The sequence below is a fragment of the Mesorhizobium sp. CA16 genome, assembly GCF_020165175.1.
Taxonomy (GTDB): Bacteria; Pseudomonadota; Alphaproteobacteria; order Rhizobiales; family Rhizobiaceae; genus Mesorhizobium.
In genome coordinates this window covers 562,326-618,230 of sequence record NZ_JAIUHP010000001.1, presented here as the reverse complement: position 1 = coordinate 618,230, position 55,905 = coordinate 562,326, and the positions used below count along the sequence as shown (strand labels likewise).

The 55,905-nt window shown below is 64.4% G+C and carries 58 protein-coding genes (1 of these 58 cut by a window edge); 22 read left to right on the top strand and 36 right to left on the bottom strand.

Translation table 11 applies throughout. The features are described from left to right. Positions 1 to 116 precede the first annotated feature (116 nt). The 9 genes from LB525_RS03050 (at position 117) to LB525_RS03010 (ending at position 9,053) form a co-directional block, all read left to right on the top strand. Positions 117 to 416, top strand: coding sequence for a putative quinol monooxygenase (locus tag LB525_RS03050; protein ID WP_224524284.1), 300 nt, complete (start codon positions 117 to 119; stop codon positions 414 to 416). Positions 417 to 739: 323 nt separating this feature from the next. Further along, positions 740 to 2,521, top strand: a complete 1,782-nt coding sequence (locus LB525_RS03045) for a chloride channel protein (protein ID WP_224543356.1) — start codon at positions 740 to 742, stop codon at positions 2,519 to 2,521. A gap of 119 nt (positions 2,522 to 2,640) precedes the next feature. Further along, positions 2,641 to 3,309, top strand: a complete 669-nt coding sequence (locus LB525_RS03040) for a helix-turn-helix domain-containing protein (RefSeq protein ID WP_224543354.1) — start codon at positions 2,641 to 2,643, stop codon at positions 3,307 to 3,309. Between the two features lie 38 nt (positions 3,310 to 3,347). Continuing rightward, a complete protein-coding gene (locus tag LB525_RS03035) occupies positions 3,348 to 4,421 on the top strand; it encodes an extracellular solute-binding protein (RefSeq protein ID WP_224543353.1) in 1,074 nt (357 codons plus the stop codon). Positions 4,422 to 4,443: 22 nt separating this feature from the next. After that, complete coding sequence (locus tag LB525_RS03030; RefSeq protein ID WP_224543350.1) at positions 4,444 to 5,313, top strand: ABC transporter permease; 870 nt, start codon at positions 4,444 to 4,446, stop codon at positions 5,311 to 5,313. Then, on the top strand, positions 5,313 to 6,110 hold the full coding sequence (locus LB525_RS03025; RefSeq protein ID WP_224543349.1) for an ABC transporter permease: 798 nt from the start codon (positions 5,313 to 5,315) through the stop codon (positions 6,108 to 6,110). Before LB525_RS03030 ends, LB525_RS03025 begins: the two co-directional genes overlap by 1 nt. After that, complete coding sequence (locus tag LB525_RS03020; RefSeq protein WP_224543347.1) at positions 6,107 to 7,219, top strand: ABC transporter ATP-binding protein; 1,113 nt, start codon at positions 6,107 to 6,109, stop codon at positions 7,217 to 7,219. Before LB525_RS03025 ends, LB525_RS03020 begins: the two co-directional genes overlap by 4 nt. Before the next feature lie 77 nt (positions 7,220 to 7,296). After that, positions 7,297 to 8,682: an NAD(P)/FAD-dependent oxidoreductase gene (locus tag LB525_RS03015; protein ID WP_224543345.1), complete on the top strand. Its 1,386-nt coding sequence runs from the start codon at positions 7,297 to 7,299 to the stop codon at positions 8,680 to 8,682. A gap of 2 nt (positions 8,683 to 8,684) precedes the next feature. After that, complete coding sequence (locus LB525_RS03010; protein WP_224543343.1) at positions 8,685 to 9,053, top strand: cupin domain-containing protein; 369 nt, start codon at positions 8,685 to 8,687, stop codon at positions 9,051 to 9,053. Between the two features lie 56 nt (positions 9,054 to 9,109). Here the strand turns inward: LB525_RS03010 and LB525_RS03005 are convergent, their stop codons facing one another. From LB525_RS03005 to LB525_RS02850, 32 genes are all read right to left on the bottom strand, one after another. After that, positions 9,110 to 10,753, bottom strand: a complete 1,644-nt coding sequence (locus LB525_RS03005) for an MFS transporter (RefSeq protein WP_224543342.1) — start codon at positions 10,751 to 10,753, stop codon at positions 9,110 to 9,112. 150 nt (positions 10,754 to 10,903) lie between these two features. After that, complete coding sequence (gene asnB / locus LB525_RS03000) at positions 10,904 to 12,769, bottom strand: asparagine synthase (glutamine-hydrolyzing) (protein WP_224543341.1); 1,866 nt, start codon at positions 12,767 to 12,769, stop codon at positions 10,904 to 10,906. A gap of 162 nt (positions 12,770 to 12,931) precedes the next feature. Further along, positions 12,932 to 13,198 carry a flagellar biosynthesis protein FliQ gene (fliQ, locus tag LB525_RS02995; protein ID WP_224543340.1) on the bottom strand — a complete coding sequence of 89 codons (267 nt, stop codon included), beginning with the start codon at positions 13,196 to 13,198 and terminating at the stop codon, positions 12,932 to 12,934. Positions 13,199 to 13,318: 120 nt separating this feature from the next. Beyond that, the gene (gene flgD / locus LB525_RS02990) at positions 13,319 to 13,726 is read right to left on the bottom strand and encodes a flagellar hook assembly protein FlgD (protein WP_140632323.1); all 408 of its coding nucleotides are present in this window, start codon (positions 13,724 to 13,726) and stop codon (positions 13,319 to 13,321) included. Position 13,727: 1 nt separating this feature from the next. Then, positions 13,728 to 14,165, bottom strand: a complete 438-nt coding sequence (gene flbT, locus LB525_RS02985) for a flagellar biosynthesis repressor FlbT (protein WP_095766363.1) — start codon at positions 14,163 to 14,165, stop codon at positions 13,728 to 13,730. Next, complete coding sequence (gene flaF / locus LB525_RS02980; RefSeq protein ID WP_040989989.1) at positions 14,162 to 14,509, bottom strand: flagellar biosynthesis regulator FlaF; 348 nt, start codon at positions 14,507 to 14,509, stop codon at positions 14,162 to 14,164. Before flaF ends, flbT begins: the two co-directional genes overlap by 4 nt. A gap of 31 nt (positions 14,510 to 14,540) precedes the next feature. Next, positions 14,541 to 15,590, bottom strand: a complete 1,050-nt coding sequence (locus tag LB525_RS02975; RefSeq protein WP_224543338.1) for a flagellar hook-associated family protein — start codon at positions 15,588 to 15,590, stop codon at positions 14,541 to 14,543. Between the two features lie 3 nt (positions 15,591 to 15,593). Then, entirely contained in the window at positions 15,594 to 17,045 is a 1,452-nt protein-coding gene (gene flgK / locus LB525_RS02970) for a flagellar hook-associated protein FlgK (protein WP_095766365.1), read from the bottom strand. A gap of 29 nt (positions 17,046 to 17,074) precedes the next feature. After that, positions 17,075 to 18,328 (bottom strand): flagellar hook protein FlgE, encoded by a 1,254-nt coding sequence (locus LB525_RS02965; RefSeq protein ID WP_224543337.1) that lies wholly within the window; start codon positions 18,326 to 18,328, stop codon positions 17,075 to 17,077. Positions 18,329 to 18,419: 91 nt separating this feature from the next. Next, positions 18,420 to 19,088 (bottom strand): response regulator transcription factor, encoded by a 669-nt coding sequence (locus tag LB525_RS02960; protein WP_095766367.1) that lies wholly within the window; start codon positions 19,086 to 19,088, stop codon positions 18,420 to 18,422. A gap of 221 nt (positions 19,089 to 19,309) precedes the next feature. Further along, complete coding sequence (locus LB525_RS02955) at positions 19,310 to 19,900, bottom strand: transglycosylase SLT domain-containing protein (RefSeq protein WP_224524331.1); 591 nt, start codon at positions 19,898 to 19,900, stop codon at positions 19,310 to 19,312. Next, on the bottom strand, positions 19,830 to 21,179 hold the full coding sequence (locus tag LB525_RS02950; RefSeq protein WP_224543336.1) for a flagellar hook-length control protein FliK: 1,350 nt from the start codon (positions 21,177 to 21,179) through the stop codon (positions 19,830 to 19,832). The genes LB525_RS02955 and LB525_RS02950 overlap by 71 nt, the downstream gene beginning before the upstream one ends. Next, positions 21,176 to 22,594 (bottom strand): chemotaxis protein MotC, encoded by a 1,419-nt coding sequence (locus tag LB525_RS02945; RefSeq protein ID WP_411970998.1) that lies wholly within the window; start codon positions 22,592 to 22,594, stop codon positions 21,176 to 21,178. Before LB525_RS02945 ends, LB525_RS02950 begins: the two co-directional genes overlap by 4 nt. A 122-nt stretch (positions 22,595 to 22,716) precedes the next feature. Continuing rightward, complete coding sequence (locus tag LB525_RS02940) at positions 22,717 to 24,135, bottom strand: MotB family protein (protein WP_224543334.1); 1,419 nt, start codon at positions 24,133 to 24,135, stop codon at positions 22,717 to 22,719. Then, on the bottom strand, positions 24,132 to 24,758 hold the full coding sequence (locus LB525_RS02935) for a hypothetical protein (RefSeq protein WP_224543333.1): 627 nt from the start codon (positions 24,756 to 24,758) through the stop codon (positions 24,132 to 24,134). The genes LB525_RS02940 and LB525_RS02935 overlap by 4 nt, the downstream gene beginning before the upstream one ends. A 3-nt stretch (positions 24,759 to 24,761) precedes the next feature. Next, entirely contained in the window at positions 24,762 to 26,420 is a 1,659-nt protein-coding gene (gene fliF / locus LB525_RS02930) for a flagellar basal-body MS-ring/collar protein FliF (protein WP_224543331.1), read from the bottom strand. 174 nt (positions 26,421 to 26,594) lie between these two features. Beyond that, positions 26,595 to 27,665: a flagellin gene (locus LB525_RS02925; RefSeq protein ID WP_224524346.1), complete on the bottom strand. Its 1,071-nt coding sequence runs from the start codon at positions 27,663 to 27,665 to the stop codon at positions 26,595 to 26,597. A gap of 259 nt (positions 27,666 to 27,924) precedes the next feature. Continuing rightward, positions 27,925 to 28,911 carry a flagellin gene (locus tag LB525_RS02920; protein ID WP_095766374.1) on the bottom strand — a complete coding sequence of 329 codons (987 nt, stop codon included), beginning with the start codon at positions 28,909 to 28,911 and terminating at the stop codon, positions 27,925 to 27,927. Between the two features lie 244 nt (positions 28,912 to 29,155). Then, entirely contained in the window at positions 29,156 to 29,887 is a 732-nt protein-coding gene (fliP, locus tag LB525_RS02915) for a flagellar type III secretion system pore protein FliP (RefSeq protein ID WP_095766375.1), read from the bottom strand. After that, positions 29,884 to 30,378 (bottom strand): flagellar basal body-associated protein FliL, encoded by a 495-nt coding sequence (gene fliL / locus LB525_RS02910; RefSeq protein WP_095766376.1) that lies wholly within the window; start codon positions 30,376 to 30,378, stop codon positions 29,884 to 29,886. The genes fliP and fliL overlap by 4 nt, the downstream gene beginning before the upstream one ends. An 18-nt stretch (positions 30,379 to 30,396) precedes the next feature. After that, entirely contained in the window at positions 30,397 to 31,101 is a 705-nt protein-coding gene (gene flgH / locus LB525_RS02905; protein WP_095766377.1) for a flagellar basal body L-ring protein FlgH, read from the bottom strand. Next, positions 31,098 to 31,709, bottom strand: a complete 612-nt coding sequence (locus tag LB525_RS02900; RefSeq protein WP_095766378.1) for a MotE family protein — start codon at positions 31,707 to 31,709, stop codon at positions 31,098 to 31,100. The genes flgH and LB525_RS02900 overlap by 4 nt, the downstream gene beginning before the upstream one ends. A 2-nt stretch (positions 31,710 to 31,711) precedes the next feature. Next, positions 31,712 to 32,800 (bottom strand): flagellar basal body P-ring protein FlgI, encoded by a 1,089-nt coding sequence (locus tag LB525_RS02895; protein ID WP_224543542.1) that lies wholly within the window; start codon positions 32,798 to 32,800, stop codon positions 31,712 to 31,714. A gap of 149 nt (positions 32,801 to 32,949) precedes the next feature. Next, on the bottom strand, positions 32,950 to 33,474 hold the full coding sequence (gene flgA, locus LB525_RS02890) for a flagellar basal body P-ring formation chaperone FlgA (RefSeq protein ID WP_224543329.1): 525 nt from the start codon (positions 33,472 to 33,474) through the stop codon (positions 32,950 to 32,952). A 3-nt stretch (positions 33,475 to 33,477) separates the two neighbouring features. Then, positions 33,478 to 34,266, bottom strand: coding sequence for a flagellar basal-body rod protein FlgG (gene flgG, locus LB525_RS02885; protein WP_224543328.1), 789 nt, complete (start codon positions 34,264 to 34,266; stop codon positions 33,478 to 33,480). Between the two features lie 4 nt (positions 34,267 to 34,270). Further along, positions 34,271 to 34,600 (bottom strand): flagellar hook-basal body complex protein FliE, encoded by a 330-nt coding sequence (locus LB525_RS02880; protein WP_095766382.1) that lies wholly within the window; start codon positions 34,598 to 34,600, stop codon positions 34,271 to 34,273. Further along, positions 34,600 to 35,016, bottom strand: coding sequence for a flagellar basal body rod protein FlgC (gene flgC / locus LB525_RS02875; RefSeq protein WP_095766383.1), 417 nt, complete (start codon positions 35,014 to 35,016; stop codon positions 34,600 to 34,602). The genes LB525_RS02880 and flgC overlap by 1 nt, the downstream gene beginning before the upstream one ends. Positions 35,017 to 35,018: 2 nt before the next feature. Next, complete coding sequence (flgB, locus tag LB525_RS02870; protein WP_140542872.1) at positions 35,019 to 35,399, bottom strand: flagellar basal body rod protein FlgB; 381 nt, start codon at positions 35,397 to 35,399, stop codon at positions 35,019 to 35,021. A 195-nt stretch (positions 35,400 to 35,594) separates the two neighbouring features. Continuing rightward, on the bottom strand, positions 35,595 to 36,371 hold the full coding sequence (locus LB525_RS02865) for a hypothetical protein (protein WP_224543327.1): 777 nt from the start codon (positions 36,369 to 36,371) through the stop codon (positions 35,595 to 35,597). After that, entirely contained in the window at positions 36,352 to 37,758 is a 1,407-nt protein-coding gene (fliI, locus tag LB525_RS02860) for a flagellar protein export ATPase FliI (protein WP_224543326.1), read from the bottom strand. Before fliI ends, LB525_RS02865 begins: the two co-directional genes overlap by 20 nt. 4 nt (positions 37,759 to 37,762) lie before the next feature. After that, entirely contained in the window at positions 37,763 to 38,485 is a 723-nt protein-coding gene (gene flgF / locus LB525_RS02855; protein ID WP_224543323.1) for a flagellar basal-body rod protein FlgF, read from the bottom strand. A 7-nt stretch (positions 38,486 to 38,492) separates the two neighbouring features. Next, positions 38,493 to 39,614 (bottom strand): DUF1217 domain-containing protein, encoded by a 1,122-nt coding sequence (locus LB525_RS02850; protein ID WP_224543322.1) that lies wholly within the window; start codon positions 39,612 to 39,614, stop codon positions 38,493 to 38,495. Between the two features lie 148 nt (positions 39,615 to 39,762). On the opposite strand from LB525_RS02850, the gene motA reads away from it, so the two are divergent. The 6 genes from motA to LB525_RS02820 are packed head-to-tail and all read left to right on the top strand — an operon-like array spanning position 39,763 to position 44,653. Next, complete coding sequence (motA, locus tag LB525_RS02845; protein ID WP_224543321.1) at positions 39,763 to 40,638, top strand: flagellar motor stator protein MotA; 876 nt, start codon at positions 39,763 to 39,765, stop codon at positions 40,636 to 40,638. 34 nt (positions 40,639 to 40,672) lie between these two features. Next, entirely contained in the window at positions 40,673 to 41,608 is a 936-nt protein-coding gene (locus LB525_RS02840) for a FliM/FliN family flagellar motor switch protein (protein WP_318012384.1), read from the top strand. A 30-nt stretch (positions 41,609 to 41,638) separates the two neighbouring features. After that, entirely contained in the window at positions 41,639 to 42,019 is a 381-nt protein-coding gene (fliN, locus tag LB525_RS02835) for a flagellar motor switch protein FliN (protein ID WP_140541755.1), read from the top strand. Between the two features lie 43 nt (positions 42,020 to 42,062). Further along, a complete protein-coding gene (locus LB525_RS02830) occupies positions 42,063 to 43,085 on the top strand; it encodes a flagellar motor switch protein FliG (protein WP_095766392.1) in 1,023 nt (340 codons plus the stop codon). A gap of 24 nt (positions 43,086 to 43,109) precedes the next feature. Then, positions 43,110 to 44,192 (top strand): flagellar biosynthesis protein FlhB, encoded by a 1,083-nt coding sequence (gene flhB, locus LB525_RS02825; RefSeq protein ID WP_224543318.1) that lies wholly within the window; start codon positions 43,110 to 43,112, stop codon positions 44,190 to 44,192. A 17-nt stretch (positions 44,193 to 44,209) separates the two neighbouring features. Continuing rightward, positions 44,210 to 44,653 (top strand): hypothetical protein, encoded by a 444-nt coding sequence (locus LB525_RS02820; RefSeq protein WP_224543316.1) that lies wholly within the window; start codon positions 44,210 to 44,212, stop codon positions 44,651 to 44,653. A 158-nt stretch (positions 44,654 to 44,811) separates the two neighbouring features. Here the strand turns inward: LB525_RS02820 and LB525_RS02815 are convergent, their stop codons facing one another. The 4 genes from LB525_RS02815 to LB525_RS02800 form a co-directional block, all read right to left on the bottom strand. Continuing rightward, entirely contained in the window at positions 44,812 to 45,582 is a 771-nt protein-coding gene (locus tag LB525_RS02815; protein ID WP_140541759.1) for a helix-turn-helix transcriptional regulator, read from the bottom strand. Then, positions 45,579 to 46,289 (bottom strand): helix-turn-helix transcriptional regulator, encoded by a 711-nt coding sequence (locus tag LB525_RS02810; protein WP_140842032.1) that lies wholly within the window; start codon positions 46,287 to 46,289, stop codon positions 45,579 to 45,581. The genes LB525_RS02815 and LB525_RS02810 overlap by 4 nt, the downstream gene beginning before the upstream one ends. A gap of 431 nt (positions 46,290 to 46,720) precedes the next feature. Beyond that, a complete protein-coding gene (locus LB525_RS02805; RefSeq protein ID WP_224543315.1) occupies positions 46,721 to 47,752 on the bottom strand; it encodes a histone deacetylase family protein in 1,032 nt (343 codons plus the stop codon). Positions 47,753 to 47,793: 41 nt separating this feature from the next. Beyond that, positions 47,794 to 48,447 (bottom strand): TetR/AcrR family transcriptional regulator, encoded by a 654-nt coding sequence (locus LB525_RS02800; protein WP_140689327.1) that lies wholly within the window; start codon positions 48,445 to 48,447, stop codon positions 47,794 to 47,796. Positions 48,448 to 48,697: 250 nt separating this feature from the next. On the opposite strand from LB525_RS02800, the gene LB525_RS02795 reads away from it, so the two are divergent. The 7 genes from LB525_RS02795 to LB525_RS02765 form a co-directional block, all read left to right on the top strand. After that, positions 48,698 to 50,365, top strand: coding sequence for an amidohydrolase (locus LB525_RS02795; RefSeq protein WP_224524377.1), 1,668 nt, complete (start codon positions 48,698 to 48,700; stop codon positions 50,363 to 50,365). Positions 50,366 to 50,506: 141 nt separating this feature from the next. Continuing rightward, positions 50,507 to 51,610, top strand: a complete 1,104-nt coding sequence (locus tag LB525_RS02790) for an ABC transporter ATP-binding protein (protein WP_095766400.1) — start codon at positions 50,507 to 50,509, stop codon at positions 51,608 to 51,610. Next, complete coding sequence (locus LB525_RS02785) at positions 51,610 to 52,557, top strand: ABC transporter permease (protein ID WP_224543314.1); 948 nt, start codon at positions 51,610 to 51,612, stop codon at positions 52,555 to 52,557. The genes LB525_RS02790 and LB525_RS02785 overlap by 1 nt, the downstream gene beginning before the upstream one ends. Next, positions 52,550 to 53,362, top strand: a complete 813-nt coding sequence (locus tag LB525_RS02780; protein ID WP_224524379.1) for an ABC transporter permease — start codon at positions 52,550 to 52,552, stop codon at positions 53,360 to 53,362. Before LB525_RS02785 ends, LB525_RS02780 begins: the two co-directional genes overlap by 8 nt. A gap of 45 nt (positions 53,363 to 53,407) precedes the next feature. Beyond that, complete coding sequence (locus LB525_RS02775; protein ID WP_224524381.1) at positions 53,408 to 54,436, top strand: extracellular solute-binding protein; 1,029 nt, start codon at positions 53,408 to 53,410, stop codon at positions 54,434 to 54,436. 121 nt (positions 54,437 to 54,557) lie between these two features. Further along, positions 54,558 to 55,754 (top strand): serine hydrolase domain-containing protein, encoded by a 1,197-nt coding sequence (locus LB525_RS02770; RefSeq protein ID WP_224524385.1) that lies wholly within the window; start codon positions 54,558 to 54,560, stop codon positions 55,752 to 55,754. A gap of 29 nt (positions 55,755 to 55,783) precedes the next feature. Next, on the top strand, positions 55,784 to 55,905 hold the start of the coding sequence (locus tag LB525_RS02765) for a serine hydrolase domain-containing protein (RefSeq protein WP_224524387.1). It continues 1,054 nt past the right edge of the window; only the first 122 of its 1,176 coding nucleotides appear in the window; its start codon is at positions 55,784 to 55,786; its stop codon lies off the right edge, out of view.

Below are 55,905 nucleotides of genomic sequence, written 5' to 3'. Positions count from 1 at the left end.
GTCCTCAAATCCAGGGCAGCCACGCACAGGGCAGGCCCTCGACCGTAGCCCTCCAAGCTTGCGCGAAGGTGGGAGAGCGGCTACGGCGCCTGAGCCACCTATCGGAAGGAAATCGCATGCTCCTGATCATCGGCACGATCCGCTTGCCACGCGACAGGCTCGAACAGGCAAAGCCGGCGATGCAGCGAATGATCTCGGCGAGCCGCGCCGAGCCCGGCTGCCTCGGCTATTCCTACGCGCAGGACGTGCTGGATGCCGGGCTCATCCATGTCTCGGAGGCCTGGAGCGACCGTGCCGCGCTCGAAACGCATTTCAAGTCGGCGCATATCGCCGAATGGCGCGCGAGCTGGGCCGAGCTCGGCATCGGCGAGCGCAAGCTCACGCTTTTCGAGACGGACGGCGGCGCGCCGACCTGATCGTGTGAGGCATTTACGGCTGTGCCGCCTCCGCGGTCGCGACGGCGACCAGTCAGCGCCGCACGGCGCGTTCCTCCTCGGCGGAGAGGCCGGCGGGCGGAGCTGCTGGCGATCTTCGTCGTACAAGACGATTCCGGCCCTTTCACCATACCGGTGCCCGACTAAGTCTATCTCCTTGGTCGTGGCGACACGTCTTTCGTAACGCTAATTGGCGCAACGCCAAAATGGCGCCACATGCGGTCGGCATTGCGGTTGCCACGCAAAGCCGCCGCGCGTTATCAGGCACGGCAGTTCTTATCTTCGCATACCGGCGAGCCGCTTCGTTGCCTGCCAGAAACGACCCACAAGTTTACGCCCGCCGGCTTCGCGCGGTGCTGATCAGCTCGATCCCCGTGCTCGAGGCGCGCGGCATCGTGATCGTGCTGATGGCCGGCATGGTCGGCGTCATCGCGGGCGCGCTGGTCACCGGCACGAGCGCCTTGGTGCAAGGCATGCATTACCTGCTGTTCGACGTGCAGCCGGGCGGCCGGCTTTCGGCGATGTTCTCGCTTGCCGACCCGGCACAGGCGATGTTCCCGGCGATCGGCGGCCTGCTTCTCGGGCTTTCCGTCATCTGGCTCAGAAAGCGCAAGTTCCGCACACCTGTCGATCCGATCGAGGCCAACGCGCTCTATGGCGGGCGCATGTCGCTCACCGACACGTTCATCATCGTGGCGCAGACGATGGTCTCAAGCGGCTTCGGCGCCTCGGTCGGGCTGGAAGCCGGTTACACGCAGATCGGCTCCGGCGTAGCTTCCCGACTTGCCCGCGCTTTCCGGCTGCGCCGCAATGACGTGCGCATTCTGGTCGGCTGTGGTGCGGCCGGCGCGATCGCCGCCGCCTTCGACGCGCCGCTGACCGGCGCCTTCTACGGTTTCGAGCTGGTCATCGGCATCTACTCCGTCGCCAATGTGGCGCCGGTGATGGCGGCGGCGATCGCCGCTTCGCTGACGGCGGAAATGTTCGGCGGCGTGCCGTTCCCGCTGGAACTCTCAGGTCTGCCGAATCTGACCGCCGGCGAGTATGTGCCATTCTTGCTGCTGGGGCTGCTCGGCGGGGCTGCCTCGATTGCGATCATGCATCTGGTGAGCATCGTCGAGCGGCTCTTTGTACGGTTGTCGATCGACGTGTCGGTCAGGCCGTTCATCGGCGGCATCTTCGTCGGCTTGCTCGGGCTGGTCACGCCGCAGGTACTCTCCAGCGGCCATGGCGCGCTGCATCGCGAGTTCGCCATGAATTATGCCCTTCCCGTGGTGGCGAGCGTCTTCGTGATGAAGCTGGCGGCCTCAGCCATCTCGCTCGGCTCGGGCTTCCGCGGCGGCCTGTTCTTCGCCTCGCTGTTCCTGGGGGCTTTGCTCGGCAAGGTCTTTGCCGGCGTCATGGCGCTGACCGCGCCGTCGGCCGGCATCGACCCGTCGGTCGCCGCCGTCGTCGGCATGACCTCGCTTGCGGTGGGCGTTGTCGGCGGTCCGCTGACCATGACGTTCCTGGCGCTGGAGTCGACCCGCGACCTGACGCTCACCGGCGTGGTGCTGGCCGCCTCGATCATGTCGGCGATCCTGGTGCGCGAGACCTTCGGCTACTCCTTCTCGACCTGGCGTTTCCACCTGCGCGGCGAAACGATCCGCAGCGCCCATGACGTCGGCTGGATGCGCAGCCTCACCGTCGGCACGATGATGCGCAAGGACGTCCGCACCATTCCCGCCTCGACCACGCTCTCCGAATTCCGCAAGGAGATCCCGCTCGGCTCGGCGCAGCGGGTTATCGCCGTCGAGCAGGCCGACCAATATGTCGGCATGCTGCTGGTGCCGGAACTGCACAGCGATCGCTCCGATGGCGAAATGCCGGTGAGCACGCTCGCCCAGTTCAAGGACGCGGTGCTGGTGCCGTCGATGAATGTCCAGACCGCCGCCGAGACTTTCCAGCGCACCGGGGCCGAAGAACTTGCCGTGGTTGAGGATTTCGACGAGCGCATCGTGCTCGGCCTGCTCACCGAGAGCCATCTGATGCGCCGCTATGCCGAAGAGCTCGACAAGGCGCGCCGCGATCTGTCGGGTGAGGGCTAGCCCTCTCTTTCAACTGAAGCCCTGGCTCGGCAGCCGCGAGGATGCGGCCCGACCGCGCAACCATGCCTCTTGCCATCTGTACAGTGGCACTGTACAAGTTGTTCAGTGGAGGAACATGAATGCCCAAGGCATCTGGCAACGGTCGGGCGCAGGCGGCAAACGCCGCCGGTGCGGCCGCAACGCTTGCCCATCAGGCTCTGGGCATGCGGCTCAAGAGCCTTCGCCTTGCTCGCCGCCTTTCCTTGCGCGACCTCGCCGAGGCGACCGGAACCAGCGCCAGCTTCATCAGCCAGCTCGAGCGCGGCCTGACCGGGGCCAGCACGGCATCGCTCAATCAGATCGCTTCCGCGCTGGGAGTCAGCGTCGCGCTGCTGTTTGCGGAAAGCGCGGCTCAAAATCACCACGGCGTGCTCAGGCGCAGCGAGCGCCCAAGCCTGCCGCCCAGCGACGGCTGCCGCAAGATGCTCTTGTCGCGGCCGCCGCTCAGCGACATGGAAGTCTATGTCGGCGAGTTCGAGATCGGCGGCTCGACCGGCCCCGACCAATACACGCATGGCGACGCACATGAGATGCTGATCGTGCTGCGCGGCATTGTCGAGGTCTCGCTCGGCGAGGCGCGTCATGTCCTCGAAGAGGGCGACAGCGTCGAATACACAACGGCCACTCCGCATCGCACGGAGAACATCGGCAGCGGCCGGGCCGAAGTGATGTGGATCATCGCGCCGCCGACCTCGGCGCGCGCCGAGCTCGACCAATACACGACCTGGAAACCGCCCGCCGCCAGGTAACCGACCAAAATGCGGGCATGAATGGGAGAGTCATCGTTATGTTGAAATCGAGATATGGCATCGGCGCCGTCCTGGCGCTCGGCGTTCTGACCGGCGCGGCCTTCGCGCAGGACAAGCCCGTGGCAGGCGAGGTGAAGGAAGGCTCGCTCAAAGGCAAGACCCTGACCTTCGTCTCCTATGGCGGCATCTATCAGGACGGCCAGACGGCGGCGCTGAAGGAGTTCGTCGACAAGTCCGGCGTCAAGCTGCTCAATGACGGTCCGACCGAGATCGCCAAGCTGCAGGCGCAGGTCGAATCCGGCAATGTCACCTGGGACGTCGTCGATACCGACGACCTGCCGCCTTACGTCTATTGCGGCAAGCTGTTCCAGAAGCTCGACCTGACCAAGCTCGACGTCTCGAAAATCCCGGAAGGCCAGGTCGGCGAATGCTCGGTGCCGGCGATGAATTACGGTGTCGTGCTGATGTACAACAAGGAGAAGTACAAGGATAATCCGCCCAAGAGCTGGGCCGACTTCTTCGACACCGAAAAGTTCCCGGGCGTGCGCGGCATCGACGGCTCCGGCAGCCCGACCGGCGGCCTGCTCGAACAGGCCTTCAAGGTTGCCGGCGGCGATCCGAAAGCAATGACGGTGGCCGATATCGACAAGGCCATCGACGTGGTCCGCAAGCTCGGCCCCGACACTATCTTCTGGAAGACGGGCGCTGAATCGCAGCAGCTCGCCGAATCCGGCGAGGCCGACATGCTGATGATGTGGACCGGCCGCGCCATGACCGCGGTCAAGAACGGCGCCAAATACGCACCCGCATGGCAGGATTGGCTGGTGGTGATGGACCAGATGACGATCCCGGTCGGCGTCAAGGACACGGATGCCGCTTACGCGCTGCTCAACGCCTATCTCGGCAAGAATGCCCAGGAGATCCTGACCGAGAAGACCTCCTACACGCCGATCAACAGCGAGGCGCGGCCCAAGGTCGACGCTTCCGTCGCCGCCTTCCTCACCAACACGCCGGAGCGCCAGAAGCAGGGCTACAAGCAGAACTTCAAGTTCTGGGTGCCGAACTTCGCCGTGGCGCAGGAGAAGTGGTCCGCGCTGATGGCCGGCAACTGACCGGCTGAGAGAGGCGAACTCCGTGAGCGCGCTCGAACCGACGACCCCCTCCGCCCCGCAACGGGCGGGCTGGGCGTGGCGGCCTTACGCGCTCACGCTGCCGGCGCTGTTCCTGTTGGTGGCCGTGATCGGCTACCCGCTGCTGACCATCGTGCTACGCAGCCTGTCTGAGCCGCAATGGGGCATGCAGAACTACGCCTGGTTCTTCGGCGCGCCCGTCAACCTGACGGTGCTCCAGCGCACCTTTACCATTTCGGCCTGGGTGACCGTGGTCTGTGTGGCCTGCGCTTATCCTTACGCCTATCTGATGACCGCGGTCGGGCCGCGCGTGCGGCTCGTCTTGGTGCTTTGCGTCTTGATCCCGTTCTGGGTGAGCGGCGTGGTGCGCACGCTCTCCTGGGTGATCCTGCTGCAGGATTCCGGCGTCATCAATTCGCTGCTGAGATCAGCCGGCTTCGACGGGGTCCGGCTGATCCGCACCCAGACCGGCGTGGTGATCGGCATGGCGCAGGTGCTGCTGCCCTTCATGATCCTGCCGCTCTATTCGGTGATGAAGGGCATCGACCTCAGGCTGGTGCAAGCGGCGCGAAGCCTGGGCGCGCGGCCGTCGCGCGCCTTCTTCACGGTCTACCTGCCGCTGTCGCTGCCGGGCGTCTATGCCGGCGCCATCATCGTCTTCATCCTGGCGCTGGGTTTCTATATCACGCCGGCGCTGCTCGGCGGACCGCGCTCCACCATGCTGTCGACCCTGGTGCAGACACAGGTGCTGAGCCTTCTGCAATGGGGACGCGGCGGCGCCATGGGCGTGGTGCTCCTGGTCGCGACCTTCGTCTTGCTGGCGCTGGCGGCCCCGGTGATGCGGTCCAGGCACCGGGAAGCGGGGCGACGCTGATGGAGATGAAGCCGCTCACCCGCCTCATCCTCGGTCTCGTCTGCCTGCTCGTGGCGATCTGGCTGGTGGCGCCGACGCTGGTCGTCGTGCCGATGTCGTTCAACGAGAACAAGTCGCTTGCCTTTCCGCCGCAGGGCTTTTCCTGGCAGTGGTACCAGAACTTCGCCACCAATCCGGAATGGTCGACCAGCTTCCTCAACTCGCTCAAGGTCGCTTCGCTGGTGGCGGTGCTGGCGACGGTGCTCGGCACGCTGGCCGCCTTCGGCCTCGACCGGATGAAGCCGCGGCCGGCCAATCTCTTGCGCATGCTGATGCTGACGCCGATGGTCGTGCCGGGCGTCGTTCTGGCCATCGGCATCTATGCCGTCTATCTCGACGCGCAGCTCGTCGGCACGCTGACGGGCTTCGTGCTGGCGCATACCATCCTTGCGCTGCCCTTCGTGCTGATCGCGGTCTCGGCCAATCTCGAAGTGTTCGACCGGCGGCTGGAAACGGCGGCGGCAAGCCTCGGCGCCGGCGCGCTGACCACGTTCCGCACGGTGACGCTGCCGCTGATCCTGCCCGGCATCCTGTCGGGCCTGCTGTTCGCCTTCGCCACTTCCTTCGACGAGATCGTGGTGTCGCTGTTCATCACCAATCCCTATCTCAAGACATTGCCGGTGCAGATATTTTCCTCGATCACGCGCGACGCCGATCCGACGGTCGCGGCCGTCGGCACCATCCTTTTGTTCGCCACCACGATCCTGATCGGCGGCGGCATGCTCCTCCTTGGCCGCGAGCGGAAGGGACGCCTATGAACCCGAGAGCGGAAAATCGCGGCGCCGCGATCGACCTCGATACGATCAGCAAGGCCTATGGCTCCTTCAAGGCGCTGGACGGCGTCTCGCTCAGGATCGAGCCCGGCGAGTTCATGACGCTGCTCGGACCGAGCGGCTCGGGCAAGACGACGACGCTCAACGTGATTGCCGGCTTTACCGACGTGACCAGCGGCAAGCTTTTGGTCGGGGGAAAGAGCGTCGTCGGCGTGCCCGCGCACAAGCGCAATATCGGCGTCGTCTTCCAGCACTATGCGCTGTTCCCGCATATGACCGTCGGCCGCAACGTCGCCTACCCGCTGACATTGCGCGGCATCAAGCAGGACGAGCGCAAGAAGCGCGTCGCAAGAGCGCTCGACATGGTCAAGATGGGCGACTTCGCGCATCGCTATCCGAGTGAGCTGTCGGGCGGGCAGCAGCAGCGCGTGGCGCTGGCCCGCGCCATCGTCTTCGATCCGCCGCTGCTTCTGATGGACGAGCCGCTCGGCGCGCTCGACAAGAAACTGCGCGAATGGCTGCAGCTCGAGATCAAGCGCATCCATCGCGAGCTCGGCACCACCTTCGTCTATGTCACGCACGACCAGGAGGAGGCGCTGGTGCTGTCGGACCGGATCGCCGTGTTCAACCGCGGGCGGATCGAGCAGGTCGGCACTGGCCGCCAGCTCTATGACGAGCCGGCGACTTTGTTCGTTGGTCGCTTCATCGGCGATTCCACCGTGCTGCGCGGTGGGGTTAAGAGCGACGGCACAAGCACGGCGCTGACCATCGCCGGCGAGACGGTCAGCGCGCAGCGTCGCCTCGCGGGCGAAGCCCGTCCGGTGATGCTGCTGCGGCCGGAAAAGCTTGCCATCCGCCGGCCGGGCCAGGATGCCGCCGGCACGAACCGGCTGTCGGGAACGATCGCCGAGGCGATCTACCTCGGTTCGGGGTCGAAATATGAGGTGAAGCTTGGCGACGGCTCGACCGCGATCGTGCGTTCGCCGCTCGCCGGCGAAAGTTTCGGGCTCGGCGAGAAGGTCGAGCTGTGCTTCGACGGCGCGGATGCGAAACTCCTGCCCGACGATAGCACGGCCGACACCACGCTTACCTGATCATCTTTGTTTAAACGCAATTCCGGACGGAAACCGTTTCACACTTTTCCTCGAATTGCTTTGGCGGAAACCATCCCATGCAAGTCAAGCGCAACGGCGACATTTCGTTCTGGTATGCGGATCTGGGTCACATCCCCGCGCCACGCGCGCCTTTGCCCGGCGACATCGAGGCGGATGTGGCGATCGTCGGCGCCGGCTATACGGGGCTGTGGACCGCCTACTATCTGAAGAAGGCGAAGCCATCGCTGCGCATCGTGCTCATCGAACGCGAGTTTGCCGGCTTCGGCGCCTCGGGACGCAATGGCGGCTGGCTGTCGGGCGGCTTCGGCTGGTCGCGCGAGAAGTATCTGAAGACCTCGACACGGCAAGGCGTCACCACCATGCAGAAGGCGATGGCCGGCTGCGTCGACGAGGTGATCCGGGTCGCGACGGAGGAAGGCATCGATGCCGATATCCGCCGCGTCGACAATCTGACGGTCGCCACCAATCCGGCGCAGCTGGAGCGCGTGCGCGAGGAATGCGAGACGATCCGCTCCTGGGATGCCGATCCCGAACGCATCGAGCTGCTCGACGCCGAGGCGACGCGGGCGCGCATCAACATCCGGAATGTGCTCGGCGGCTTCGTCATTCACGGCCAGGCGCGGGTGCAGCCGGCCAAGCTCGTGCGTGGGCTCGCGGCGGCGGTCGAGCGTCTAGGCGTTTCGATCTACGAGAAGACGCCGGTTACCGCCATTGCGAAGGGCGTCGTGACTACGGATCGCGGCACGGTGCGGGCGGAAACCATCATCCGCGCCACCGAAGGGTTCACGGCCGGCATCCCTGGCGAGGAGCGGACTTGGCTCGCGCTCAACAGCGCGCAGATCGTCACAGAACCGCTGCCGGAAGAGCTCTGGCGCAAGATCGGCTGGGAGGGGCACGAGCTGCTCGGCAATGCCGCGCATGCCTACTGCTATGCTCAGCGCACGCGCGAGGGGCGCATCACCATGGGCGGCCGCGGCGTGCCTTACCGCTACGGGTCGCGCACCGACGTCAACGGCCAGACGCAGCAGGCGACGATCGAACAGCTGCACACGATCCTGACGACGCTCCTGCCGCAGACGGCTGGGTGCCGCATCGACCACGCCTGGTGCGGCGTGCTCGGCGTGCCGCGCGACTGGTGCACCACAGTCGGCCTTGATCCCGCGACGCGGATCGGCTGGGCCGGCGGCTATGTCGGGCTCGGCGTGTCGAGCTCCAACCTGTCGGGGCGCACGCTGACCGACCTCGTGCTCGCCCAGGATACCGAGCTGACGCGGCTGCCCTGGGTCAACCGCAAGGTACGGCCCTGGGAGCCGGAGCCGTTCCGCTGGCTGGGTGTCCATTCGATGTACCAGCTCTACCGCATCGCTGATAACCGCGAGGCCGCCGGGCTTGCGCATACCTCGAAGCTTGCCGCCTTGGCGGACAGCCTCACCGGTCATTGATCATGGAGACCCGCTTGATCGATCTTTCGACTTTCCACGACCTCGCCAAGGCCGACATCGGCGCCTTTTCACCGAAACCGACCTCGATCGAAGGGGGTCAGCTGGAGGCCGCGCGATCCTTCTTCCAGTCGCCGGACGGGAGCGTCGATATCGGCATCTGGGAATGCACTCCTGGCCGCTTCACCGCCGACCGCACGAACTCGTCGGAGATCTGCCACATCATCTCCGGCCGCGTCGCGGTGAGCCGCGCCGATGGCCAGATGCGTGAGCTGGGGCCGGGAGACCTCCTCGTCCTGCCGCAGGGATGGAAGGGCGAGTGGCGCATCCACGAGACCACGCGCAAGCTCTACATGATCCAGAGCGCCGGCTGATCCTTGATCCTTCGGCGCATGTCGTTTGCCCGAAGCATGCTTCGCACGACGTACGATCAGTGATCGATCGGGCCTTTCGGTGAAACGAGCGTCGTGCCAGCGGTGGTCGGACGCTCGATCATGCGGCGCACGCGCGGTGGGTTGTCGCCGCTGTGCAGCGCGCGGATGCGTTCGCCGACCACGGCGTCGGCATGGGTGGCGCGCCGGTTGTGGCGGATATACTCGACCCAGGTCGGCGTGTGGTAGTGCTCGATCCACACCGACGGATTTTCGAGGTCGCGGGCCAAGGTCCAGTTGCGGGCGCCGTCACGGCGGCGGATGCGGCCGCGCTCGGCCATGGTCGCCAGGAATTCCGGCACGTCTTCCTCGCGGATGATGTACTCGATCATGATGGCGATCGGGCCGCTGCGCGGCTTGAGGTCGAGCGCCAGCATCGGTTCCTTGAAGCGGTTGAGCGGATCGAGGTTGAGCACCGTCTGCCGCGGCAGCGGCAGGACGAAGCCGATGGCGCCGCCGGCGAGCATCGCGACCGCCGCAGCGGTCAACGCGGTCTCCGCGCCATGCGCGTCGGCGACGACACCCCAGATCCAACTGCCCAGCGCGATGCCGCCGAAGGTCGCCGTCTGGTAGATCGACAGCACGCGGCCGACCACCCAGCGCGGCGTCGACATCTGCACCGTGACGTTGAAATGCGAGAGCGCGATCACCCAGCAGGCGCCGCCGATGAGCAGGCCCGCCGATGTCTGCCAGGCATTGTGGCTTACGGCGGCGTTGAGGGCGCAGAGCGCGAAGCCGCTAAAGGCCATGCGCACCATCGTCTCGCTGGACAGCAGCTGCCTGAGCCGCACGCTGATCAGCGCGCCGCCGACCGCGCCGATGCCGAAGGCGCCGAGCATGATGCCGTAGGTCAGCGCATCGCCCTTGACGACATCGCGCGCCACCAGGGGAAGAAGCGCCAGCACCGCGCCGGCGCTGAAGCCGAAGGCCGAACCTCGGACCAGCACCTTGGCGATGTTGGGCGACATGGTGACATAGCGCAGGCCGGCGCCCATCGCAGCGCCGAGCGACTCGCGCGGCAGGGTTTGCTCGGGCAGCGCCGGCTTCCAGCGGGCGAGCACGACGATCAGACCGATATAGCTGACGGCGTTGGCGGCGAAGGCGGCCGCCGCACCCGCGGCGGCGACGATGACGCCGCCGATGGCCGGGCCGACACTGCGGGTGATGTTGAAGCCCAGCGAATTGAGCGCGACCGCCGCCGGCACCTTGGCGCGCGGCACCATGTCGCCGACCGAGGCCTGCCATGACGGGCTGTTCAGCGCCGTGCCGCTGTCGATCAGGAAGGTGAAGGCAAGCAGCGTCCAGGGCGTCATCCAGCCTTGCCAGGTGAACAAGGTCAGCAGCGCCGAGACGACCAGCATGAAGGTCTGCGCCACCAGCATCACCTTGCGGCGGTTGAAGCTGTCGGCGATGGCGCCGGCAACGAGCGCGAACAGCATGATCGGCAAGGTAGTCGAGGCCTGGACCAGCGCCACCTGGTAGGGCGAGGTGGCGATCGTGGTCATCATCCAGGCGGCGCCCACGCCCTGGATCAGGCCGCCGAAATTCGACACCAGGCTGGCCGACCAGACGGCGCGGAAGATGCCGTGCCGGAAGGGCGCCAGCGCGGAGACGCGTTCGCTTTCCGGCTCGTCGTCGATCATGATTGCGCCTTCGTCCGCTATAGAGGCTCGCCGCGCCCGCGCAGGCGGGCGACTCGCCAAAGAGTGCGACCCAACAACAGGATGGCAAAGGCGAAAATGCGTCGGCGAAGCTTTAAGCCAAGCATCTGGCCTGTCTGGACCAACTTCTGGCTATGTCGCGTTTCTCGCCTCGGCATGCAGGGCCTCGGTCAGGCCGCCTGCCGTCTCGCCATTCATGTAAAGCCTGAGCAGCATTTCCATGCCGACGAGACGCAGGCGCGACGTTTCCTGGCTGCTTGCCATGTCGATCAGGTCGTCCAATTCGGAAGCAGACCATTTCATCGCGTCGCGCAGCAGGCCACCGCGCAGCAGGCCCTGCGTGCCAGCCGAAAAAGCGGCATCCATCTCGAAGCCGTTCTTTGCGGCGCGAATGTTCTCGCGCGGCAGATGGCGTTCGGCGACCTTCTTGAGCAGCCACTTGCCGATCCCGTCGCGATATTTCTGCCGGCGCGGCAGGTGAAGGGCGAAGTCGATCAGCCGGTTCTCGAGGAACGGCACCCTGAGCTCGACGGACGCCGCCATGCTCAACCGGTCGTGCCGGTGCAGCAGGTCCTGCAGGTGCGAATAGAGGTCGTAAAAACAGCTTGCCAGGAAAGCGCGATCGCCGGGCGGCGCGACACCGTCCAACCTGTCGAACAGCTTGGTCTGCAGGAAGTTCAGCTCGGGGGACAGGGCTCTGAGCGCCATGGCGCGATCGGTCTGCGAGCCGCGACCGATCGAGTTGCGGAACGGGGCACGGCGCAATTCAGCGAATTTGCGGTCACGCCCGGCCTTCGACCGGAACAGGCGCTGCAGCCAGGACTGGCGCCAGAGCCTGACCGTCGATGCCTGCCATTTGTAGCCGCCGAAAAGCTCGTCGGAACCCTCCCCGGTCAGCAGCACCTTGACGCCGTCGGCGCGGCACTGCTCGGCAAGCGCCAGCAGCGCCGCGTGGCTGGCATGCCAGCCGTCGGTTTCGAGGTGCCAGACCGCGCGCGGCCAGAGCTCGAGGAACCGGTCCTTGTCCAAAGGCACCCGGCGCAGGCTGGCGCCGACATGCCGACCGGTCCGCTCGGCATCCTCGGCCTCGCTGCGGCCGAGCTTCGGGTCGACGACGTAACCATGCATCTCAGGCCTGAAGCGTTTGGCAAGCGCGGTGATCAGGCCAGAATCGACGCCGCCGCTGCAGGCAGTGGCAAGGCTGGTATCGGCGATGCAATGCAGCTCGACACTTTCCTCGAGCAGTGTCCGGAGCGTCGCCATATGTTCGGCGTCGGATGTCTTGTCGCCGGCGATGCGCGCGGTCTCCAGGACGTCGAGGACATGCCAGAAGCGGCGCTTCTCGATGCCATCCGCCGTGATCTTCCAGAGGCCGGCCGGCGGCAGCCGCTCGATGCCGTCGAAGACGCTGTAGCTCGAATCGCGGCTCTGCCAGGCCAGCCGCAGAGTCAGCTCGCGCGTGTCGATCCGGCGGGCAAAGTCGTGGCAGGCGAGGATCGCCTTGTCCTCTGAGGCGAACAGCAGGCGGTCGCCGGTCTCGGCGACCGACATCGGTTTAATGCCCAGCCTGTCCCTGGCAAGCCACAAGGCGCCGGCGCTGGCATCGAAATAGGCGAAGGAGAACATGCCGTCGAACAACGGCACCGCTTTTTGCGGGCCCCAGTGATGCAGGGCCTGAAGCACCACCTCGGTGTCGGACACCGTGCGGAACGTCAGGCCTTCCGCCTCCAGCGACTTGCGCAACGAGCGAAAATTATAGACCTCGCCATTGTAGCACAGCACACCGTCGCCGGACGCGGTCAGCATCGGCTCGCGCGCGGCGGGCGATGGGTCGATGATGGTCAGCCGGCGGTGGCCGAGCGCCAGACGGGCGTCGTTCCAGTTGCCGTGATCGTCGGGGCCGCGATGCGCCAATGCCTGCATCATGCGCGCGACGTCGCGACGATCGCCGCTGCCGATCGGATCGCGCTTTCGCCAGACGCCGGCTATTGCGCACATGGCCCGCGGGCCGTTCCTGCCTGATGCATCGCTTCCTGAAAGTGGCCTAGGACAAGGGCACCGGCCGATGCCGGCGCGCTTCACAATCTAGCTGCTACAGATGCCGCTGCAAGAGATCATCCGGGTCGGGGCGAAAGGCCACCCGACGCTCGCCGCCTTGCGTCAGAAGCCGTGCTCGATGCGCTCGAAAATGACGTTGGTGAAGGCCGAGATCTGGCCGCCGATGAAGGGGCCGGTCAGCGCCACCACGAGCATGATGGCGACGATCTTCGGCACGAAGGTCAGCGTGATTTCCTGGATCTGGGTCAGCGCCTGGATGAGCGCGATGCAGATGCCGACCACCATCGCCACCAGCACCACGGGAGCGGAAGCGGTAAGAACCGTCCACACGGCGTACTGGACGATGTCGAGGGCATCGGCCTCGTTCATGGCTGACCTCTCGCGAGCCCGCTAAAGCGGGTCGCATGAAAAACAGTTCACGCGACCTGTTTTTGGTTTTGATTTAAGCATGTCTTTGCCCGAAACCGGAACCACTTTCGGGAGACCTGCTTATGCGGCCGGCTTGATCGACACGCCCGCGCCGACGGGAACCTGGGTGCCGTCCTGCAGCACGGCGATCAGGCCGCTGCTGGAGAGCGTCACCGAAGCCACGGTGCCGGTTGTCTTGCCGTCGGCCGAGGTGATCGAGCGGCCGATCAGCGCATCGGCCTGCGACAATGCCGAGGACTGCATGATCTGGTCGAGCTTGGTGTTGGTCTGCACCGACTGCTCGACCTGGGAGAAGGTGGCGAGCTGCGCGACATATTGCGTGGAATCCATCGGCTTGGTCGGATCCTGGTTCTTCATCTCGGCGATCAGGAGCTTCAGGAACGACTGGTAGTCAACCGCCGTCTTGGAAGTCTTCTGGCTGGCCTGGTTGGCGCCGACCGGGATCGTTGTCGTCATGTCGACGGCCATCTTATGCTCCTACAGCCAGTGCGCGCGGCGTTTGGGAAATGTCGTCATCGTCTTCGAGCACCCTGCGCTCGAGCGGATAGAGCGCGCGGATCGCTTTCAGCGCCTCGTAGATCTCATCCTCGCCGACCATCCGGTCGATCTGCTTCAGGCTCTTGCAGATGTCCTGGTTGTCGAAGCTTGCGATCAGCATCGGCAGCGAGCGGCGGAACATCTCGCGCGCCTCGGGGGCGCCGAGCGGGTTGATCAGCATGATCTGCACGATGAAATAAAGCTGCCTGAGCGGCGTAGAGGCCTGATCGGCCTGGAGGACGTGGCTTTCGAGCAGGAACTGCACGTCGTTCATCAGCTCGATGGTGACCTTGCGGTCGACGCGGATCACCGCGCCGTTGATATAGATCTTCTCGTTGGGCTTCAGCGAGATCTTCAGCGTGTTGGTCATTGGATGCCGTCTCGGATGATCTGGGAGACCTCGATCAGTCCTTCGAAATTGTTGGTGCGGCCCTGGCGGATGTCTTCCGTCTCGCGCAGCAGCCATAGGCCGATCGAGATCAGGTTGGCGCGCAGTTCCTTGGGCAGGGCGTTGTCGCTGGAGCCGAGATCCTCGACGAATGTGGTCCAGATGCGGTTGGTGAAATGCAGCGCCTCGACCGCTTCCATCGACTCAGTGCCAACGGCTGCTGCCGCGGCCAGCATGTCGATCGAACGGGTGAGCAGCTGCCGCTCCCGGTCCTTGGCATCGGCGACGGAGTCGGTCTGGATGTCGGCGTAGGAGAATTGATACATCGTCGGCGCTCTGGCGTTCCGGTTTACTTATTCAAGTCAGATAGTTCAGCAGGCTGAGCTGCTGCAGACGCGCGGTCAAGGCGAAGGAGGTCTCGATATGCTGCGTCAGGTCGGCGACCCGGGTAGCGGCTTCCGCGGGATCGACGCCTTCGAGATCGACGATATGCTTCTCGAACAGGTCGACCTGGGTTTTCATGCGGTCGCTGGCGTCGGATACGCGCTGCTGGGCAAGGCCCGTTTCGGCCCGCACCTGCGTAATGCCGCCGATGGTTTCGCCGACCAGCGCCTGCGCGCGGCTGACGACGGCGTTCTGGGCGGCCTCGCTGATGCTGCCGGTAAGCAGGCTGCTGACCATGGCGGACGCCATGGCGAGCTTGCGGATACCCTGTTCGTTGGCGCTGACGGAGGTCTGGGTGGTTTCGTTGAGCGAGATGCGGCTGGTGATCTGCTCATCGGTGGCGCTCGACCAGTTGGCCTGCCAGCCGGCGCCCAGGAATTGCGGCTCGACCTTGGTGGTGATGAAGTCGTCCATCTGGGCAGCGGTGATGTTGGCCGCCGCCGGGGCGGTCTGGACAAAGCCGAAATAGCTCGAGAAGGCGGCATCGAAGGCGGCTTTGGCCGGCGAGCCCGTGGCGTTGAAATCGTCGATCGGCTTGACGTCGGTGTTGGTGCCGGCAAACAGATATTCGCCGTTGACGCTGGTGTTGAGGATACCCGTCATCTGCTGCAGCGCCGAGGCGCCGGCGGTCTGCAGGATGCTGGTCGAGGAGTCGCCCGACACGCCGCTGGTCAGCGCCGACAGGAAGCTCTGCGCGGCACCGGCGATCTGGCCGAGCGAATCCTGGGTCGATGTCAGTCGCGCGGTGACGAGCGCGTTGGAATCGACGATGCCGTTCAGCCGGTCAAGGTCGCGCTGGAAGGTGACGGCCTGGGTCGTGCGCCCGCCCAGCGCCAGACCGACATCCGCGACCTTGCCGGTCGTGGATTCCGTCGTCGCCTTCACAAGGTCGGCCTGCATTTTCGCTTGCTGATAACGCAGGGCGTTGGAGATGGCGGCTGAGGAAACGGCTGTCGCTTTCATGAATTATCCTACCGCGCTCATCAGGGCGTCCAGCATGTCGCTCACGGTCTTCATCATATGCGCCGAGGCCTGATAGGTGTGCTCGAGGTCGAGAAGCAGGGACATCTCCTGGTCGACATTGACCCCGGTATCGTTGGATAGCGCCTCGGCCGTTCGCGCCGCCAGCGCCTGCTTGCTGTCGGCATTCGTCGAGGCCTGCTGGCGCACGCCTTCGAACCAGCCGATGGCATTGGCCGCGTAGTCGGAGACGCCGGAGCTGACGGCGATACCGGCCGAGGCATCGAAGGCCATCGGCTGATCGAGCTTGTTGCCATAGCTGATCAGAAGGTCTGAATAGGATGCGTTGCCGGTGTTGACGACATAGGCCGCGCCGTTGGCGCCGCCGTCGCGCAACAGCGCGGGATTGCCGCCAGCGCTCGGATCGAAGGCGGCGTTGACGCCGATCGATCCGGCGAGGCCGTCGACCAGGGTGCCGGCGGCCGGGATTGCCGGCGCGCCGGACCATGTGAACAGGCCGGCCGCATTGGGCTGCGATGGCGCGGTTTCGGCAAATGCGGTGATAAGGCCGCGCGCGATCTCGTCGAGCTGGCTCTGCATGGTCGAGGCGACGCCGTCGCGCAGCTTCAGCAGGCCCGCAAGCTTGCCGTCGGCGGTCGCGTTGTCGCCAGTGCCGGCCGAGACCGGCACATTGTCGATGTAGACCGTGTTGCCGGGCGTGCCGGCCGAATAGCCGGCCGATGGCGCGAAGGTCACCGAGCGCGGCACGGTCTCGAACAGCGTCGTGCCGTCCTTGGTGGTGACGACCATGTCGTTGTCGCCGCGCGTGAAGGTCGATACCGGGACATATTCCGATATCTTCTTCAGGAGGGCGTCGCGCTGATCGAGCGCGTCGGACACGTCGGTGCCAGATCGCGTGCCGGAGATGACGGCCTTGTTGGCGTCCTGGAACTGGCCGAGCAGGGAGTTGAGGTCGTCGACGGCGGTGGCGATCTGGCTGTCGGCCTGGGTGCGGAAGTCCTGGATCGCCTTGGTGCCGCTGTTGAGAGAATTCACCACCTGCTTGGCGGCATCGATGACGCTGGTGCCGAGGGTCTGGTTCGATGGCGTCGTGGCGTAAAGCTGCAGAGATTGTTGCAGCTTGGCGATGGCCGTCGAGGGAGACGACGCGTTGTCGACCCCGTTGACCGACAGTTCGAGTTGATCCATGCCGTTGTAAAGCGCGCTCTGGCCGCTCCATGCCGACAGCGCCGAAAGGTTCTGGCGGAACAGGAGCTCGTTCGCGGCGCGTTGGATTTCCACCGCCCGGGCGCCCGGCGCCGTGCTGGTCACCACGGCGATGCGGCGGGTATAGTCAGGGTTCGACGCGTCGGCCACATTGCGCGATACGACGCTGGTCTGCTTGGACGTGGCCAGGAGCGCCGATTGGGCAATGCTTAGTGCGGAGGAAAGCGACATGCTGATCTTTCACGGGCGGCGCCCGTCGTTTATCTCTTCAAGTTGACGAGGACGTCCATCAGGTCCGAGCCGGTCTGGAAGACCTTGGAATTGGCGGTGTAGCTGCGCTGCGCCGCAATCATGTTGGTCAGTTCCTCGGCGATATCGACGTTGGAGTTTTCGAGCGCCCCGGAGACGATGGAGCCGAGCTTGCCCTCATTGGCAAAGCCGATGTGGACGGCGCCGGAGTCGGTGCTCTGCACATAGACGTTGCCGGGCATCGCGGTGAGGTTGTCGGGGCTCTGAACATCGGCAAGCGGGATCTTGTAAAGCGCCTTGGTCGAGCCGTCCGCGAACTGAGCGTAGATGACGCCGTCCTGGCCGATCTGAACCTTCTGGATGGAGCTCGGGGCGTTGCCGTTGACCTTGGCGTCGGCGACGGTGAAGCCGGTGCCGAGCTGGGTCAGCTTGGAGAGATCGAGGTTGAGGGTCTGGCCGCCCGGAACGGTGAAGGAGACGCCCGTGGTCGCGCCGGTGAGCTTGCCGGTAGTGGTGTCGAAGGTGAGGTTGGCCGATCCCAGCGCACCGCCGGTATAGGGGAAGGAGGTGCCGGGGGTCGCCTTCGACTGATCGAAGACCGAGACTTCCCATGTTCCGGTGCCGGTCTTGGTGAAATAGACGTCGAGCAGCTTCTTGTTGCCGAGATTGTCATAGGCGACCAGCGAGGTTTTCGACGTGTATTCGGCGGTCGCGCTGTTACTGGACGGCAGCGGACCGGAGGGCGGCGTCGCGCCCGCGGGCAGGTTGCCGGAAAACAGGCCCTCGGTGCTCGGCGTCGCCGTCATTTGCTGATCGGAGATCTGCACCGGCACTAGGCCCTCGAAGCCGTTGGCGGTCGCTGCCGGATCGCCATTGGCGTAGTCGTAGGCCATGAGCTGGTAGCCCGCGGCATTGACCAGCCGGCCCTGCGCATCCGGAACGAAGGAACCGGCGCGAGTGAGGTAGGGCGTGCCGCCGGCATCCTGGACGACGAAGAAGCCGTCGCCGTTGACGGCAAGATCGGACACCGAGGTGGTGTAGGTCATGACGCCTTGCGTGCTGACGGCCGAGCGGATCGTGGTGGTCACGCCACCAGAATTATAGGCGCCGCCGGTGCCGGGCATGATCAGTGACGAGAACTCGGCCGAAGAGCGCTTGTAGCCGGTGGTATCGGAGTTGGCGATGTTGTCGGCCACCGCGGAGAGGCGGTTGGCCTGCGCGTTCATGCCGGAAACGCCGGTCCGCATCATTCCGTAGAGGCTCATCGATGGATCTCCGCAGTGCCTGGGTAGCAGGCCGTAAAATTATGCCTCGTGTCTTGCGCGAGGCTGGCGCGGGATGGGCCTGGCGCGGCCATCAAAACACCAGCCGATAGCCGAGGAACCTCTTGGAATCGATCGGATCGTGACCGAGCTTCTCGCGCAGCTTCTTGCGCAGCTTCGAGATGTGACTCTCAACCACGTTCTCCTCGACCTCCTCGTCGAAGATGCCGTAGATGGCGTTGAAGACCTGGGTCTTGGTCACGCGCCGGCCGCGGTTGCCGGCCAGATATTCCAGGATGCGCCGCTCGCGCCGCGGCAGCGGCAGCGGCTCGCCGTTGATCTCCGGATCGCGGCCGTCCATGAAGATCCGCATCGACCCGACCTCGGTATAGGCGGCCTCTTCGGAGCCGCGGCGGCGGATGGCGGTGATGCGGGCGAGAATCTCTCGGATATGCACCGGCTTGCGGACGACATCGTCGACGCCGCTTTCGAACAGCCGCAGCGTGTGTTCGAGCGAGTGATGTTCGCTGAGCGCGATCACCGGCGCGCCGGTGCGGTCGCGGATCTGGCGCGGCGATATCGCGCCTTCGCGGCAGTCGCCGATGAGAAAGGCCCTGACGGATCTGAGATCGGTGTCGGCAGCGGAACTCACCCACTCGCCGAATTCGCCTGGCGCAAAGCCGGCAGTGGCCACCCCCTCGCGATCGAAAAGTGAAGAGTAGCCCTCTGTCACGAGCTCTCGCTCGTCAACGATCACGATCATCGGCCCGCCCTCCGAATCATTTCACTTGCCCCGTGGGGAAAGGCGTACCCGGCTCGATGAATCCTGAAAAACCATCATTTCTTGTAGCTATTTTCTTGGGAGTTTTTTTGGGAGCCGTAATAAAAGCGGTCGCGCTGGTGTATTCGCGCCAACTGTTGGCCGACGAATATCGGCGCCGGCGGATAGGCTGGCGAAGGTCGACCGGCTCTCACGTACAACAACTACTGATTGCAGAAGGTGCTGGCATTCGGCGTCCATTTGCCGAAGCCGGTGGCGACCATGTTGGCGATGACGCGGCAGACATAGACCTTCTGCGCGGGGTCGTTGTCGGGGCCGGCATGATAGCGGGCGACGGCCATTGACCAGGTCATGTGCCGGGCATGCAGGCTGACCAGGAAGCGCGCCGCGTAGTCGACATTGCGATGCGGGTCGAGCATGTCCTCGACGCTGCGGAACTGCGCGCCGTGATAGCGATGGTTGATCTGCATGCAGCCGAGATCGATCAGCGTCTTGCCCTCGCGACGCGCGTTCTCGAATGCGGCGAGCGCTTCGCCGCGACTGCGAGGAAACACAGCTTTTCCTTCTATATTCAAGGCATTAGGCTGAAGGCTGCCCTTCTTTCCGGTCTCAGTCAGGCCGACGGCGTACAGGATTCCGGCGGGCACCCCGTAGCGATCGGCGGCGCGCAGGATCTCCGGCTCGCAGGGATTGGCTGCGGCGCTGGCCGCGCCGGCAGCGAAACTAGATATACATATCGTCGTCAGCACGCTCGCGAAGAGGCGAAGCGGGTCGACCGAATTCCTGTGCGCCATCGCCATTGTTCCTTCCCGGTTGCCGGCCGCCGCCCGCGCCGTTGCCGCCCGAGTTCCCAGGCTGGAACGAAGGCTGGTCACGGCCTGTCGACATCGGCATGGCGCTGGTTGCGTCGGCGCGGCTGGCCGCATGCGCTGCTATCGAGGGTTGCAGGATGGTGACCTTGTCGACGTCGAAGCCGAGGCTGCGCATCGACTTGACGACGGCGTCGCTGTCCGCGGTGAGACGGCGGTATGCCTCGTGTGTCTCGGGCTTCATCTCAATCGAAAGTCGCTCCCCCGAGAGCCGCAGGCTGGCGACAACCGATCCGAGCTCCGAAGGGTGCAGCTCGATCTTCAGCACGTGTGTCGGAACGGCAACAGAATTGGTCGTCTGGGAGCCCGTCGAGGCGCTTGCAAAGGCTTGCTGGACGCCATTGTCGGAGGCAAGCCCTTCAACCAGCGCCGATGCCGTCTGGCCGATCGGGTTTTGCGCCGGCGCCGGGAAGCTCTGCTGGCTGACGACTTCCATGCGTCCGGCGGAAGAAGACGGCTTGCCCGGAGTCTGCTGCGCGGCCGACTGCGATTGCAGCGGAGCCTTGGATGCGGAAGCCGGCCGCCAGCCTTGCGGCGGCAACGGGCTACCAGCCGCCGGATCATCCCCTTGCGCCGGCAAGGCATCGGCATCACGCCGGCCCGGCAAATCGAAAGCCATTTGCGCCTTCACCGGCTTTTGCCCAAAATCGGGCCCGGAATCGTCCGCTGCCGTCGAACGGGTGGATCGCGACAGCGGCTCGGCGGAACTGTCGATCGCCGTGCGCGTGCCGGCGCGCAGCCGCAGTTCCAGCGATCCGTGGTCGCCGGTGGCTTCTTCACCGTCACCGCCGCCCGCGCCCGACGTTTGCGCGAAATGCTTCATGTCGCCCAGCGCCATCAGCAACGGCAAGCGGTCCTGCAGCGGCGCGGGATCGTCGGCTTGCGCCGCGGTATTCTTATCCGCGGTCCGCTTCGCGGATGAGGATTGCCCGTCGGTCTTCGCGGACTTTCCCGTCGCCTTCTGCGAACCGGTTTTCCCGTGTGGCCCCTGGTCCGGCTCATGCCTGCCGACATTGGCCGGCAAGCGCCTTTCCGGATGCGCGTTCGGTATCACCGGTCCGGCCGTGTGCTTGTCCTGTGGGCTCTCGGTCCCATGCACCATCTTGCCGAAATTCTGATCCCCATCTTTGTCGCCGGCAGTGTGCTGCCGGGACTGGGACTGGGTCGAAGCAAAGCCCGGCAAGGTCTGATTGACGCTGGTCATTTTGGGGCTGCTCCGAGGAGTTGGTCGATCTGGTCGAGCTGACGCCGCGTGCTGGTGACCGCCGCATCGATCGGGTCTTGCATATCGGGCGTCGCCGGTGCGGATGCCTTAACCACCGGCGCGGCGCCGGTCGGAGCTGGAGCGGCCGCCGGGGTTTCAGCCGACGTTTGCGCGGGCTGCGGGACAGGGGGCGGCGAAGCGGCGGGCGGCGTGTCTTTCTCCTGGTCGCTCGGCGCGACCGGCGGATCGCTCACCGCGACCGCTGCCTGTTCGGGCACCGCTCCTTCCACGGGAGGCAAGTCGGCATTGGCCGGGTCGGCTGCGGCCTCGGTCGCGGATTTCCCTCTGTCGCCTCTTGCAACGATTGTCGGTGCGGCTTCGGAATTTGCGGGCGCTTTCACCGGCGCCATCACTTCGCCCGCCACGGCCTGCGCGGCGTCGAGCAGGTCGCGGTCGCTTTGCGAAAGCTTGCCGCGATCGATCTTGCCGAGCTTGGCGCGCACTTCATCGACATTGGCCGATGTCATGATGGAAAGGCTCGAATAGAGCTGAGTGCGCGGGTCATCCCGGCTGCCGTTGCCGTTGCGGCCCAGCTCGGCCTTCGCCGAGGCGAAAGCCGAGAGCTCGGTCATCCCGTCGATCGCGGCACGGCGTGCGATGCGCAGGTAGATCACTTTCTCGCGCTCGGGATCCATCATCGAGGTGATGTCGGCGATCTTGTCCTGGCTGATCGCCATGTGCAGCGTAATGACGCCGGAAACAAAGGCATCGGCGAACTGGCTGGCGTAAGGCGAATAGAGGTAGGACGCGACATACTGGGTCGAGGCCAGCGCGAAACGGGCGGCATCGCCCCGCGCGGCCGCCATGCCCACGGAGCGGCGAAGCGCTGCCTCCTCGACCAGCGTGCCGGGGCTGAGCAGGCGCGCCTCGTCGAGCAGGTTCAGCGCTGCCGCAGGGTCGTCGGTCGCAAGCAGCGAGCCCTTGACCAGCGCCAGGAAGGCGCCGAGGTCGGCGGGCACGCCCATCGGATCGATCGGCTTCAGCATTTCGATCGCCTCGGCCGGCCGGCCGCTCAGATAGGCGACGACGCCTTTGGCGATGGCCAGGCTTTGCGGGTCGGTTACCGCGCGCGAAGCCGCCGCCGCGACCGTCACCGGGTTGCCGCCGCTCATGCCGTAGACGAGCAGAGCGCGGAAGTTCTTCGGCTCCTTGAAATCCTCGGCATCGGCATTGCGCATCCGGGCGTCGATCATTTCGAGGAGTTTTGCCTGCATCGGCAGCGCGGCATGGTCGCCGCCGGCAATGCGATCCTGGATCAGCTGCAGCGAACGCACCAACTGATAGGGTTGCAGGGCGTCCTGCGCGAAGGCCGCCGATGACGGCCCGGCAACGAACAGCGCCAGCGCCAGCGCCATCCCAGCAAAAGCGTGATGCGGTTTTCCGTTCGGAATTGCGCCAAGGCAAAGAGATGGAGCGGTTCGCCGTTTCGCTGACACGGTGAAGCGCTTCATCGAACGGCCGATGACGGTCCTGGCCCTCATCCGCCGGCCGCCATCAGGATTTCGATGCGTCGGTTCGCGGCAGCCATCGGATCGGAGGCGATCTTTGGCTTCCGGTCGGCGAAGCCCGCGACCTCGGTGATGCGGCTTTCGTCGACGCCCCCGCGCACCAGCATATAGTAGGCCGAATGGGCGCGCGCGGTGGACAGCCGCCAGTTGTCGTAAGTGTCGCTGCGAAACGGCCGCGCGTCGGTGTGGCCGCTGATGGTGATGGTGCCCTTCTTCTGGTTGACGATGCGGCCGATCTTTTCCATCGCCAGCACCAGCTCGCGGCGCGGCATGGCCGAGCCGATCTCGAACATGCCGAAATCGAGTTGGTCGGTGATCGAAATCACGACGCCCTTGTCGGTGGCCTCGACCGAGACGCCGTCGGCGAGCTTTTCACCCGGCAGGAATGCCTTGGCGAGCTCCTTCTTGATATCCGCCGCTTCCTGAAGAGCGGCTTTGCTCGGCGCCTTTTCGCCTTTGTCGGCGGCTTGCTCGGGTTCGGTCTTTTCCGCCTTCCCAGTTTCGGCTTTGCTGTCGGCCGCTGCAGCCTCGCGCTTGTCGGCTTCAGCTTTCCCGGTTTGGGCTTTCTCGGTCTTGTTTGCTTCGCCCGACAGCTTCCCGGCGTCGCCTTGCGCAGCTTTTGGCCCGCTCTTGGCGTCGGTCTTTTCCGGGCTTGCCAGCGGCTCCAGCGGCGCGGCCGTCAGGGCAGGAGCGGCCGGAACGACCTTCACCTTCGGCATCGCGACGGCGGCGACCTTCTCGCCGGGCTTGACCGGATCGCCCTCGATCCTGGCGCGTTCGGCGGTGGCCTCGGCGCCGGGCGCCGCCACCTGCTGCGACCAGAAATCCGGTGCGAACGGATCGCGATAGGATTCGCCGCCGGACGCGCCGGTAGCCGGACCGGCCGCCTGAGCGCCGCCTTCGCCCTTGGCGCTGATGTTCTGCATCACGCCCGTATCGGCGGCGATCTCCGCCAGCACCGCGTAGGGATCGGCGAACAGCTTTTCGTCGGACAGCTGGGCATCCTGCGCCCCGGCCTTGGTCTGGCGACGTTCGGAGGAACCGGCGCCGCCCTTGCCGTCATCGCCCGCCTTGGTCGCGCCCTGCTGCGGGTTGTCCGCGGTCAATCCGACCTTGCTCGGGCCGTCGCCCAAATCTTCCAGGCCCTTTCGGCTGGAGTTGCGATCGATCAGCTCGACCGGATTGAAATAGCTGGCGACGGCCGCCTTGGTCTGCTCGTTGGCGGCGTTGATCAGCCACATGACGAGGAAGAAGCACATCATCGCCGTCATGAAGTCGGCGAAGGCGATCTTCCATACGCCACCATGGTGACCGTCGTCATGACCGTCGTGATTGCGCTTGACGATGATGATCTCGTGCCGGGGGTCGGCATGGTCGACGGCGCTCATGACAGGACCTCCGACAAGGACGCCGACCACTCGGCGATACGCGTCTCGAACACGGTTTCGTCGATGGTGACGGTTAGGTCGAAGCCCGGCGCCTCGGTGAAATCGAGATTGGCGGCGCGGGATCCGAGCGCCGCCTGAAGCGGCTCGAACAGCGACAACGGGCCGCGGACAGCGATGCGCACGGCCTCGCTGTCGGCGACCGCCGCACTGATGGCGCGGGAAAGGGCGGCGAGCGAACGCTGCTGCAGGTCGTCGCTGAGAAGGCCGCCGACGATACGGGCGACGGTTGCGCCGGCAAGCTCGGCAACGCGCTGCTCCATGGCCTCGATGCGCGTGGCGACGGCGGCGCCGAGATCGCCGCCGAAGCTCTCAAGGAAAGTTTGCGCGGCCTGGTCGCTGGCCTGGCGCTCGGCGTCGAGCGCTGCCTGATGGGCCAGCGCGAGGCGCGCCTCGAGCGCTGCCTCCGCGTCGGCCACGGCCTCGGCGATCAGCGTGCCGATATCGGCCTGCGGCTCCGGCGCGGCCGGCAGATGCTCGGCGTCGCGCGCGGTCGGCGCCTGATTGGCACGCGGCGTGCGCGAACCAAAATCGGGCAGGAGATCGAAGAGGGCTGCCGAGGCCATAGCCTAACCTACGGCTTCCGGGACGGCTGCCCATTTGCGCAGAATCTGCGCGGTGCGCTCCTCGTTGAGGTCGACCATGCGGGCAAGCCGGTCCTGCGGCGCCGGCCGGATTTTCTGGCGCAGGTCATCGAGCGGGGTTGCACCGGCGCGCGCGCCGGGCATGGCGCCGCCCGGGGTCTCGGCGGTGATCGCGGCGACCGGCGCATCGGGGGTCGGCAAGGAACGCTGCACGTCGTCGAAGCTCGGGCCGGCAATGGCCGCAGGCCTTGCCGACGCCGTCAGCGCGGCGGCCATCGGCTTGAGGCCGAAGAACGCCACCAGGAAGACGACGACGATGAAGGCGCCGGCATTGATCAGCGTGCCGGTATAGGTGCCGATCGAGGCGAGAATGCCAGGCTGATCTATCGGCTCGCCGTCGAGGCCGTTGATGAATTCGACCGCCGAGACGTCGATGATGTCGCCGCGCTTGTCGTCGAAGCCGGTCGCCGAGGCGACCATCTTCTGGATATCGGCGACTCGCTTGGCGATCTGCTCCGGCGTGGCGTCCTTGCCGAGGATGGTCTTCAGGCGGTCCTGGTTGACGACGACCGCGATCGACATCTTGTTGACCGTGTAACCGTTGGAGACGGTGGCGATCTTCTTGGAATTGATCTCGTAGTTCGTGATCTCTTCCTTGCGGTCGTTCTGCGAGGTGGATTGCGGGCCCTCGGTGGTGGTGGTCTGCGTCTCGGGCAGGTTCTGCTCGACGCTGGTCGGGGTCGAAGCCTGCTTCTGGTTGCTGGCCTCGTTGGTCTTCACTGACTGCACCGAACGCTCGACGCGCGAGTTCGGATCGAAGATCGTCTCCTCGGTCTGGCGCGTGTCGGTATTGACGTCGGCCTTGACGCTGGCGCGGAAATTGTCCGGGCCGAGATAAGGGGTGAGCGCACGGCGGATGTTGTCGCCGATCTGCGCCTCGACCGTCTGCTCGACGCCCAGCGTGCGCGCGGCGCTCGTGTTCGACGGGTCGTCGCCGGCGGCCAAAAGATTGCCGTTGGAATCGAGCACGGTGACCTTGTCGGCCGAGAGGCCGGGAACGGCCGCGGCGACGAGGTGGCGGATCGACATGGCGCTCTTCTCGGCATCGCTGCCCGCATAGCGGATGACCACCGAGGCGGAGGGCTGCTGCTCGTCGCGACGGAAATTGGCACGCTCGGACATGACGATGTGGACTCGAGCCGCCTTGACGCCGGAGATCGACTGGATGGTGCGCGCGATCTCGCCTTCCAGGGCGCGCACGCGGGTGATCTGCTGCATGAAGGAGGTGAGGCCGAGCGAGCCGACATTGTCGAACAGCTCATAGCCGGCGTTGGCGCTGGTCGGCAGGCCTTTCTCGGCAAGCAGCATGCGCGCCTGCGCGGTGGTGCCGGCCGGCACCATCACGGATGTGCCGTCGGAGCCGACATCGAAGCCGATGCCGGCGTCGGCCAGCACCAGTCCGATCTGATTGACGTCGGAACGCTCGAGGCCGACATAGAGCGTCTCATAGGCCGGGCGGTTGAGATAGACCGACGCGATGCCGATGACGGCCATGACCAGGGCCGCGATGCCGCCCATGAGCGCCAGACGCCTCACGCCGAAGCTCTTCAAATTCGCGATGACGCTCTGGATCTGTTCCGGCACGATTCAACCGCTCCCAGCATGACTGTCCGCCGGAAGACTAGACCGCGAAGCTTGTGCGAGGATGATAGGCGTGCCGCCGAAGGTTCCAGCAAAGCGTCGACCCGGCTCTTATCGAAAAATGAAAAAGGCCGCGCCCGTGGCGCGGCCTTTCGCCGGTCGGAATATTTCTGCCGATTAGCCGTTCTTGAACAGCGCCAGGATCGACTGCGAGGAGCTGTTGGCGATCGACAACGACTGGATGCCGAGCTGCTGCTGCACCTGCAGCGCCTGAAGGCGGGTCGATTCCTTGTTCATATCGGCATCGACGAGCTGGCCGACGCCGCGGTCGATGGAGTCCATCAGGCTCTGGGTGAAGGTCTTCTGCAGGTCGATCGAGCTCTTGGCGGCGCCGAGCACGGTGGCGGCGTCGGTAAGCTGACTCATGACGTTGTCGATCTTGGTGACCATCTGCGTGATGATGTCGTCGGTCACGCCCGTCGCCGTGATGTCGAGATTGAAGGCGGAGACGTTGTCGATCTTGACGGGCGAGCCCGACACAGCGGCCTGGCCCGCGGTGTTGGCGGCGATGTCGGTAGCGCCGCCGGCGATCGAGGCCGCGTAAGCGGCATCATATGCCGACTGGTCCGCAGCGGTGGAATAGATCGAAGTCTTGCGATCGAGAATGCCCTGGTTCTTGACAGCCGTTGCGAGGCCGGAATCGAACAGCTTGGTGCTCTCGACATTGATGTCGATGGTTCCGAGCGAGATGGCGCCGGACGAGGAGCGGTTGAACGAGGAGACGATCTGGGCGTCGGGCTGGACGCCGTCATTGGCGGCCGCGACTTGGGTTGACGTGACCGAAAGGTAATTCGAACCGGAGAAGGTGGCGGCATCGGCGAAGGATTTCATCTGCGCCTGCAGCGTGGTGATTTCGGTCTGCGTCTTGGCCTTGTTGGCACCCGATTGGCCGACAGCCGACAAAAGCTTTGTCTTGATCTGGCCGATCGTCGAAAGGACGTTGTTCATGCCGGTATAGGCGGTGTCGACCTTCGAGGCGCCGAGACCGAGCGCATCCTGCACAGTCGACAGCGCCGAATTGTCGGAGCGCATGGTGGTGGCGATCGACCAGTAGGCGGCGTTGTCGGAGGCCTCGGAGACCCGGTAGCCGGTCGAGATCCGGGCCTGCGTCTGCTCGAGCGATTTGTTGGTGGCGTTGAGGCTTTGAAGTGCAGTCAACGCCGCAGCGTTCGTCATGATGCTCGCCAAGAAACTCGCTCCTTCTCAAAAGCCGGCATGCCACGCAGGCCGGGTCTCGACCTGTCCATGGGTTGCGAATCGTGCCGGTCGGGCCGATTCGACAACCTAAGTGATTGGTTAACCATACCTAGCGCGATATGGTTAATGGCCTGTTAAAAGTAGGCTTCCGAGAGGTTAGGGAACGAGGGTTGCGCGAGCCTTGAGCAAACGCAAATCGGGCCGCGCTTTTGGCGCGGCCCGATGCTTTGGTCCGGTCAGTATGAAGCGATCAGCCGCGGAAGAGCGACAGGATCGACTGCGACGAGCCGTTGGCGATCGACAGCGCCTGGACGCCAAGCTGCTGCTGAACCTGCAGCGCCTGGAGGCGGGTCGATTCCTTATTCATGTCGGCATCGACGAGCTGGCCGACGCCGCGATCGATGGAGTCCATCAGGCTCGAGGTGAAGGTCTTCTGCAGGTTGATCGAGCTCTTGGCGGCGCCGAGCTTGGTGGCGGCGTTGGTCATGTCCTTGAGCGCGGCGTCGACGACGTTCATCATCTGCTGGATCTGAGCGTCGCTGGCAGCGGTGGTGCCCGAGAAGATGGCCAGGCTGGCAACCGAATAGGTATCGCCGGCTGCGGGAGCTGCACCCAAGGTCGGGTTCTGAGCCGTGGCGGTCGTCGCGCCGGTGGTGCCGAGGCGAGCCGCATCGAGGATACCCTTCGAGGTCGGGGCAGCGCCCGAGTCATAGAGCTTGATGCTTTCCACATTGACGTCGATCGTCGAGATCGAAACCGCGCCAGCGGCGCTGCGGTTGAAGGCCGAGACGATCTTGACGTCCGCCGCCGTGCCTGAAGCCGTCGAGACGGACAGCATGTTGGTGCCGGAGAAGGTGGCGCCGTCGGCATAGGCCTTCAGCTGCTTCTGAAGAGCGGCGATTTCGACCTGGGTCTTTTCCTTCGAAGCATCCGTCTGGCCGTAGGAAGCGGTCAGCTTCTGCTGGATCTGGTTGATGGTCGTGATCGCGCTGTCCATGCCGGTGTAGGCGGTGTCGACCTTCGAGGCGCCGAGGCCGAGCGCGTCCGAAACGGTGGACATGGCCTGGTTGTCGGAGCGCATCGTGGTGGCAATCGACCAGTAAGCGGCGTTGTCGGAAGCCTGGGAAACGCGATAACCCGTCGAGATGCGGGACTGGGTGGTGTCGAGGTTCTTCTGGGTGGCGTTCAAGCTCTGCAGCGCGGTCAGCGCCGAGGCATTGGTCATGATACTGGCCATGGTACTCGTACCTTATTTTTACACGGATTTTTTGACATACCGGCATGTCCGGTATGACGGTGCGGCATCATGCCAATGACCGCTCAATTGGGTCACCCGCCATCTGCAGGCGACTATGGCGGCAAGTTGCTACCAAAGACCTAAATCGGACGGTTAATCGAAAATAATGTTGGAAGATTTGCGCGCAGCTTGCTCAAGCTGTCGAGGCGTGGCGCGGCATGCTTGTGCGGTCCGGCGGGAACGATCAGGTGAAGGATCGTACCAGGCTGCCGACCAGAAGGTTCCAGCCGTCGATCAGCACGAAAAACAGGATCTTGAACGGCAGCGATACCACCGTCGGCGGCAGCATCATCATGCCCATGGCCATGGTGACGGTGGCAACGATCAGGTCGATGACGAGGAACGGCAGGACGATGAGGAAGCCAATCTCGAAGCCGCGGCGGATCTCCGAGATCATGAAGGCCGGCACCAGGATGCGCAGGTCGACAGTCTCGCGCGAGACGGTCTGGCCGCGCTCGCGAGCGAGGTCGGCGAAGAGGTCGAAATCCTTGTCGCGCACATTGTGCAGCATGAAGTCGCGGAACGGGCCGGAAATCTTCTCGAACGCCTCGCCCTGCGTGATCTGGTTGTCCATCAGCGGCTTGACGCCGGTGTTCCAGGCCTGGTCGAAGGTCGGCGCCATGACATAGAACGTCATGAACAGCGACAGCGAGATCAGGATCAGGTTGGCCGGCGTCGATTGCAGACCGATGCCGGCGCGCAGAATCGAGAAGGCGATGACGAAGCGGGTGAAGCTCGTCACCATGATCAAAAGGCCCGGGGCCACCGAGAGCACGGTGAGCAGGCCGAACATCTGAATCAGATAGCCGACGGTCGTGCCGTCGGCCTTGCCGATGCCGCCAAGATCGAGCTGCTGAGCCGCGGCGACGGAGGTGGTGACGACGATGAGCGCCGTGGCTATGAGGAACTTTCTCATTCGAGCAGCATCGTCCTGACGAGAACCTGTTTGACGTGGCCGCCGCTGCGCAGCGCCGCGCGCTCCTCGAGATCGGCCTTGAGATGCTGGTAGCCGCTGGCGCCTTCTATCTGATGCAGCTTGAGCGTGCGCACATAGGCGAGCAGGTCCTGGTGGATCTGCTCGGTCATCTCCTGCGGCTGCGGGGCATCGTAGAGCAGCGACGCCTCCAGCCGGATCCAGACTTCCGACGGCGAGGCGAGATTGGTGGTGATCGGCGCCAGCTGCACCAGCGCTGGCCCGGCGCCCACCTTGCCGCCTTCGGCGGGTTTTTCCGCGGCACCGGCGTTTTCCGGAGCTGCGGGCACCGCTGCCGGCGTTTCGCCTTGCTTGAGATAGCCGCCGGAAAGCCAACCCATGCCGACGGCCGCGCCGGTCATGGCCAACAGCATGGCGAGCTGGATCGCCAGGGAAGGTCCCTTCTTGGGCTGGATTTGCTCGACGTTTGCCACGGCAGCGCTCTCCCGGCCCTAGAAAGGAAGAACCTGGTCGAGGATCTGCTGGCCATAGGCAGGCTGCTGGACCTCGCTCACACGGCCACGGCCGCCATAAGAAATGCGCGCCTCGGCGATGCGCTCGTAGGGGATGGTGTTTTCCGCGCCGATGTCGGACGGACGGACCATGCCGGCGATTGTCAGCACCCGAAGCTCGTAATTGACGCGGACCTCCTGCGAGCCCCTGATCATCAGATTGCCGTTGGGCAGCACGTCTGTCACGACAGCGGCGACATTGAGCTCGAGATTTTCCGAACGTTTGATCTCCCCATCGGCATTGGTCTCGGTGCTGGAGCTCAGGCCGGCGTCGCCCTTGCCGCTGGTGCTTGCCTTTTCCCATCCGAGATTGATGTCATAGCCAAGCTTGCGCGCGGCGGTGCGGCTGCGGTCGTTCTGGTTCTTGAAATTGGCCTTGTCGTTGAGCCTGATGTTGACGGTCAGGATGTCGCCGGCGCGCAGCGCGCGCGGGTCGGTAAACAGCCGGCTCTGGCGATCGTCCCACAGCGAGAATTTCTTCGGCCGGGAGACAGGCGGCTCGGGGTAGCTGTAAGGGCCGGAACCACCTTCGCCGATGCCGGAGCCGACCGGCGACAAAGCGGGCTCCCTGCCGACCTCCCTGAGATCGGTACCGCAGCCGGCCAGGGTGGCGAGGGCGATCAGGGCCAGCAATTTCAACTTCATGACGGATCAACCCTTCGCGCCGCGCTGGCCATGATGCCGGTGAGCGTCGCCGCCGCCTTCTGGTCCATTTCGTTCAGGATAACGCCGGCCTTGCGCGAATCGAGCTTCATCAGGATGGCCGCCGCGAGCTCGGCGTTGACCATCGCCAGACGTTCGGCGGCGGCATCGGGCTTCATGCCGGCATAGATCTTGACGACGCCGTCCTCGGCACGCGCCAGGAACACCTCGCGGCGCTTCAGCCATTCCTCGTATTCGGCCCGCTTTGCCTCCAGCGCTTTCATGCGCTCGTCGATGCCGGCCTGCAGCTGCTTCAATTCCTCGGCCTGGAGAGCGTAGCGGCGGTCGCGCGCGGCGTCCGCGATGTTGGAACAGAAGCGCTGGATCTCGCTTTCGTCCGGCGCCTTGCCGCCTGCGAGCGCAGCCGGCTGAAGCGGCGCGTTTTCATGTGTGAGCTGTGCCGGCTGAACCGGCGCCTGACCGCCCGGCAACACCTGTCGTACCTCGTCCGCATGGGCAGCGGTGCCGCCAAGCAGAGCAACCATTGCTGCGATGGCCCGGAAGCTCAGGTGGCGGCGGGGTGTTAGGGAGGAAAGCGCGATCATCGGCATGCCTATTGGAGAACCAGATCGGCCTGCAAGGCGCCGGCCGATTTGATGCCTTGCAGGATGGCTATGATGCCGTCGGGCTTCACGCCGAGGCGATTGAGGCCCGAGACCAGCGTTTCGAGGTCGGGACCGTCGAGCACGGCAACGCGGGCGTCGGGCCGGCTCGCCTCGATGGCGGTGAAGGGCTCGACGGCGGTGTGACCCCTGGAGAAGGGTTCCGGCTGAACCACCTTCGGCGCTTCGGTGATGCGCACGGTGAGGGTGCCGTGGCTGATCGCCACGCGCGAGATCCTGACATTGCTGCCGATGACGATGGTGCCGGTGCGCTCGTCGATGACGACGCGGGCAGGGGCGTCGGATTCGACGACGAGATTTTCGATCTCGGCATAAAAACGCGCGGCCGAGACATTCCTCGGCCGCCTGATCTGCACCGTGCGGGCATCGCGTTCGGCGGCGACCCGCATGCCGAAGCGCTGCGAGGTGTAGTCGTTGATGGCGTCGGCGATGCGGATGGCGGTCGAGAAATCGGGATTGCGCAATTGCAGCGTCAACACGCCCTGATCATCGAACTCGGCCGGCACCGAGCGCTCGACGATAGCGCCGTTCGGCACGCGGCCGGCGGTCGGCACGCCTTGCGTCAACTGCTCGGCCTGGCCCTGGGCGGTGAAACCGCCGACGATCACCGAGCCCTGCCCGACGGCATAGATTTCGCCGTCGGCCGCCTTCAGCGGCGTCATCACCAGCGTGCCGCCGGCGAGCGAGGTGGCGTCGCCCATCGAGGAGACGTCGATGTCGATACGGCTGCCCGACTGGACGAAGGGCGGCATGTTGGCGGTGACGATGACGGCCGCCACGTTCTTGGCGCGCGCGCGGCCGTCTTCAGTGGCAATGCCGAGATTCTCCAGCATGGCGCGGATCGACTGTTCGGTGAACGGCGAGTTGCGCAGGCTGTCGCCGGTTCCGGCGAGGCCGATGACCAGGCCATAGCCGACGAGCTGGTTGTCGCGCGCGCTCTGCAACTGGGCGATGTCCTTGATGCGCGCCGCGACCTGGCCGGGCGGCAGCGTGCTTGAGCCGGTCGAGACCCGGAACATGCGCTGGGTGGTGGCCGGATCGTATTCCGGATCGTCGTAGACACCGCCGTTTTTCTGCGCGAGCTCCCGCTTGGCCTTGGGCGTCAGCCCATCCGCGAATGCCGGCTGCAGGCCGATGGCGGCGCTCAGCAGAAGAACAAAGGCGCGCATCACGAAGCGCCGACCTTGATGGTGCCGTCGGCCATCACCGTGCCGGAGATGATCTTGCCGCTGTCGGTGTTGCGGATCTTGATCTGGTCACCGGCAGCACCTGGTTGCAGCGTGACGCCTGCGGCCGAAATGGTGAGCGCGCCGGCGGTGAAATAGACCTGCACGGAAGCGCCCTGCTCGACCAGCCAGGCGTCGCGGATGGCGGTCACCGGGATGTAGCGGCCGGGCAGCAGCGTGCGCTTGGCAACCTTACCCTGAAGCTCCTCGGAGCGCGTCGCCATGCCGTCCGGCTTGTGCTTGCCCGGGATGAGCGTCACCTGCTTGAGCGAGGCGGGCTCGATGGTCTCGCCGGGATAGATGACCCGGTTGGGGATCAGCACGGCCTCGCCGACGACCTGGCCGGCGGCGATCTGGTTTGCCGACTCGCCGGTCGGGTCCTGCGCCAAAGCCGGCGTGCCGGCGGCCACCAGGGCGGTGGCCAGCACGGCGCGACGGAGTGCGGAGGAGATCGGCCCGGCCATCATCCGTTACCTGATGTTCTTGGAGACAACCGAGGCCATGTCGTCGGCGGCCTGGATGACCTTGGAATTCATTTCGTAGGCGCGCTGCGCCGAAATCAGCTCGGTGATTTCCTTCACCGGATCGACGTTGGAGGATTCGAGATAGCCCTGCTGGATCGTGGCGAAGCCCGGATCGCCGGGGACGCCCACATTGGCCGGGCCTGAGGCGGCCGTTTCCTGGAAGAGGTTGTCGCCGAGCGGCGCCAGGCCCGCCTCGTTGGCGAAGTTGGCGATCTGAAGCTGGCCGAGCAGCTGGAGGTCCGTCTGGCCCTGGACGCGGGCGAAGACCTGGCCTGTCTTGTTGACGATCACCTCGACCGCGTCGGTCGGCACAGAGATGGCCGGAATGACATTCGCGCCGTCGACCGTCACGAGCTGCCCGGTGGCGTTGGTGTTGAAGGCGCCGGCGCGGCTGTAGAGCGTGGCTCCATCGGCGCCCTCGATCTGGAACCAGCCCCTGCCGGTCAACGCCAGGTCGAAGCTGTTGCCGGTGCTGGTCAGCTCGCCTTGCGTGTGGACGTTGCGCACCGCCGTCGTCTTGACGCCAAGACCGATCGAGACGCCTTCCGGCACCAGCGAGGTGTTGGAACGGTTGGGCACCCCTTGGGTGCGGTCGACCTGGTAGAGCAGGTCGGAGAATTCGGCCCGCGCCCGCTTGTAGCCGGTGGTGTTGATGTTGGCGATGTTGTTGGCGATGACTTCCAGGTTGGTCTGCTGGGCGTTCATGCCGGTGGCGGCGATGGCAAGGGCTTTCATGACGCTAGATACTCATGCGGCTGATTTCGAGATAGGCCGAGACGACCTTGTCGCGGATCGCGATGGTGGTCTGCAGCGCCTGCTGGGCGCTCAGCACCGCATCGACGACCTGGCGCGTATCGGCGTCGCCCTTCAGGGCCTGTATCGACATCTGCTCGGCGCCCTGTAGGGTGTTGACGGTCTTCGTCGCCGCTTGGCTGAGCACCTCGGCGAAGCTGCTGCCGACGCTTTCGCCGGTCTGCGTTCCGACGCCGCCCTGCAGCAGGTTCGGTGACGCCTGCTCCGCCCCGTCAACCGCCGTCTTGAATTGTATTGCCCCGATACCGCCGATCATTACTGGTTCCTCATCAGGTCGATGGTCATGGAAATCAGATCGCGAGCCTGCTTGATGACCTGCAGGTTGGCTTCATAGGAGCGGTTCGCCTCGCTCATGTCGGCCATTTCGACCAATGTGTTGACATTGGGCATCTTGACGTACCCTTTGGCGTCGGCGGCTTCGTTGCCGGGCTGGAATTCGATCGGGAAGTCCGAAGGATCGCGGGAGATCGCGTTGACTTCCACCAGCGAGCCGCCGGTTGCGCGGTCGACCTCGGACTGGAAGGTGATGGTCTTGCGGCGATAGGGATCGGCGCCGGGCGTGCTGCCGGTCGACTGGGCGTTGGCAAGGTTCTCCGAGACCACGCGCAGCCGCTCGGACTGGGCGCCAAGGCCGGATGCCGCGACTTTGAGGGCTGCAGTCAGCGCATCCATGATCAGCTCTTCACCACCATCGTCATCATCGAGTGGAAGGCCTTGACGATCGCCGTGTTGAGCTCGAAGGAGCGGCGGACCTCGCCGGCTTTCATCAACTCCTGTTCGAGAACCACGGTGTTCTTCGACGGCATGATCGCGCCGTCAGGGTCCTCGGGCTTGACGTTGAAGCCGGCATTGGCCCTTTCGGCGCCAAGGTGGCCAGTCTGCGTGGCGGCAAGCGTCACCGCGGTCCGGTCGAGGACCTTTTCGAAGGGCTCGACGTCATTGGCGGTGTAGCCGGGCGTGTTGGCATTGGCGATGTTGGAGGCAATCGCCGACTGGCGCACGGCCAGCCATTGCGACTGCCGCGTGGCGAGATCGAAAAGATTTACGGGTTCCATGGGAATCTCCCGGGCAAGTACGCGCAAGACTAGGCGGCCAGTCTTGCGTGGACCTTGCGCGGGGTGGGCTTGCGCCCTGGAGCCGGATGATTTCAGGTCTATGGACCTGAAATCTGAATCCTCTTCTAAATCAAGGAATAGAGCACGACGTCGTCCGAAAACCGCTTCACACTTTTCGGCATCATGATCTAGCGGCTACTTCGAGAGCTGGATCACCTTATCGGCGCTGGTGACGATCACCCATTTGCCGCCGCGCTGCTCGATCGAGGCGACGCGGCTGGAATCCGGCAGGACGGAGCCGCGCTGCACGATCCACAGACCGGTATCGTCCTCGATCATCGCGCGGCCGTTGGCGGCATGCACCATCTTGAATTCCGAAGCGGCGGCCGGGAAGGGCTGTTCGCCAGGCGCCGGCGCGGGGTCGTCCTGCACCGTTCCGGTGGCAAACAGGTCGATATCGGCATTTGGAATGTCGTTGACCGTCAGCGGCCCGCTGCGTTCGGCCACAACGCCGCCACCCTCGCGTCCGGAATTGCTGCCGCTGCCGCCGAACTTGATGGCCTGAACGCCGAACTGCTCCTGGTTGAAGAAAATGTACCAGGGAAACAAGGCGCAGATCAGCCCGAGCGTGATGCCGAGCGCGGCGATGACGAAATCGCTGCGGCGATCCGCGCTCTTGTCGGCGAGGCGCGGGAACTGGGCTTTCGGCGGCTCAGGCCACTCGGTGTGAGGAAAAAGCCCGTCGAGCAACGAATCGCGGCTGGCCTGTGCCATATCGGCGGTCGCCCTCGGCGGATGCGGCCTGTTGGCTCTGTTTAGAAGAGCCGTCGCCTTCTCCGTCCCGGCGCGCGCGGCTCTGTTCCTGGCAATTCTTGCTTCATCGGCAGCGGCTTTCTCCGCCGCCTCGGCCTCGGCAAGCATGTCGCGCAACATGCGCTCGGTGTATTGGAGCTCAGTCTCCTTGATCGCCATTGAGCTTCCCCTTGAGGTGGCGGGCGAGGTCGGCGAACGGATCGGCCGATGCGCGGTCTCTCGGCGATTGCGTGAGCGCCTCATAGATCAGCGGCACCTGGCGCACCGCGATGTCGAGCTCGGCATCGGCGCCGCTCTGGTAAGCGCCCAGCAGACGGATGTCGCGCGTGTCCTCGAAGCGCGCGATCATCGATTTCAGCTTTGTCACCAGCATGCGCTGCTCCGCGCTCCAAGCCTTGTCGGCGAGGCGCGAGATCGACGACAGCGGATTGACCGGCGGATAACGACCCTGCTCGGCAAGCGCGCGGTCGAGCACGACGTGGCCGTCGAGGATGCCGCGCACCGAATCGGCGACTGGATCGTTGTGGTCGTCGCCGTCGACCAGCACGGAAATGATGGCGGTGATCGAACCCTTGCCTTCGGCCCCCGGCCCGGCTCGCTCGAGCAGCTTCGGCAGGTCGGTGAACACCGAAGCCGGATAGCCGCGCGCGACCGGCGGCTCGCCGGTTCCGGTCGCCACCTCACGCAGCGCATGGGCGAAGCGGGTGATGGAATCCAGCACCAGCAGCACGCGATGGCCCTGGTCGCGGAAATGCTCGGCCACGCACATGGCGGTGTCAGGCGCGCGCCGGCGCATCATGGCGCTTTCATCGCTGGTGGCGACGACGGCGACGGTCTTGGCCATGCTCTGGGCGCCGATCGTATCCTCGAGGAATTCGCGCACCTCGCGGCCGCGCTCGCCGATCAGCGCCACGACCACCGTATCGAAGGCCTCGGCGCCGGCCAGCATCGCAAGCAGCGTCGACTTGCCGACGCCGGAGCCGGCGAAGATGCCGAGCCGCTGGCCGAAGCAGAGCGGCGTGAAGATGTCTATGACCCTGACGCCGGTGAGGAAGCCGGTGCCGACGCGCTGACGTGCCAAGGCGCCGGGTGTCGCCCCGTCCGCAGCACCTGCGGCATTCGGCCTGATCAGCGGCGGTCCGCCGTCTATGACCCGCGTCAAGGCATCGATGGCGCGCCCGCGCCAGGAGACATGCGGTGCGACCGCGAGCGGGCCGCGGCGGAAAACGACGTCGCCGATGCCGGCGTCGGCGCTGCGTTCGAAAGGCGCGACCACCACCTCGTCGCTGCCGATCTTGACGATCTCGCCGCGGCGTGCGCCGGCCTTGCCGCGCTGCTCGACGATGTCGCCGAGCCTGGCAATCCCGGACAGGCCGCGGACCTTGTAATGCGTCGGCGATATCTCGGCGACGCGGCCGCCGCGTGAAAGCAGCGCCTGCGGATCGTCGAACCGCCGCCAGACGCGTTCGAGCGCGGCCAGCCTGTCGGTCCGTTCAGTGGCCGCCGGGCTGTCGGAAGCGCGCAACAGGGACGAGCCGGTCGCCATGCCGTCACTTCGAGCCGAGCGTCTTGATCGCGTCGTCGGTGGAGGAATCGGCCTGCCGCATCAGCGCCGCCGTGTTCTCGAAAGCGCGCTGCACCTGGATCAGCCGAGTCATTTCCAGCACCGGGTTGACGTTCGACTCTTCCAGAAACCCTTGGGCGATACCGACGTCCGAGCGGTCGGTGACGGGTTCGGGCGTGCGCGCCGGAACGACACCCGAATTGCCATAGCGGACGAAATTCTCGCCGGGGTCGAAATTATAGAGGCCGATCGCGCCGACCAGTTGATCGTTCTGCCTGAGCGAGCCGTCGGCGCCCGCCTTGGGCGGGCCGTTGCGCGGATCGAGCTGGATCGGGGCGCCGCCGCCGTCCAGGACGGGGTAGCCTTCGATCGACATCAATTCGCCGTTCTCGTTCATGGAGAAGCGGCCGTCGCGCGTCATCACCGTGCCGGCGGGCGTCTCGATGGCGAACCAGGCATCGCCCTGGACGGCGAAGTCGAACGGGTTGCCGGTTTCGGTCAGCGCGCCATGCGCGCCGGAAAGATAGGTCTTGCCGGAGGAGGCGAAGGAAACGGACTTCGGCCCGGTTCCCGAAACCACGTCCTCGAACTTCACGCCGGTGGCGCGAAAGCCAATGGTCGAGGCGTTGGCGACGTTGTCGGCGATGGTGTCGAGACGGCGCTCGAGCGCGATCTGCGAGGAAAGGGCGACGTAAAGGCTATCCTGCATGATCTTCTCAGAACTTCAACTGCTGCATGGCCATCATCAGGTCGGTGGATATGCCGACACTGGTCGGCTGCGCGAAGAGCACGCTGACCGACGTCACCGCTGTCGAGGTGGGGTGGTTGATCTCGTACATGCTGGTGAAGCGGGTCAGGAATTTGCTGAGCTTCTCGGGGTCGGTGAAGTCTTTGATGTCGAGCTTCTGCTCGAACAGCTGCGCCTGCTTGTCGATGTCGGCGGTAGCGAAGGAATCGGGCAGGCCGAGCGCGGTACGCGCCACGCTGGCCAAAGCGGTGTCGGCCAGCACGTCGTACCAGCTGGTGATGTCCGGCGCCTTGCGTTGGAAATAGAGCGCCAGCCGCACGCCCTCGTTGGTCTGGCCGGCGTCCTCTTCCAAGGTCTGGCGCAGGTATTTGTCGACGGTCGGCTGCTGCGCTGGAACATAGGTGGTGGCATTTGCGCCGTACTGCTCGAAGTTGATGGCCGAGGCCAGCCCGGCATAGGCCTTGTTGGTCTGCTTGTTGGCAACGCTGTCCGGATCGCGCACACCGCCCTCAAGGACCTGCCTGATCAGGTCCTTGTCTTCGGTGGCGGAGTCGAGACCGAATGCGGCCAGCGCGTAGGTGTAGAGCCGGTCGTTCGACATCAGGTCGTCGACCGATTTCACCTTGGTGATGTTGGCGAGATAATATGTCGTCTCGCCCTTCACATAGTCCGAATCCGGGTCGAGACCGGCGATCTCAGCCTGCATTGCGTAGTTCTTCGTGACCAGCTGCTGCGCCGGATTGTAGACCGTCGCATCGGCGCCATCCGCCGCGAAGTTGAATGCGGCGACAAACTGCGCGTAGCGCTTGTCGGTCAGCTTGTTGGCGAAGCTGTCGGGATTCGAGACGCCTTCCTTCAACGCCTTGACCATAAAGGCCTTGGCATAGTCCATGTTCTCCAGCCCGTAGGCCTTCATGGCGTATTTGAACAGGCGGTCGTTGTTGACGAAATCGTCGATCGATTTCACCTTGGTGATGTTGGCCAGATAGTATTGAGTATCGCGATCGACCGTCGGCTGCTGCTCGATGCGGGCGATTGACTTAGGGATGTCTTTGGCGATCAACTGGTAGCTGAGGTAGGTACTAAGCAAAGGGCGTGCCTCCGGCCGAAGCTATCCCCGCACAATAGTGTCACTTCCTTGCGCGAAGCTGAATCGCTTCCGATGCCTGCGATTCAAGCCTCACACAAGGCACGAGGACTATCCCTGATCCACGATGTGACATGCGGAAGGACCTGTCGTGGGCATTCTGATCGGACTTGTGGTGACGCTCGGCTGCGTTCTCGGCGGCTTCATGGCCATGGGCGGCCACCTGCATGTGCTGCTGCAGCCGTGGGAAGCGGTGGTGATCTGCGGCGCCGCGCTCGGCACCTTCCTCGTCGCCAATCCGATGAAGACGGTCAAGGATACCGGCAAGGGCATTCTCGAAGCCTTCAAGCAGGCGGTGCCGAAGGAGCGCGACTACCTCGAGACGCTGGGCGTCCTGCACAGCCTGATGCGCGAGCTGCGCTCGAAGTCGCGCAGCGAGGTCGAGGCGCATATCGACAATCCGGAGGAGTCGGCCATCTTCCAGGCCTTTCCGACCGTGCTGAAGAACCACGACCTGACCCATTTCATCTGCGACTACTGCCGCATCATCATCATCGGCAACGCCCGCTCGCATGAGATCGAGGCGCTGATGGACGAGGAGATCCAGACGATCCGTACCGACAAGCTGAAGGCCTACCACGCGATGGTCGCGGTCGGCGACGGCCTGCCGGCGCTGGGCATCGTCGCGGCCGTGCTCGGCGTGGTGAAGGCGATGGGTGCGCTGGACCAGTCGCCGGAAATCCTCGGCGGCCTGATCGGCGCGGCACTCGTCGGAACCTTCCTCGGCATCTTCCTGTCCTATGCTGTGGTCGGTCCGGTGGCCACCAAGATCAAGACGGTGCGCGAAAAGAAGAACCGCCTCTACATCATCGTCAAACAGACGCTGCTTGCGTATATGAACGGCGCCCTGCCGCAGGTGGCGATCGAATTCGGCCGCAAGACCATATCCTCCTACGAGCGTCCGACCATCGATGCCGTCGAGCAGAGCACAATGAACACCGGCAGCGCCGAGAAGAAGGCGGCCTGAGCATGCAGCAGCGCAGACAGGGCCGCCTGCCGTCATGACCAGTCCGGCCAGTCCGTCAGAAACGCGGGCCTTGATCATCGAGCGGCTCGTCGGCGACAGCGGCGAGGCGGCGCAGGTGATCGGCGTCGGCCGCGGCATGGCCGAGCGGGCGCTGCCGTTGCTGCAGAAGGCGCTTGTCGCAGAACTCGGCGCGGCGGTGACCGTCGATCTGCAAGTGGTAGAGGTCGGCCGCGTTCCAGAGGCGCGTTCGCGCGCCGGCGATGCCTTCGCGCTGACCATCGTGTCCTCGCCGGCCTCGGCCGACGCCATGACGCTGGTGATGGATGCGCATGCGGTGGCCGTCATGGTGAGCGCGCTGTTCGGCGGCGATCCTGACCAGCCGGTGGCGCCGATCGAGCGCGACCTGTCGCAGATCGAGGCCGATGTCGCGACCATGGTGTTCCAGGAGGTCGCGGCGGCGCTCAACGGATCCGGCAAGCGCTCGCTCGAGCTGCGCCTGCCGGTGCCAAAGGCGACGTCGGGCGGCGAAGCGAGGCGGCGCGTGCTGCGCGACGGCGCCGCGGTCCGCATCGTGTTCGGTGTCTCCACGCCGACTGATACCGGAACCATCACCGTGATGGTTCCGCAACGCGTCCTTCTGTCTACGCGCGGAGCCACCGCCAGAACCGAAGAAGGCGAAGCCAGTGAATTCGACTGGCGGGCCCGCTTCTCCGAAGAGGTGATGCGCTCGACCGTCCGGCTCGAAGCGACGATGCCGCTCGCCCGGCTGACGCTCGGCGACCTCGCCGCGTTCGAGCCCGGCCAGGTGATCGAATTGGAGGAGAACGCCCAGCTCAACGCCAGGCTCAGCGCCCGCGACAAGACCCTGTTTGTCTGCGAGTTCGGCAAGCTGGGGCAGAACTACACCGTCCGCATCAGCCATCCGCATGATGCCGGGCAGGATTTCATCGACGGACTGATGCCGGGCTGACGCCAGGCACGGGATTCATGGAGACGACAGATGGCAAAAACCAAGGTGGAAGCCGAACCCGATCAGCCCGACGAACAGCTCGACCGCGCCATCGAGGAACTGCGCGGCGTGCTGCGGGAAGAGGAAAAGCGCCCGGATGGGGCGCTGTATTCGGGTGCCAATTCCTCGATCATCATGACCATTCCGGTCGACGTGCAGATCATCCTCGGCAGCACGGAGATGCCCGTGTCGGAGCTGATGGCGCTGCAAAAGGGTTCCACCGTCGCGCTCAACCGCCGCATCGGCGAGCCGGTCGACGTCGTGGTCAACGGCCGCAGAATAGCGCGCGGCGAGATCACGGTGCTGGAAAGCGATCCGACGCGTTTCGGTATCCGGCTCACCGAAATCATCGCCGCGACGAAGAGCGCCTGAGAATGGCCGGCGGGCGGACCAATCGGCAGCGAGGACAACACGCATGACGACGGCATTGGCGCTCACACGTCCGCAAAAGGCGGCGGCCATATTGGTGGCCATGGGCAAGCCCGCGGCCAGCCGCCTGCTCAAATTCTTCAAACAAGACGAGCTGAAGGCGCTGATCGAGGGCGCGCGTCTCCTACGCACCATTCCGCAGGCTGATCTGGAACGGATCGTCGCCGAGTTCGAAGCCGAGTTCACCGAGGGCGCCGGCCTGCTCGATTCAGCCGACCGGATGGATACGATCCTCAACGAATCGCTGTCGCCCGAGGAGATGAGCGCCATCATGGGCGACAAGAAGTTCGAGCCGGTCCCGGAAGGACCCGCGCCGATTTGGCCGGACCTCGAGAAGCTCGAGCCGGCGCGTCTCGGCTCCTTCCTTGCGGGCGAGCATCCGCAGACATCGGCCATGGTGCTGTCGAAGCTTGCGCCGCAGACAGCCGCCAACGTGCTGCTCACCATGGAAAAACCAATGCGCAGCCAGATCATCAAGCGCATGGTGACAATGGCCAACATCCCGGACGCGGCATCGCGGATCGTCGAGAACCAGTTGCGCGTGAGCGTGCTGTCGCAGAAAGCCAGCCGGGACACCACTGCCGGCCAGGAGCGCGTCGCCAGCATGCTCAATGAAATGGCGAAGCCGGAACTGGACGACCTTATGCAGGACCTGGAGGAAGCCGGCACGCCAGATCTCGCCGGCGTCAGGTCGCGGCTGTTCGCCTTCGACGATCTGCCGCTGCTGCCGCAAAAAGCCCGGGTTCTGCTGTTCGACGGGCTATCGACAGAACTGGTCACGCTGGCGCTGCGCGGCGCGCCGCCGGAACTCGCCGAATCGGTGCTCTCGGCGATCGGCGCACGCTCCCGCCGCATGATCGAATCCGAGCTCGGACAAGGATCGGAAGGCATTGCCCTTGCCGACATCATGGCGGCGCGCAAGAGCATATCGGTCGCCGCCATCCGGCTGTCGCGCGAAGGGGCTTTCGAGCTGCCCTCGACGCAGACCGCCACCGCCGAAGCCGCCTGACGATCATAGCCCGGTCAGGACGCCATGGCTGAAGCGGTCGACAAGGATTCCAAAACAGAGGAAGCCACAGAAAAGAAGATCCGCGACACGATCGAACAGGGCAAGCTGCCCCATTCGCGTGAGACCGCGATCTTTGCCTCCTTCCTCGCCATACTGGTTTTCGCCGTCTTCTACGCCAAGGACGCGATCGTCGATCTCGGCATGTTCCTGTCGACGTTCCTGGAAAAGCCGGAAGCCTGGCCGATGGACACCGAGACCGACGTCATCTCGCTCTACAAGCAGGTCTTGGTCGAGATCGGCGGCGCCGTCGTCAGCCTGCTGGTGCTGCTGACGGTTGCCGGCATCGGCGCCTCGGTGTTCCAGAACATGCCGCAAATCGTCGGCGAGCGGATCAGGCCGCAGCTGTCGCGCATCTCGATCGCCAAGGGCTGGAGCCGGATGTTCGGCGTGCAGGGCTGGGTCGAGTTCCTGAAGTCGCTGGCCAAGCTCGGCTTCGCTATCGCGGTATTGACCTTCACGCTCTCGGAAGACCATCGCAAGCTGCTCGCCGGCATGATCACCAATCCGGTCTCGTTCGGCCTGGTCATACGCGGCATCTTCGTCGACATATTGGTGGCGATCGTCTTCGTCATGGGGCTGATCGCGGTGGTCGACATCGTCTGGTCGCGTTTCCACTGGCGGCGCGACCTGCGCATGACCAAGCAGGAAGTCAAGGACGAGCTGAAGCAGTCGGAAGGCGATCCGATCGTCAAGTCGCGGCTGCGCTCGCTGGCGCGCGACCGGGCGCGCAAACGCATGATGACGGCCGTGCCGCGCGCGACGCTGGTGATCGCCAATCCGACGCACTATTCGATCGCGCTGAAATATGTGCGCGAGGAGGATTCCGCGCCAATCGTGCTGGCCAAGGGACAGGACCTGGTGGCGCTCAAGATCCGTGAGATCGCCAGGGAGAACAACATCCCGATCTTCGAGGACGTGGCGCTCGCGCGCTCCATGTACAAGCAAGTTTCGGTTGATAGCGTGATCCCGTCGCAATTCTACCAGGCGGTCGCCGAGTTGGTGCGGATCGTCTACTCGAAGAAGGCAGCGCGAAAAGCAACCCAATGAACGGACGCCGCTAACCCATGGACCGGCAACCACACGCCAATTCCCGCGAGCTGATCGTCGCCAGCGCCATCGAGCCCGTGGTGGGCGAATTGAGGCTCATCGACGTTGCCGACTATATCGCCTTCATCCGGCTTGAGCATTTCGCCTGCCTCTCGGACCTGGTGGATTCGGCGGCCGAGCTCTACTTCCGGCCGGGCATGCTGCGGCTCGGCCATGGCGGCGAGGCGCATGTCGACTGGAGCGGCAGCCCGCGCATCGTGCTCGACCTCGAGCTTCGGCCGCGCGGCGTGACGGTCTATTTCCAGCTTACGCTGATCGAGCGCGAGGCAGCCGTGACGGTCAACTACGTGTCGTTCGAGAAGCCTGGCGAGACGCCCGAGCACAACACGGCCTTGCTCGAGGACGCGATCGAAGAGGCTCGCATCCGCAGGACCGAGCCGCTGGCATTCCCCTGTGATTGATAGCAGGCGAGCCGACCTAAAGCGCATCGCAATCTTTTGGATTCGCTCCCTGCGCTTTAGGCTTTTGATTTTGCGCATGTCTTTGCCCCGAAACCGGTTCCCACTTTCGGGAGACATGCTTTAGCCGCGGCCCGTTCAGCGCCCCCGCAGGCGTGACGTCACTCGATCAAGCCGAGCCGCAACGCCTTGGCGACCGCCTGGTTGCGGTTGACCGCGTTGAGCTTCTGCGTCGACTGGGTGAGGTACTGGTTGGCGGTATGCACCGAGAGCTTGAGGAGCTTTGCGATCTCCTCGCTGGTGTTGCCGTTGGCGGTCAGCTTCAGGCATTCCAGCTCGCGCTTGGAGATTGAACGCGCCCTGCCGGTGTCGCCGGGGCGGATGCGGGCGACCGCCGCGAAAAGCGCGAAGGAGCGGGCGTGGATCTCGCACAGCGTTTCGTCGGACAGCGCGATCTCCGAGCCGAGAAAGACGACCAGCCCGCATTGGCCGCGATCGGCATGCACCGGAAAGGCGATGCCGTTGGTGCCGGGCGCCAGCGGCGTGGTCGGCTCGGCCCAGGCGAGCGAGTGGAAGACCTGCCGCGATCCGGCGCTGCCGTCGTCGGCCCACCAGCGCGGCGCCGTCGAGAGCCGGCTGTGGCGCACCATGTCCTCGCCATTGGCGCCGGAGATGAATTTGGTCGCGACAGCGGTGCCGGGATAGTCGGAATCGAAACACGCCACGAGACGCGCGCGCTCGGGCGAGGGGCTGACGAAATAGAGACCGAAGGCCGAGGCATTGATATCGACGGCGATCCAGCGGCAGCGACGCACGGCATCCGGAATGGTGACCGCTTGATGGGTCTCCGAGCCGAGCGAGAAGGCGCCGAACGGATTGCGCTGATCGTTGAAAAGGGCGGCGGCCGCCTCTTTGACCTGTGCGTGCTTCAAATGATGCCGCTCCTGATCGCGGTCGCGATCGCCATCGCGCGGTTGCTGGCCGCGAACTTCTGGATGGCGTGCGTGATGTAGCTGTTGACGGTGTTCGACGAGACACCGAGGATGACGGCAACCTCATCGGTGGTCTTGCCTTCCGAAACCCAGAACAGACATTCGCGCTCGCGGTCCGACAGCGGGTCCTGCATGGATGCCGCCGCGATCAGCTGCGGAATGCTGGAAAGCGCATAACAGCATTTGATCTGCGCCTTCATCAGGGCGGCCAAGTCGATCCTGCCTGCCTCGGCAGCCGAGAACAGCACGAACAGGCGCTGCCGGCCGACATTGAGCCGCAGCGAATAGATTTCGGCGTGACCGAGCACGTCGAGCAGGCGGGCTTCCTCGCCGTTCAGCAACGCACCGGCGTCGGGCGCGTGCGCCGCCACCAACGGCTTCGGGCGTACGCCCGGCGCCACGGTCAAGGGGCCTAGCGCCAAATTGGCGATCAGCCTTTTGCCGATCAGCTCGATGGCGTCGAAGATCCAGTTGGAGGAGACGATGCGCGCATCGTTACGGTCCTGGTCATGCACGATGGCGACCAGCATGTAGCTGTCGGCGCCGATATCGGCGGCAAGCTGCATGAAGAAGCTGGTGAGATCGCCGCGCGACGTCAGGCGCGAGCCTGAAGCGTCGGGTTGGAGAAGCGCGGCGGGACTGCTCATTTTAATTCTTGGATTCTTGCCGGAATCGATCCTTGTGCCCGGTGCTGGCGAAGCCAACGGCCGGACCCGAAACGCGTCACGTTTACGAAGACACACTCACGGGCGCGAACGGCGCCCAACCGCGCCGAATCCTTCTAGGGAACGCGAAACCGTCCGCGTCTGGTGCCGGCCTGGCGCCGGACTCGAGACTTTGGGTGGTCGCCGCGCCCCCGTGGACCGGCTGATTCGGGTCTAATCTACCCGCAGATGAATCTGACATCAAACGCGATTTGACAAAATCGAATCCGATGGACTCGCATTGCGACTCAGCAGCCGGTCTTCGCGTTATTTGGCGGTAGTTCAAAGCTGAATTGAGTCGATGATTTCGAGGCGAGGTCGTAAAAAAATACGCCCCCGGTTGCATCCGGGAGCGCATGGCCTTGAACAGGGGCTTAGCGATCCTCGAAGCCGGTCAGCACGCCGACGGCGTTGATGCCGATCTCTTCCACGGCGTAGCCGCCTTCCATGACGAACAACGTCGGCAGGCCGAGCTTGGCGATACGGCGACCGATCTTGGGATAATCCTCGCTCTTCAGCTTGAACTGGCTGATCGGGTCCTTCTCGAAAGTATCGACGCCGAGCGAGACGATGACGACATCAGGGGCGTAGGCCGCGAGCCTGGCGCAGGCGTCCTCCAGCGACGCGCTCCAGCCGTCCCAATCGGTGCCGAAAGGCATCGGGTAATTGACGTTGAAACCTTCGCCGTCGCCTTCGCCGCGCTCGTCGGCATGGCCGAGGAAGAAGGGATACTCGACCATCGGATCGCCATGCAGGTTGAGCACCTGGACGTCGCCGCGGCGATAGAAGATTTCCTGCGTGCCGTTGCCGTGATGGTAATCGACATCGAGGATTGAAACGCGCTTGGCGCCGTGGTCGCGGAACCACTGCGCGACGACGGCGGCGTTGTTGATGAAACAGTAGCCGCCCATGAAGGCAGCGCCGGCATGATGGCCGGGCGGGCGGCAAAGCGCGAAGGCGCTGCGCTCGCCGTCCTTGACCAAAGCGGCGGCGGTCAGTGCCACATCATAGGACGACTTGATCGCCGCCCAGGTGCCTTCGACGAAGGTGGCCCCGGCGTCGAAGGAATAATAGCCGAGCAAGGCATCGACGCGCTTCGGCGGCACATCGCCGCGCAGGCCGCGCGTCGGCCAGGTGAACCCCATCGCCGATCCCGTGAAGCCGGCGGCGACCCATTGCGGCCACACCGTCGGCAGGAAATCGATGTAGTGAGCCTCATGCACACGCTTGGCGGCGGCTAGGTCGTGCTCGGCCGGTCCGATGATCGGCCCGAGCTTCTCGCTCTCAACCCGCGCCTTGATGAATTCCGCCCGAGACGGCTTCTCGAAACCCGGCACGATCGCCGACGTGACCAGTTCCATCTGGCCTGAATGGCCGGCATGAAGTGGCGAATAGACAGTTTTCATGGAAACTCCCTGGAAGTGCGGAATCGGTTGGAAGTGCGAAATCACTCGAGATTGAGATGGGGGCTGACCAGGGCGAGCCACATGGTTTCCACATCGTCCTCGATGAGGTCGTAGGTCCTGCGGTCTCTCTTCAGCCCGACAAGCCGGCAGACATGGCCGACTTCCATCATCAGCACGCCGAGCCGACTGGCGATCTTGTCCTCAAGCGCCGGATTCACATGCCGCAGCCACGCGGCGTAAAGGGCGACGATCTCTTTGTCGTATTCGTCCTGGATAGGCCTCAGGTCGGCGTTGCCGGATATCGCCTCGATCACCGGCATCAGCGTGGCGTTTTCGAGATAGAGCCTCGATGTGTCGGCGAAGAGCTTGCGCACCTCGCGCCGAAACTCGTCACGGTTGGTCGGCCGGGGGACGTTGATGCGTTTCCGGATCACCTCGGGAAAAGACGACAGCCAGCGCCGGGCCAGGTCCAGAAGAATGGCTTCCTTGTTGGGAAAGTACTGATAGACGGAACCGACCGACAGGCCCGCGCGCTGCGCGATGGCGAGCGTCGTCGGCGTTCTGGTTCCTTGCTCTCGCGTCAGGATCAGGGCCGCATCGAGAATCCTGTCGACCACCTTGCTTGACCGTTGTTGCCGCGGCTGCTTGCGCGGTTCGAGCGCTATTCTGGTCTTGCGGTCGAGACTGCGCTTCACTGCTTGTTGCCCCCGTTCCCCGCTCGGCCTCGCCATCGGCGTGCGGTGCAGTCCACAGTACATTCTAAATCCGGCATGTTGACAAACGCGAATAATCAGTCGCATTCTTTATCCACGCTGTCTTCCACGATAACAAGGGGAATTTCGAAGACGGCGCATCGGCATCGATTTGTCCCACGGCGTTGTCCATATGGAGCGGCGGCTCGTTGGGTCTGGCGTTGCCGATCCCTCAGCAAAATGTGGAGTCGCGATGTCGGTTGCGGATGGTGGTGCGGATCTTGTGGTCGTCAACGGCCGCGTGCTGACCATGGACAATGACAATCCCGCTGCCGAGGCCGTTGCCGTCAAGGACGGCGCCATCATCGCCATCGGTAGCCGCGCTTCTATAGAAGACATCAAGAGACCGGCCACCAAGGTCGTCGACGCCCAGGGCGGCTCGGTGCTGCCGGGCTTCATCGAGGCGCATATGCATCTGTTCGGCGGCGCGGCCGAGCTCGACAATCTGCATTTGGCGGGTGTGCACGGCTTCGAGGCGCTCCGCGACGCGATCCAGGATTTCGCGGCGAAGCGCCCGGACGCCAGGCTTCTGATCGGGGCCGGCGTCGACTACGCCATCCTGCCGGAGCCGGTGACGCGCCACGATCTCGACCGTATCATTCCCGATCGTCCCTTCGCCATGTCGGCTTCGGACCACCATACGATGTGGGCGAACACCAAGGCCCTGGAAGAGGCCGGGCTGCTCAATGGCAGGGAGGTCGGACAAGGCAACGAGATCGTCATGGAGGCCGACGGGCTCGCCGCCGGCGAGCTGCGCGAAGGCGAGGCCTTCGGACCGGTCCTCGACCATTACGGGGCCAACCGGACGCGGCTTGGCCTGGAAGGCGCGGAGCCCGATCCTTATCCTTCGGCGAAGGAACTGGCTGCCGATCGGGACCTGATGCATCGCGGCCTCGAGTGGTGCGCCAAGCATGGCATCACCTCCATCCAGAACATGGACGGCAATCTCTATCAGCTGGAGCTGCTGGCCGGGCTGGAAAAGGAAGGGCGGCTGCTCTGCCGCACCAAGATCCCGTTCCACTTCAAGAACTTCATGAAGCTGGAGATGCTGGAAAAGGCCTCGCGAATGGCCGCGACCTATAATTCAGAATGGCTGACGTCCGGCATGGTCAAGGTCTTCTATGACGGCGTGCTGGATTCCTGGACGGCGGTGATGGTCGACGACTATGCCGACCGCCCCGGATGGCGCGGCGAGCCGCTGTTTTCGCCTGAGCATTTCGCCGAGGTGGCGGTCGAGGCCGACAGGCGCGGCCTGCAGATTGCCGTGCACTCGATCGGCGACGGCGCCGTGCGGGCGGTGCTCGACGGCTATCAGGCGGCGCTGAAGAAGAACGGTCGGCGCGACAGCCGGCATCGCGTCGAGCATATCGAGGTGATCACGGCCGCCGACGTGCCGCGCTTCGCCGAGCTCGGCGTGTTGGCGTCGATGCAGCCGGCGCATCCGCCCGGCGCACTGAACTTCCCGCTCGAGCCGACGATCTCGCGCATCGGCCGCGACAAGTGGCCGTTGAGCTATGCCTGGCGCACGCTGAAAAACGCAGGCGCGCGCGTGGTGTTCGCTTCCGACTGGCCGGTCTCGCCGGTCGATCCGATCCTGTCGATCCAGGCGGCAGTGATGCGCAAGCCTTGGGCAGAAGGCATGCCGGACCAGAGCTTCTCGTTGCAGGAGGCAATAGAGGGCTACACGCTCGAGGGCGCTTATGCGGAGTTCAATGAACATCGCAAGGGCCGCCTCAAAACCGGATATCTCGCCGATATCGTCGTTTTGTCGGCCGATATCGAGGCGACCGCGCCGGAGGCGCTGCACACCGTGCATCCGGTGACCACCATCTGTGGAGGGAGGATCACCTACCAAGCCTAACGATGGCATAGGAATTGCTTAATTGAATGGGGACTCGGGATCGAGTCACTGCTGCGCAGTTGCCAAGCCGACCGGCTTGTGGTGACAATCAAAACAGGAACACACCTGCCGACAAGAGCAGGCGCTCTCAATGGGGTAATCGTGCCGGAACAACCGGGTAAGAACGCGATCGAAGTTCGCGGTGTTCGCAAGGTTTTCGGAACCGGCGAAAACCAGGTAGCCGCCCTCGACACGGTATCGGTGTCGATCCGCGAGAACGAGTTTTTCACACTGCTCGGCCCCTCCGGATGCGGAAAGACGACGCTGCTGAGATTGATTGCCGGCTTCGATTTCCCAACCGCCGGCGAAATTCTGCTGCACGGCCAGGACATCGCGCCGCTGCCGCCCTACAAACGCCCGGTCAACACCGTCTTCCAAAGTTATGCGCTCTTCCCGCATATGACGGTGGCGCAGAATATCGGCTTCGGACTGGAGATGCTGGGCAAGCCGAAAGCCGAGATCGAGGCGCGCGTCGCCCAGATGCTGAAGCTGGTCAAGATGGAGGCGCTGAAGGCCCGCCGCACCAGCCAGATTTCAGGCGGCCAGCAGCAGCGCGTGGCGCTGGCCCGGGCGCTGGCGCCGCAGCCGAAAGTGCTCTTGCTCGACGAGCCGCTCTCGGCGCTGGACTACAAGCTGCGCAAGGAAATGCAGATCGAGCTGAAGCGGCTGCAGAACGAGACCGGCATCACCTTCATCTTCGTCACCCATGACCAGGAGGAAGCGCTGACCATGTCCGACCGCATCGCGGTGATGTCGGCCGGCAAGATCCTGCAGGTCGGCACGCCGCGCGACATCTATGACCGGCCTGCCGAACGCTTCGTCGCCGACTTCATCGGCGAGACGAACTTCCTGCCCGGCACTGTGGTGTCGAAGCAGGGCGGCGTGGCGACGGTCAAATTCGCCAGCAGCGCCACGATTAGTGCCGGCTATCCAGAAGGCTTCAATCCGACCGGCGAGGTGACGCTGGTGGTGCGTCCCGAGCATGCCGATCTGGTACCCGATCCGACCAAGGGCACGATTACCGGCACGCTCTCCAACATCGTCTATTTCGGCACCGACACCCATTTCCACGTAAAACTCGACGGGGACGGCGAGAATTTCATCGTGCGCCACCAGAACAGCCGTTCGAGCGCGGTGACCTACGAGACCGGCGCCAAGGTCGGCATCCAGTTCGAGGAGGACGCCGCCCGCGTCCTGAAAGACTGATGACGACAGCTGCTCTCTCCTCAGCCCCGCTCTCCAAGGCCGCGTTGTTTGAAGCCCAGGCGGTGAAAACCAGCGCGCGGCGCAACCGGCTCTTGTCACTGCCGGCGCTGATCATCATCGGCATTTTCGGCGTGCTGCCGCTGGTCATCATCTGCGTCTATTCATTCCTGGTCGCTGCGCCTTATGGCGGCGTGCAGTGGCAGTTCTCGACCGACGCCTATCTGAACTTCCTGTTCCAGCGCGACATTTTCGACGACACGCTGCAGTTCACGCCGGACTTCCTGATCATCTATCTGCGCTCCTTCCTGTTCGCGGTGGTGACGACGATCATCTGCCTGCTGCTCGGCTTTCCGACCGCCTATTTCATGGCGACGCGGCCGCCGGCGCAGCGCAACTGGTGGGTGCTTCTGATTACCATCCCGTTCTGGTCGAACCTCCTGGTCCGCACGCTGGCGATCATGTTCATCATCCGCGACGAGGGGCTGATCAACAATGCGCTTCTGGCGCTCGGCGTGATCGATAGGCCGATCACGATGCTCTACACCGATTTCGCCATCCAGCTCGGCCTGCTCTACGCCTTCCTGCCGTTCATGGTGCTGCCGCTCTATTCGAGCCTGGAGAAACTCGACTTCCGCCTGGTCGAGGCAGCCTACGATCTTTACGCGACGCGCCGGCAGGTGCTGTGGCGGGTGATCATCCCCCTGTCCAAGCCCGGCATCATCGCCGGCTGCCTGCTCGTCTTTATTCCGGCGCTCGGCGCTTATGTGACGCCGCTGATCCTGGGCGGCGGCGTGCACCTGATGATCGGCGATCTCATCGCGCAGCAATTCGGTTCGGGCCGCAACTGGCCGCTCGGCTGCGCGCAGGCGCTGATTCTGATGGCGGCAGTGCTGGTGGCGCTGTACTTCTATGTCCGCAATACGTCGGGCAAGGTGCAGCATGGCTGAGCCTCGCGTCATGGACATCAAGGACCAGCCGGGCTTCCGCTCGATCGCTATCATCTGCTTGCTGGTGCTTTATATACCGGTGCTGATCCTGATGATCTTCTCGCTGAACAGCGGATCGCTGGTCACGCATTGGGAAGGCGTCACGCTCAACTGGTACGGCAGCGCGCTGCTCAACGAGGAATTCCATAGCGCGGCGAAGAACACGCTGATCATCTCGGTGACCGCGACGATCGTCTCAACCATCTGCGCGACGCTGGCCGCGATCGGCATGACGCGGGTGAAGCCATGGCGCGGGCTCGCCGCGGCTTTCATGGTCATCAACCTGCCGTTGATGGTGCCGGAGATCATCACGGCGGTGGCGACGCTCTCGTTCTTCGCGCTGATCGCCGGCACGCTCGGGCTGAATTTCGGCATCGGCAATTTGATCCTCGCCCACACCGTGTTCTGTATCCCCTTCGCCTATATGCCGATCAGGGCGCGGCTCGAGGACATGGACCTGACGCTGGAATACGCGGCAGCAGATCTCTATGCGACGCCGTGGAACGCCTTCAAGCGCATCACGCTGCCGCTTTTGGTTCCCGGCATCATGTCGGGCGCGGCGCTGGCCTTCATCGTCTCCTTCGACGATTTCACCATCACGCAACTCGTCGCCGGCCCCGGCCAGACGACGCTGCCCCTCTACATCTGGAACCAGATCCGGCGGCCGATGACGCCGGAGATCAACGCCATCTCGACCATCTTGCTCCTGGTGTCGATCCTGTTCGTTTCGGTCTCGTTCCTGATCGCGCGGCGGCGAGCAAAATGATCCGCGAGCTCCAACACAACAATGGGAAGGCAAGGAGAACATAAAATGTCTGGAAAGATGATGGCGGCCGTGTCCGCGGCCGTTCTGCTATGGGCAGTGCCGGCGCTCGCCGACGGCGAACTGCACATCTACAATTGGGGCGACTACACCAACCCCAAGCTGATCGAAAAATTCGAGAAGCAGTACAACGTCAAGGTGACGCTGGACGACTACGATTCCAACGAAACCATGCTGTCCAAGGTGCGCGCCGGCAATTCCGGCTACGACATCGTCGTGCCGTCCGACTACACTGTGAAGATCATGATCGAAGAAGGCCTGCTCGAAAAAACCGAGCCCAACGCGATGCCGAACGGCAAGAACATCGATCCGCGCTTCCTCAACATTTATTGGGACGACGGCCGCCATTATACCGTGCCGTGGCAATTCGGCACGACCGCGTTCTCCGTCAATACGGACAAGTTCAAGGGCGACATCAACACGCTGGCCATCCTGTTCAATCCCCCCGATGAACTGAAGGGCCAAATCAATATGCTGGACGACGTCAACACCGTCATGCATGCGGCCGAGCGCTATGCCGGCGTGCCGCGGTGCGGCGCCGACAAGGCCAATTTGAAGAAAATCAACGACATCCTAACGGCCGCCAAGCCGTCGTGGAAAACCTTCAGTTACGACACCATCACCAAGATCACCTCCGGCGACGTCATCGTCTCGGAGCAGTGGAACGGCGCCAGCTACCGTTCGCGGCAGAAGATTCCGGCGATCAAATATGCCTATCCGAAGGAAGGCATCGAAGGTTGGATGGACAATGTCGCGGTGCTGAAGGGCGCCAAGAACCTCGAAAACGCGAAGCTGTTCCAGGACTTCGTCATGGCGCCTGAGAACGCGGCGCTGATCTCCGAGTTTGCCGGTTACGACAACGGCATCGCCGGCAGCCATAAATTCCTGCCGCCGGAGTTTGCCAACTCGCCGGAAATCAGCCCTCCGGCCGGCTCGCCGACGCCGGAATTCGTACCGCCATGCCCGCCGGACGTGGTGGAGATCTACAACAAGATCTGGACCAACCTGCGCAAATAAAACAGCGCGGCGCATGGAAGGAGGGGAGGCTCCGGCCTCCCTTTCTTGTGACTGGTTCTGTGCATATCGTTCTGCGAAAAACCGCTTACGCATTTGGGCGACATGCATCGAGGAGGAAATCTTGTCGTCCTATCGCAACTCCGATCCGCGGCCGCCGATTATGCAGGGCTCGCCACCCAGGCTGGTGCCGCCGAAGCTCGACTGGGACCGGCCGCCCTGGAACCGCTGGGCCTTCCAGCACATCCGCGAATTTCTGCCGACCGTCGAGGTGTGGCGCGGCAGCGGCCATCGCCATCGCCTCGAGCGCGCGGAGGTGGACCTCGACGATCTGCCGGTGGTCGACAGCAACGGAGCGCCGACGACACTCGCAAGCCTGCTCGACGAAACCTATGCCGACGGCTTCCTGGTGCTGAAGGACGGCAGGATCGCCTATGAGCGTTATTTCAACGGCATGGACGAGCGCACGCTGCATCTGTCGCAATCGATGGCGAAGTCGGTCACCGGAGCGGTGTGCGGCATCCTGGTCGGGCACGGCCTGATCGATCCGGGCAAGCTGGTCACCGACTATCTGCCGGAACTTGTCGAGACCGGCTGGGCCGGCGCCACGGTGCAGCATGTGCTCGACATGACGACGGGCGTGCGCTTTTCCGAGGAATATACCGACCGCTATTCCGAGATCGGCCAGGTCGATGTCGCGACCGGCTGGAAGCCGATCCCGCCGGGCAGCGACCCGGACTTCGAGTGGCCGTCGCACCTGTTCGAGCTGATCCTGCGGCTGAAGGACAAGGTGCGCCCGCATGGCGAAGCGTTCGAATACCGCTCGATCGAGACCGACGTGCTCGCCTTCATCATGGAACGGGTGAGCGGCAAGCGCCTGGCGCAGCTGGTCTCGGAAGAGCTCTGGCAGAAGCTCGGCGCCGACGAGAGCGCCTGCTTCACCGTCGATAGCGCCGGCTATGCGCTGGCCGATGGCGGCTTCAATGCGACGCTGCGCGACTATGGCCGCTTCGGGCAATTGATCCTCGACAATGGCGGCGGCGTGATCCCGGCCGACTGGATCGAGGCGACACGCAGCGGCAAGCACGGGCCGAATTTCAGCCCGAGCCTTCCCGACGGCAGCTACCGCAACCAATTCTGGATCGAGGATTCGCGCTCACGCTCGCTGATGTGCCGCGGCGTGTTCGGCCAATTGATCCACATGAGCTGGGAACACAGGTTGGTCGTTGTGAAGCTTTCGAGCTATCCGGATTTCGTCAATTCCGCCTATTCGGTGGCGACGCAGAAGGCGGTGCATGCCATCGCCGCCGCGCTGACCTGAAACCGCAAAACAAGATCCGGGAGAGCATCATGAGCGGCAAGACCGCGTTCGAGGCCAGATACGGCTTTGCCCGCAAGGATGTGCGGCTCGACAACTGGCGGCTTTCGCCGTTCAACCGATGGTCGTTCCAGAATGTCGGCGAGCTGGTGCC

What these genes read in the sequence shown, in the direction of transcription:
- LB525_RS03050 (WP_224524284.1), top strand. Translation starts at nt 117, where the DNA reads ATGCTCCTGATCATCGGCACGATCCGCTTGCCACGCGACAGGCTCGAA.
- LB525_RS03040 (WP_224543354.1), top strand. Translation starts at nt 2,641, where the DNA reads ATGCCCAAGGCATCTGGCAACGGTCGGGCGCAGGCGGCAAACGCCGCC.
- LB525_RS03035 (WP_224543353.1), top strand. Translation starts at nt 3,348, where the DNA reads ATGTTGAAATCGAGATATGGCATCGGCGCCGTCCTGGCGCTCGGCGTT.
- LB525_RS03025 (WP_224543349.1), top strand. Translation starts at nt 5,313, where the DNA reads ATGGAGATGAAGCCGCTCACCCGCCTCATCCTCGGTCTCGTCTGCCTG.
- LB525_RS03020 (WP_224543347.1), top strand. Translation starts at nt 6,107, where the DNA reads ATGAACCCGAGAGCGGAAAATCGCGGCGCCGCGATCGACCTCGATACG.
- LB525_RS03015 (WP_224543345.1), top strand. Translation starts at nt 7,297, where the DNA reads ATGCAAGTCAAGCGCAACGGCGACATTTCGTTCTGGTATGCGGATCTG.
- LB525_RS03010 (WP_224543343.1), top strand. Translation starts at nt 8,685, where the DNA reads ATGGAGACCCGCTTGATCGATCTTTCGACTTTCCACGACCTCGCCAAG.
- LB525_RS03005 (WP_224543342.1), bottom strand. Translation starts at nt 10,753, where the DNA reads ATGATCGACGACGAGCCGGAAAGCGAACGCGTCTCCGCGCTGGCGCCC.
- asnB (WP_224543341.1), bottom strand. Translation starts at nt 12,769, where the DNA reads ATGTGCGCAATAGCCGGCGTCTGGCGAAAGCGCGATCCGATCGGCAGC.
- fliQ (WP_224543340.1), bottom strand. Translation starts at nt 13,198, where the DNA reads ATGAACGAGGCCGATGCCCTCGACATCGTCCAGTACGCCGTGTGGACG.
- flgD (WP_140632323.1), bottom strand. Translation starts at nt 13,726, where the DNA reads ATGGCCGTCGACATGACGACAACGATCCCGGTCGGCGCCAACCAGGCC.
- flbT (WP_095766363.1), bottom strand. Translation starts at nt 14,165, where the DNA reads ATGACCAACACGCTGAAGATCTCGCTGAAGCCCAACGAGAAGATCTAT.
- flaF (WP_040989989.1), bottom strand. Translation starts at nt 14,509, where the DNA reads ATGTATCAATTCTCCTACGCCGACATCCAGACCGACTCCGTCGCCGAT.
- LB525_RS02975 (WP_224543338.1), bottom strand. Translation starts at nt 15,590, where the DNA reads ATGAAAGCGACAGCCGTTTCCTCAGCCGCCATCTCCAACGCCCTGCGT.
- flgK (WP_095766365.1), bottom strand. Translation starts at nt 17,045, where the DNA reads ATGTCGCTTTCCTCCGCACTAAGCATTGCCCAATCGGCGCTCCTGGCC.
- LB525_RS02965 (WP_224543337.1), bottom strand. Translation starts at nt 18,328, where the DNA reads ATGAGCCTCTACGGAATGATGCGGACCGGCGTTTCCGGCATGAACGCG.
- LB525_RS02960 (WP_095766367.1), bottom strand. Translation starts at nt 19,088, where the DNA reads ATGATCGTGATCGTTGACGAGCGAGAGCTCGTGACAGAGGGCTACTCT.
- LB525_RS02955 (WP_224524331.1), bottom strand. Translation starts at nt 19,900, where the DNA reads ATGGCGCACAGGAATTCGGTCGACCCGCTTCGCCTCTTCGCGAGCGTG.
- LB525_RS02950 (WP_224543336.1), bottom strand. Translation starts at nt 21,179, where the DNA reads ATGACCAGCGTCAATCAGACCTTGCCGGGCTTTGCTTCGACCCAGTCC.
- LB525_RS02945 (WP_411970998.1), bottom strand. Translation starts at nt 22,594, where the DNA reads ATGGCGCTGGCGCTGGCGCTGTTCGTTGCCGGGCCGTCATCGGCGGCC.
- LB525_RS02940 (WP_224543334.1), bottom strand. Translation starts at nt 24,135, where the DNA reads ATGAGCGCCGTCGACCATGCCGACCCCCGGCACGAGATCATCATCGTC.
- LB525_RS02935 (WP_224543333.1), bottom strand. Translation starts at nt 24,758, where the DNA reads ATGGCCTCGGCAGCCCTCTTCGATCTCCTGCCCGATTTTGGTTCGCGC.
- LB525_RS02920 (WP_095766374.1), bottom strand. Translation starts at nt 28,911, where the DNA reads ATGGCCAGTATCATGACCAATGCCTCGGCGCTGACCGCGCTGCAGAGC.
- fliP (WP_095766375.1), bottom strand. Translation starts at nt 29,887, where the DNA reads ATGAGAAAGTTCCTCATAGCCACGGCGCTCATCGTCGTCACCACCTCC.
- flgH (WP_095766377.1), bottom strand. Translation starts at nt 31,101, where the DNA reads ATGAAGTTGAAATTGCTGGCCCTGATCGCCCTCGCCACCCTGGCCGGC.
- LB525_RS02900 (WP_095766378.1), bottom strand. Translation starts at nt 31,709, where the DNA reads ATGCCGATGATCGCGCTTTCCTCCCTAACACCCCGCCGCCACCTGAGC.
- LB525_RS02895 (WP_224543542.1), bottom strand. Translation starts at nt 32,800, where the DNA reads ATGTTCCGGGTCTCGACCGGCTCAAGCACGCTGCCGCCCGGCCAGGTC.
- flgA (WP_224543329.1), bottom strand. Translation starts at nt 33,474, where the DNA reads ATGATGGCCGGGCCGATCTCCTCCGCACTCCGTCGCGCCGTGCTGGCC.
- flgG (WP_224543328.1), bottom strand. Translation starts at nt 34,266, where the DNA reads ATGAAAGCCCTTGCCATCGCCGCCACCGGCATGAACGCCCAGCAGACC.
- LB525_RS02880 (WP_095766382.1), bottom strand. Translation starts at nt 34,600, where the DNA reads ATGATCGGCGGTATCGGGGCAATACAATTCAAGACGGCGGTTGACGGG.
- flgC (WP_095766383.1), bottom strand. Translation starts at nt 35,016, where the DNA reads ATGGATGCGCTGACTGCAGCCCTCAAAGTCGCGGCATCCGGCCTTGGC.
- flgB (WP_140542872.1), bottom strand. Translation starts at nt 35,399, where the DNA reads ATGGAACCCGTAAATCTTTTCGATCTCGCCACGCGGCAGTCGCAATGG.
- LB525_RS02865 (WP_224543327.1), bottom strand. Translation starts at nt 36,371, where the DNA reads ATGGCGATCAAGGAGACTGAGCTCCAATACACCGAGCGCATGTTGCGC.
- fliI (WP_224543326.1), bottom strand. Translation starts at nt 37,758, where the DNA reads ATGGCGACCGGCTCGTCCCTGTTGCGCGCTTCCGACAGCCCGGCGGCC.
- flgF (WP_224543323.1), bottom strand. Translation starts at nt 38,485, where the DNA reads ATGCAGGATAGCCTTTACGTCGCCCTTTCCTCGCAGATCGCGCTCGAG.
- LB525_RS02840 (WP_318012384.1), top strand. Translation starts at nt 40,673, where the DNA reads ATGACCAGTCCGGCCAGTCCGTCAGAAACGCGGGCCTTGATCATCGAG.
- fliN (WP_140541755.1), top strand. Translation starts at nt 41,639, where the DNA reads ATGGCAAAAACCAAGGTGGAAGCCGAACCCGATCAGCCCGACGAACAG.
- LB525_RS02830 (WP_095766392.1), top strand. Translation starts at nt 42,063, where the DNA reads ATGACGACGGCATTGGCGCTCACACGTCCGCAAAAGGCGGCGGCCATA.
- flhB (WP_224543318.1), top strand. Translation starts at nt 43,110, where the DNA reads ATGGCTGAAGCGGTCGACAAGGATTCCAAAACAGAGGAAGCCACAGAA.
- LB525_RS02820 (WP_224543316.1), top strand. Translation starts at nt 44,210, where the DNA reads ATGGACCGGCAACCACACGCCAATTCCCGCGAGCTGATCGTCGCCAGC.
- LB525_RS02810 (WP_140842032.1), bottom strand. Translation starts at nt 46,289, where the DNA reads ATGAGCAGTCCCGCCGCGCTTCTCCAACCCGACGCTTCAGGCTCGCGC.
- LB525_RS02805 (WP_224543315.1), bottom strand. Translation starts at nt 47,752, where the DNA reads ATGAAAACTGTCTATTCGCCACTTCATGCCGGCCATTCAGGCCAGATG.
- LB525_RS02795 (WP_224524377.1), top strand. Translation starts at nt 48,698, where the DNA reads ATGTCGGTTGCGGATGGTGGTGCGGATCTTGTGGTCGTCAACGGCCGC.
- LB525_RS02785 (WP_224543314.1), top strand. Translation starts at nt 51,610, where the DNA reads ATGACGACAGCTGCTCTCTCCTCAGCCCCGCTCTCCAAGGCCGCGTTG.
- LB525_RS02780 (WP_224524379.1), top strand. Translation starts at nt 52,550, where the DNA reads ATGGCTGAGCCTCGCGTCATGGACATCAAGGACCAGCCGGGCTTCCGC.
- LB525_RS02775 (WP_224524381.1), top strand. Translation starts at nt 53,408, where the DNA reads ATGTCTGGAAAGATGATGGCGGCCGTGTCCGCGGCCGTTCTGCTATGG.